The 57,671-nt window shown below is 39.0% G+C and carries 55 protein-coding genes, 3 tRNA genes and 1 pseudogene; 44 read left to right on the top strand and 15 right to left on the bottom strand.

What is annotated here, in order from left to right:
* The first annotated feature begins 14 nt into the window (after positions 1-14).
* On the top strand, positions 15-326 hold the full coding sequence (gene rplU, locus HMPREF0766_RS14740; RefSeq protein WP_002998767.1) for a 50S ribosomal protein L21: 312 nt from the start codon (positions 15-17) through the stop codon (positions 324-326).
* Positions 327-369: 43 nt separating this feature from the next.
* Positions 370-636: a 50S ribosomal protein L27 gene (gene rpmA, locus HMPREF0766_RS14735; protein ID WP_002998765.1), complete on the top strand. Its 267-nt coding sequence runs from the start codon at positions 370-372 to the stop codon at positions 634-636.
* Between the two features lie 371 nt (positions 637-1,007).
* Here the strand turns inward: rpmA and HMPREF0766_RS14730 are convergent, their stop codons facing one another.
* Entirely contained in the window at positions 1,008-2,783 is a 1,776-nt protein-coding gene (locus tag HMPREF0766_RS14730; RefSeq protein WP_002998762.1) for an ABC transporter ATP-binding protein, read from the bottom strand.
* A gap of 169 nt (positions 2,784-2,952) precedes the next feature.
* On the opposite strand from HMPREF0766_RS14730, the gene HMPREF0766_RS14725 reads away from it, so the two are divergent.
* From HMPREF0766_RS14725 to HMPREF0766_RS14695, 7 genes are all read left to right on the top strand, one after another.
* Positions 2,953-4,026: a Glu/Leu/Phe/Val family dehydrogenase gene (locus HMPREF0766_RS14725; protein WP_002998759.1), complete on the top strand. Its 1,074-nt coding sequence runs from the start codon at positions 2,953-2,955 to the stop codon at positions 4,024-4,026.
* 54 nt (positions 4,027-4,080) lie between these two features.
* Positions 4,081-5,028 (top strand): transcription antitermination factor NusB, encoded by a 948-nt coding sequence (gene nusB / locus HMPREF0766_RS14720; RefSeq protein ID WP_037460484.1) that lies wholly within the window; start codon positions 4,081-4,083, stop codon positions 5,026-5,028.
* A gap of 5 nt (positions 5,029-5,033) precedes the next feature.
* Positions 5,034-5,501: a DUF1573 domain-containing protein gene (locus HMPREF0766_RS14715; RefSeq protein WP_002998753.1), complete on the top strand. Its 468-nt coding sequence runs from the start codon at positions 5,034-5,036 to the stop codon at positions 5,499-5,501.
* Positions 5,502-5,538: 37 nt separating this feature from the next.
* Positions 5,539-5,862 (top strand): preprotein translocase subunit YajC, encoded by a 324-nt coding sequence (gene yajC, locus HMPREF0766_RS14710; protein ID WP_002998750.1) that lies wholly within the window; start codon positions 5,539-5,541, stop codon positions 5,860-5,862.
* A 237-nt stretch (positions 5,863-6,099) separates the two neighbouring features.
* Entirely contained in the window at positions 6,100-6,927 is an 828-nt protein-coding gene (locus HMPREF0766_RS14705) for a YbbR-like domain-containing protein (protein ID WP_232279634.1), read from the top strand.
* Between the two features lie 56 nt (positions 6,928-6,983).
* Positions 6,984-7,571, top strand: a complete 588-nt coding sequence (gene coaE / locus HMPREF0766_RS14700; protein ID WP_002998742.1) for a dephospho-CoA kinase — start codon at positions 6,984-6,986, stop codon at positions 7,569-7,571.
* A 9-nt stretch (positions 7,572-7,580) separates the two neighbouring features.
* A complete protein-coding gene (locus HMPREF0766_RS14695; RefSeq protein WP_002998739.1) occupies positions 7,581-8,528 on the top strand; it encodes an MBL fold metallo-hydrolase in 948 nt (315 codons plus the stop codon).
* A 2-nt stretch (positions 8,529-8,530) separates the two neighbouring features.
* Here HMPREF0766_RS14695 and HMPREF0766_RS14690 read toward each other — a convergent pair whose 3' ends face one another.
* The 4 genes from HMPREF0766_RS14690 to HMPREF0766_RS14675 all read right to left on the bottom strand — a co-directional run bounded on the left by HMPREF0766_RS14690 (position 8,531) and on the right by HMPREF0766_RS14675 (position 9,271).
* Positions 8,531-8,929 carry an NUDIX hydrolase gene (locus tag HMPREF0766_RS14690; protein WP_002998734.1) on the bottom strand — a complete coding sequence of 133 codons (399 nt, stop codon included), beginning with the start codon at positions 8,927-8,929 and terminating at the stop codon, positions 8,531-8,533.
* Between the two features lie 26 nt (positions 8,930-8,955).
* Positions 8,956-9,030 (bottom strand) — tRNA-Val (locus HMPREF0766_RS14685).
* Between the two features lie 50 nt (positions 9,031-9,080).
* A tRNA-Phe gene (locus HMPREF0766_RS14680) sits at positions 9,081-9,153 on the bottom strand.
* A gap of 45 nt (positions 9,154-9,198) precedes the next feature.
* Positions 9,199-9,271: transfer RNA gene (locus tag HMPREF0766_RS14675), tRNA-Phe, on the bottom strand.
* Positions 9,272-9,457: 186 nt separating this feature from the next.
* Between HMPREF0766_RS14675 and mnmA the strand changes: the two genes are divergently transcribed.
* Entirely contained in the window at positions 9,458-10,549 is a 1,092-nt protein-coding gene (gene mnmA, locus HMPREF0766_RS14670) for a tRNA 2-thiouridine(34) synthase MnmA (protein ID WP_002998730.1), read from the top strand.
* Positions 10,550-10,994: 445 nt separating this feature from the next.
* Here the strand turns inward: mnmA and gap are convergent, their stop codons facing one another.
* Genes gap through pfkA form a run of 3 tightly spaced genes read right to left on the bottom strand, consistent with a single transcriptional unit; the run spans position 10,995 to position 13,859 of the window.
* A complete protein-coding gene (gene gap / locus HMPREF0766_RS14665; RefSeq protein WP_002998727.1) occupies positions 10,995-11,993 on the bottom strand; it encodes a type I glyceraldehyde-3-phosphate dehydrogenase in 999 nt (332 codons plus the stop codon).
* Between the two features lie 4 nt (positions 11,994-11,997).
* The gene (locus HMPREF0766_RS14660; protein ID WP_002998724.1) at positions 11,998-12,855 is read right to left on the bottom strand and encodes a hypothetical protein; all 858 of its coding nucleotides are present in this window, start codon (positions 12,853-12,855) and stop codon (positions 11,998-12,000) included.
* Between the two features lie 20 nt (positions 12,856-12,875).
* A complete protein-coding gene (pfkA, locus tag HMPREF0766_RS14655) occupies positions 12,876-13,859 on the bottom strand; it encodes a 6-phosphofructokinase (RefSeq protein ID WP_002998721.1) in 984 nt (327 codons plus the stop codon).
* 175 nt (positions 13,860-14,034) lie between these two features.
* Here pfkA and HMPREF0766_RS14650 point away from each other — a divergent pair, with 175 nt between their 5' ends.
* From HMPREF0766_RS14650 to HMPREF0766_RS14495, 32 genes are all read left to right on the top strand, one after another.
* The gene (locus HMPREF0766_RS14650) at positions 14,035-14,700 is read left to right on the top strand and encodes an NUDIX hydrolase (protein WP_002998718.1); all 666 of its coding nucleotides are present in this window, start codon (positions 14,035-14,037) and stop codon (positions 14,698-14,700) included.
* Positions 14,701-14,838: 138 nt separating this feature from the next.
* The gene (locus tag HMPREF0766_RS14645; protein ID WP_002998714.1) at positions 14,839-15,447 is read left to right on the top strand and encodes a TetR/AcrR family transcriptional regulator; all 609 of its coding nucleotides are present in this window, start codon (positions 14,839-14,841) and stop codon (positions 15,445-15,447) included.
* Positions 15,448-15,482: 35 nt separating this feature from the next.
* On the top strand, positions 15,483-16,820 hold the full coding sequence (locus tag HMPREF0766_RS14640) for a TolC family protein (RefSeq protein ID WP_037460589.1): 1,338 nt from the start codon (positions 15,483-15,485) through the stop codon (positions 16,818-16,820).
* A 10-nt stretch (positions 16,821-16,830) separates the two neighbouring features.
* On the top strand, positions 16,831-17,889 hold the full coding sequence (locus HMPREF0766_RS14635) for an efflux RND transporter periplasmic adaptor subunit (protein ID WP_002998709.1): 1,059 nt from the start codon (positions 16,831-16,833) through the stop codon (positions 17,887-17,889).
* Positions 17,890-17,912: 23 nt separating this feature from the next.
* Positions 17,913-21,110: an efflux RND transporter permease subunit gene (locus tag HMPREF0766_RS14630; protein ID WP_002998706.1), complete on the top strand. Its 3,198-nt coding sequence runs from the start codon at positions 17,913-17,915 to the stop codon at positions 21,108-21,110.
* Positions 21,111-21,551: 441 nt separating this feature from the next.
* The gene (locus HMPREF0766_RS21950) at positions 21,552-22,499 is read left to right on the top strand and encodes a hypothetical protein (RefSeq protein ID WP_002998702.1); all 948 of its coding nucleotides are present in this window, start codon (positions 21,552-21,554) and stop codon (positions 22,497-22,499) included.
* Complete coding sequence (locus HMPREF0766_RS14620; RefSeq protein WP_002998699.1) at positions 22,496-22,855, top strand: hypothetical protein; 360 nt, start codon at positions 22,496-22,498, stop codon at positions 22,853-22,855. Before HMPREF0766_RS21950 ends, HMPREF0766_RS14620 begins: the two co-directional genes overlap by 4 nt.
* 72 nt (positions 22,856-22,927) lie before the next feature.
* On the top strand, positions 22,928-23,413 hold the full coding sequence (locus HMPREF0766_RS14615; protein WP_002998696.1) for a hypothetical protein: 486 nt from the start codon (positions 22,928-22,930) through the stop codon (positions 23,411-23,413).
* Positions 23,410-24,348 carry a DUF4200 domain-containing protein gene (locus tag HMPREF0766_RS22585; protein ID WP_002998694.1) on the top strand — a complete coding sequence of 313 codons (939 nt, stop codon included), beginning with the start codon at positions 23,410-23,412 and terminating at the stop codon, positions 24,346-24,348. The genes HMPREF0766_RS14615 and HMPREF0766_RS22585 overlap by 4 nt, the downstream gene beginning before the upstream one ends.
* Position 24,349: 1 nt before the next feature.
* The gene (locus HMPREF0766_RS22240; protein ID WP_002998691.1) at positions 24,350-25,312 is read left to right on the top strand and encodes a hypothetical protein; all 963 of its coding nucleotides are present in this window, start codon (positions 24,350-24,352) and stop codon (positions 25,310-25,312) included.
* The gene (locus HMPREF0766_RS21935; protein WP_002998686.1) at positions 25,309-26,259 is read left to right on the top strand and encodes a hypothetical protein; all 951 of its coding nucleotides are present in this window, start codon (positions 25,309-25,311) and stop codon (positions 26,257-26,259) included. Before HMPREF0766_RS22240 ends, HMPREF0766_RS21935 begins: the two co-directional genes overlap by 4 nt.
* Before the next feature lie 31 nt (positions 26,260-26,290).
* Positions 26,291-27,253 carry a hypothetical protein gene (locus tag HMPREF0766_RS22580; protein ID WP_002998683.1) on the top strand — a complete coding sequence of 321 codons (963 nt, stop codon included), beginning with the start codon at positions 26,291-26,293 and terminating at the stop codon, positions 27,251-27,253.
* Positions 27,254-27,255: 2 nt separating this feature from the next.
* Positions 27,256-28,170, top strand: coding sequence for a hypothetical protein (locus tag HMPREF0766_RS21925; RefSeq protein WP_002998681.1), 915 nt, complete (start codon positions 27,256-27,258; stop codon positions 28,168-28,170).
* Between the two features lie 10 nt (positions 28,171-28,180).
* Positions 28,181-28,933: a hypothetical protein gene (locus HMPREF0766_RS21920; protein WP_138944208.1), complete on the top strand. Its 753-nt coding sequence runs from the start codon at positions 28,181-28,183 to the stop codon at positions 28,931-28,933.
* 469 nt (positions 28,934-29,402) lie between these two features.
* Positions 29,403-30,407 carry a tail fiber protein gene (locus tag HMPREF0766_RS21915; RefSeq protein WP_002998675.1) on the top strand — a complete coding sequence of 335 codons (1,005 nt, stop codon included), beginning with the start codon at positions 29,403-29,405 and terminating at the stop codon, positions 30,405-30,407.
* 8 nt (positions 30,408-30,415) lie between these two features.
* Positions 30,416-31,369 carry a hypothetical protein gene (locus tag HMPREF0766_RS22575; RefSeq protein WP_002998672.1) on the top strand — a complete coding sequence of 318 codons (954 nt, stop codon included), beginning with the start codon at positions 30,416-30,418 and terminating at the stop codon, positions 31,367-31,369.
* A complete protein-coding gene (locus tag HMPREF0766_RS22570; RefSeq protein ID WP_002998669.1) occupies positions 31,353-32,102 on the top strand; it encodes a hypothetical protein in 750 nt (249 codons plus the stop codon). The genes HMPREF0766_RS22575 and HMPREF0766_RS22570 overlap by 17 nt, the downstream gene beginning before the upstream one ends.
* A 1-nt stretch (position 32,103) precedes the next feature.
* On the top strand, positions 32,104-33,171 hold the full coding sequence (locus tag HMPREF0766_RS21900; protein WP_002998666.1) for a hypothetical protein: 1,068 nt from the start codon (positions 32,104-32,106) through the stop codon (positions 33,169-33,171).
* 10 nt (positions 33,172-33,181) lie between these two features.
* Positions 33,182-33,913, top strand: coding sequence for a hypothetical protein (locus tag HMPREF0766_RS22475; RefSeq protein WP_002998663.1), 732 nt, complete (start codon positions 33,182-33,184; stop codon positions 33,911-33,913).
* A gap of 11 nt (positions 33,914-33,924) precedes the next feature.
* The gene (locus HMPREF0766_RS22565) at positions 33,925-34,740 is read left to right on the top strand and encodes a hypothetical protein (RefSeq protein ID WP_002998661.1); all 816 of its coding nucleotides are present in this window, start codon (positions 33,925-33,927) and stop codon (positions 34,738-34,740) included.
* Between the two features lie 29 nt (positions 34,741-34,769).
* Positions 34,770-35,726: a hypothetical protein gene (locus HMPREF0766_RS22560; protein ID WP_052646433.1), complete on the top strand. Its 957-nt coding sequence runs from the start codon at positions 34,770-34,772 to the stop codon at positions 35,724-35,726.
* A gap of 3 nt (positions 35,727-35,729) precedes the next feature.
* On the top strand, positions 35,730-36,782 hold the full coding sequence (locus HMPREF0766_RS21880) for a hypothetical protein (protein WP_174900120.1): 1,053 nt from the start codon (positions 35,730-35,732) through the stop codon (positions 36,780-36,782).
* Between the two features lie 3 nt (positions 36,783-36,785).
* Complete coding sequence (locus HMPREF0766_RS21875; protein ID WP_236590446.1) at positions 36,786-37,853, top strand: tail fiber protein; 1,068 nt, start codon at positions 36,786-36,788, stop codon at positions 37,851-37,853.
* Between the two features lie 3 nt (positions 37,854-37,856).
* Positions 37,857-41,069, top strand: a complete 3,213-nt coding sequence (locus HMPREF0766_RS14535; RefSeq protein WP_002998652.1) for a hypothetical protein — start codon at positions 37,857-37,859, stop codon at positions 41,067-41,069.
* A gap of 8 nt (positions 41,070-41,077) precedes the next feature.
* Positions 41,078-44,509 carry a DUF6443 domain-containing protein gene (locus tag HMPREF0766_RS14530; protein WP_002998650.1) on the top strand — a complete coding sequence of 1,144 codons (3,432 nt, stop codon included), beginning with the start codon at positions 41,078-41,080 and terminating at the stop codon, positions 44,507-44,509.
* A 2-nt stretch (positions 44,510-44,511) separates the two neighbouring features.
* Entirely contained in the window at positions 44,512-44,955 is a 444-nt protein-coding gene (locus HMPREF0766_RS14525; protein ID WP_002998648.1) for a hypothetical protein, read from the top strand.
* 22 nt (positions 44,956-44,977) lie between these two features.
* Positions 44,978-46,018, top strand: coding sequence for an RHS repeat-associated core domain-containing protein (locus HMPREF0766_RS22470; RefSeq protein ID WP_174900121.1), 1,041 nt, complete (start codon positions 44,978-44,980; stop codon positions 46,016-46,018).
* On the top strand, positions 46,018-46,683 hold the full coding sequence (locus HMPREF0766_RS14515) for a hypothetical protein (RefSeq protein ID WP_002998643.1): 666 nt from the start codon (positions 46,018-46,020) through the stop codon (positions 46,681-46,683). Before HMPREF0766_RS22470 ends, HMPREF0766_RS14515 begins: the two co-directional genes overlap by 1 nt.
* A 564-nt stretch (positions 46,684-47,247) precedes the next feature.
* Positions 47,248-47,622 (top strand): hypothetical protein, encoded by a 375-nt coding sequence (locus tag HMPREF0766_RS14510; protein ID WP_002998639.1) that lies wholly within the window; start codon positions 47,248-47,250, stop codon positions 47,620-47,622.
* A gap of 100 nt (positions 47,623-47,722) precedes the next feature.
* Positions 47,723-47,944, top strand: a complete 222-nt coding sequence (locus tag HMPREF0766_RS14505; RefSeq protein WP_037460472.1) for a hypothetical protein — start codon at positions 47,723-47,725, stop codon at positions 47,942-47,944.
* Entirely contained in the window at positions 47,944-48,249 is a 306-nt protein-coding gene (locus HMPREF0766_RS14500) for a DUF1493 family protein (protein WP_169311216.1), read from the top strand. Before HMPREF0766_RS14505 ends, HMPREF0766_RS14500 begins: the two co-directional genes overlap by 1 nt.
* 44 nt (positions 48,250-48,293) lie before the next feature.
* Positions 48,294-48,887: a hypothetical protein gene (locus tag HMPREF0766_RS14495; RefSeq protein ID WP_147284293.1), complete on the top strand. Its 594-nt coding sequence runs from the start codon at positions 48,294-48,296 to the stop codon at positions 48,885-48,887.
* Between the two features lie 92 nt (positions 48,888-48,979).
* On the opposite strand, the gene HMPREF0766_RS14490 is transcribed toward HMPREF0766_RS14495, so the two are convergent.
* The 7 genes from HMPREF0766_RS14490 to HMPREF0766_RS14460 are packed head-to-tail and all read right to left on the bottom strand — an operon-like array spanning position 48,980 to position 53,734.
* Complete coding sequence (locus HMPREF0766_RS14490) at positions 48,980-50,134, bottom strand: type II secretion system F family protein (RefSeq protein WP_002998631.1); 1,155 nt, start codon at positions 50,132-50,134, stop codon at positions 48,980-48,982.
* Between the two features lie 7 nt (positions 50,135-50,141).
* The gene (locus tag HMPREF0766_RS14485) at positions 50,142-50,642 is read right to left on the bottom strand and encodes a type II secretion system protein (RefSeq protein WP_002998629.1); all 501 of its coding nucleotides are present in this window, start codon (positions 50,640-50,642) and stop codon (positions 50,142-50,144) included.
* Positions 50,635-51,000: a type II secretion system protein gene (locus HMPREF0766_RS14480; protein ID WP_002998627.1), complete on the bottom strand. Its 366-nt coding sequence runs from the start codon at positions 50,998-51,000 to the stop codon at positions 50,635-50,637. Before HMPREF0766_RS14480 ends, HMPREF0766_RS14485 begins: the two co-directional genes overlap by 8 nt.
* A complete protein-coding gene (locus tag HMPREF0766_RS14475; protein ID WP_002998625.1) occupies positions 50,993-52,249 on the bottom strand; it encodes a hypothetical protein in 1,257 nt (418 codons plus the stop codon). The genes HMPREF0766_RS14480 and HMPREF0766_RS14475 overlap by 8 nt, the downstream gene beginning before the upstream one ends.
* A 2-nt stretch (positions 52,250-52,251) precedes the next feature.
* On the bottom strand, positions 52,252-52,881 hold the full coding sequence (locus HMPREF0766_RS21870; RefSeq protein ID WP_002998622.1) for a toxin-antitoxin system YwqK family antitoxin: 630 nt from the start codon (positions 52,879-52,881) through the stop codon (positions 52,252-52,254).
* Positions 52,871-53,374 (bottom strand): hypothetical protein, encoded by a 504-nt coding sequence (locus HMPREF0766_RS14465; protein WP_002998620.1) that lies wholly within the window; start codon positions 53,372-53,374, stop codon positions 52,871-52,873. The genes HMPREF0766_RS21870 and HMPREF0766_RS14465 overlap by 11 nt, the downstream gene beginning before the upstream one ends.
* Positions 53,375-53,734, bottom strand: a complete 360-nt coding sequence (locus tag HMPREF0766_RS14460) for a hypothetical protein (RefSeq protein WP_002998617.1) — start codon at positions 53,732-53,734, stop codon at positions 53,375-53,377.
* A gap of 428 nt (positions 53,735-54,162) precedes the next feature.
* On the opposite strand from HMPREF0766_RS14460, the gene HMPREF0766_RS14455 reads away from it, so the two are divergent.
* Positions 54,163-57,309: a hypothetical protein gene (locus HMPREF0766_RS14455; RefSeq protein WP_037460467.1), complete on the top strand. Its 3,147-nt coding sequence runs from the start codon at positions 54,163-54,165 to the stop codon at positions 57,307-57,309.
* Between the two features lie 8 nt (positions 57,310-57,317).
* Positions 57,318-57,671 (top strand): annotated as a pseudogene (locus HMPREF0766_RS14450) (DUF6443 domain-containing protein); the annotation flags it as partial.

Below are 57,671 nucleotides of genomic sequence, written 5' to 3'. Positions count from 1 at the left end.
ATAATTTATTAACAATGTACGCAATAGTAAATATAGCAGGACAGCAATTCAAGGTTGTAAAAGACCAGTATCTTTTTGTGCACCGTTTACAAGGAGATGAAGGCGCTAGTATTGAATTTGACAATGTATTGTTAGCAGAAAATGCAGGTAAATTCTCAATTGGTACGCCAAGTGTAGATGGAGCTAAAGTTTCAGCTAAAATTTTGTCTCATTTGAAAGGTGAAAAAGTGATCGTTTTCAAGAAAAAACGCCGTAAAGGTTACAAAAAGAAAAACGGACACCGTCAACAGTTCACTAAGATCTTGATCACAGATATTACATTATAATTGAATTTTTAATCAGACATTAGTCTTAAATTAAGATAAAGAAATGGCACATAAAAAAGGTGCGGGTAGTTCGAAGAACGGCCGTGAGTCACATAGTAAACGTTTAGGTATCAAAATTTTTGGTGGTCAGGCTGCTATCGCTGGTAACATTATCGTTCGCCAACGCGGTACTCAACACAACCCTGATTTGAACGTAGGTATTGGTAAAGACCATACATTGTTTGCTTTAGTTGATGGAAAAGTAGTTTTCCGTAAAAAAGCAAATAACAAATCTTATGTTTCTGTAATTCCTGCAGAAGATAAAGCATAAGGCTTCGCCTAAAATCATTATAAAGCCTTTCGGGATTTCCGAAAGGCTTTTTTTTGTGTTATTTTAATGCTTTCCGACTATTGAAATCGACTTCTGATGATCAGGAGAGAGCTGTCAAAATCTGTACAGAGCTTGTTGCTGACCTTCGTCTGAAAGTAAGCAGGATTTATCTTATTTGATCATCATGCCGATGAGCTGTAAGGTTTTTTACAACAGCAGTATATTATCCTTTAGGGAGCTTCGGAGTATACAGCGATGTCAAAGCTTAAGACCGTACATCTATCATATTACATAAAAAAAGCAATAGCGTTGTTATGCTATTGCTTTTTTATCTTTTCAGCAGATGTTATTTATAAGGCTAAGTAGTATAGTTATATAGCTTCAAGGAGTTGTTTCTCATGCAGTTCATAGTATTCTCCACCCAGTGTCATCAGTTCCTGATGTGAGCCTTGTTCAACAATGCGTCCCTGATCCAGTACAAGAATATGATCTGCATTTTTGATGGTGGAGACACGGTGCGCAATAAAAATGGAAGATTTTCCTTTCATAATGCGGCTCAGGTTATTTAGAATTTGTTCTTCTGTTTTGGTGTCAACTGCTGACAGGCAATCATCAAAGATCAGGATTTTGGGCTCTTTGACCAGCGCTCTTGCGATGGAGACCCTTTGTTTCTGGCCTCCGGACAGGGTAATGCCACGCTCACCTATAGATGTTTCGAATCCCTCTTCAAAAGCAATGATATTATCATATACGGCAGCATCTTTGGCTGCCTGTTCAACCTGATCTGTTGTAAATGTATCGAGGCCAAAAGCAATATTATTGGCAATCGTATCTGAAAATAAAAAGACTTCCTGTGGTACGTAACCGATCTGTGAACGCAGATTTTCAAAGTTGAACGCCCTGATATCAGTTCCGTCATAAGTAATGGTTCCCGCTTCTGTATCAAACATACGCATCAACAGGTTTGCCAGTGTCGATTTTCCGGAGCCGGTTTTACCGATAATGGCAAGTGTCTTTCCGGCGGAGAGCGTGAAAGATATATTGTCAATAGCTTTGATGCCTGTTTCCGGAAAAGTGAAGCTGATATTTTTAACCGTTATATCTCCTGCCAATGTTTTCTCTGTGGTACCTTGTTTGATAACGGATTCAGTCTTCAGAAATTCATTGATCCGTTTCTGAGAAGCTGCCGCACGTTGCACCAGTGAAGTTACCCAAGCCAGTGACATAGCCGGGAAGGTTAGCTGATTGACATAAATAATGAATTCTGCAATATTACCTGCTGTGATGGTACCTTTATTTACTTCCAGTCCGCCGATGTATACCGTAATAATCGTGCTTAGTCCGATCAGGAATACAATTAAAGGAAAGAAGATTGCCTGAATCCTTACCAAAGACAGAGAAGTGTCTCTGTACACATTACTTTCTTTAGCAAAAGATTTCATTTTATCCTGTTCACGGTTATACGTCTTAATTACTCTGATACCCGAAAAAGTTTCCTGTACAAAAGATGAAAGCTGCGATAATTGTCTTTGTATACGCTCACTCCGTCGATTGATCACTTTGTTAATGACGAGGATAATGGCAGATAAAACAGGTATAGGCAATAGGGAATAAGTCGCCAATGTAGGATTGACATCATACATCGCGTAGATAATCATTATAGATAGAACGATCGTGTTGATGGCATACATAATACCTGGGCCGAGGTAATTTCGTACCTGATTGACATCCTCGGTAGCCCTGTTCATAAGGTCTCCGGTATTATTTCTTCTGAAAAATGCAAAATCGAGCTTTTGATAATGCTGATAGATTTCATTTTTAAGATCGTACTCAATATGCCTGGAAGTCAGGATCAGCGTTTGTCGCATCATAAAAAGAAAGATTCCTCTAAGTATAGCCAGAATTAGAACAATACAGCCGAAAAACAAAAGGCTGCTTCCAAATACCTGATAGACGATCTCCTGTCTGTCAAAACCTTCATAAAGGCGAAACAGATCAATGTTTTCTTTGACAAGATCAAAGGCTACACGGATCACTTTTGCCGGCAGAATGCCAAAGTAATTCGAAATAATAACAAACAAAGTTCCCGGAATAAGTTTCCAGCGATATTTGTAAAAATATTTATTGAGGTAAGCGAGCTCCTTCATAGTTCAGGAACAAAAATACAGTATTATTCAATAAACTTGGTGGCTCTATAGTTTTATTACTGTCATTAATTGGCAGAACGCATTTATTTGGCTTTTTTATCCAGTGGAGTGTAAATATTTTTCTACTTTTGTAAAAGTTGATTTTAACTATATTTAAGAGTTATCTGTTATGCAAAATAGTAATGCGTCGCTATTTGAAATGATGGGTCAGTTTGGCCATCAAAATTTATTGTTCTGTAATGATGAGGCCGTAGGTCTGAAAGCTATCGTGGCCATTCATGATACTACCCTTGGGCCTGCGATAGGCGGGGTTAGAATGCTTCCTTACAATACGACTGAAGAAGCCATAGAAGATGCGCTTCGTTTGTCAAAAGCGATCACTTACAAAGCTGCTGTAGCTGGCCTGAACCTCGGCGGAGGAAGTGCCATTATCATTGGTAATCACCGTACAGACAAGACTGAGATCCTGTTGAGAAGATTGGGACAGTTTGTCGAAGGACTGAATGGTAACTTTATCGCATCTATCGATGTCGGTACCACCCAAAAAGATCTGGAATATATTCACACCGAAACAAACTATGTAGCAGGTCTTCCTGAGTCACTGAACGGGGGAGGAGATACGACAATTTTTGCAGCAAGAGGTGTTTTTTATGGAATCAAAGCCGCTATCAAAGAGCTTTACGGAGATGATAGTCTGGCAGGCCGTAAGGTCGCTGTGCAGGGAGTTGGTAGCGTAGGGGAGCACCTGGTGGCTATGCTGAGAAATGAAAATGCACGTGTATATGTCAGTGATATGACTGAAGAGCGCAAAATGAAAATTGCAGCCAAGTATAAAGCAGAGCCTATCACCGATTCTACAAGTTTTGAGATGGATGTAGATGTCTATGCACCATGTGCATTAGGCGGTACTGTCAATACAGAAACTGTTCCGCGTATGCGTTGTAAAATAATTGCAGGATCCGCAAATAATCAGTTGAAAAACGAGCAGGAAACGACTCGTATGCTGAAAGAGCATGATATTTTGTATGTGCCGGATTTCCTGATCAATTCAGGAGCTTTGATAAGTTGTTATTCGGAGTTAGAGGGATATGGTTCAGAGCGTACTGAATCATTGATCCGTAATATATATACCATCACCAGAGAGGTGATTCAAAAATCAAAAGAAGAAAGTATTACTACGCTGGTCGCTGCAAATCAGATTGCAGAGCAACGTATCGCTGATGTAAAGAAAATCAAGCGTTAGTGTTTTCTGAAAATTTACAATCGTTCTTATATTAAAAATCGTTCTTTATAAATTATGTTAAATAGAAGACACCTACGGGTGAAAGTGATGCAGACATTGTATGCATACAGTTTGTCATCGGACAAACAGGTCAAAAATTATGAAAAGGCACTTTTGAAAAGTGTGGATGAGGTATATGAGATGTACATCTGGACATTGAATCTTCTGGATGAGGTTTCCGAGTATGTACTTATCGATGCCGAAGGCCGTGCGAATAAGTTTCTGCCTACAGAAAAGGATTTGTCACTGACTACACGGTTGAACAACAATACGTTCATCGAATCCTTGAGACAAAACAGAGATTATCTGGAAGGTGTCAAGAAGTATAAAGTGGACTGGAGTTTTGACCCTGAGATTGTACGCTCTATCTTTGCTCAGCTCAAGGAATCGGATATCTATCTGGAATATTTGCAGTCGGAAGACCGCTCTATCGCTACTGAAAAAGATATTATCAAACATATCTTTAAGAAAATTATCCTGAAGTCGCCTAATATTGAGCAGACCTTTGAGGATAAATTTATCAACTGGCCGGTTGATAAAGAAGTACTTCAGGCATTGATCGCCAAGACTTTTAAAAATTTCAGTAGTGAGATTCCGCAACAAAATAAGCTTGCAGAGTTGACACAAAACTGGCTTGATGACAGAGAATTTGTGCTGGACCTGCTGGCAAATACAATCCGTTACGGAGAAGAGTATCAAAGTCTGATCGCTGCTAAAACCAAAAACTGGGAAGCAGATCGTATAGCGTTATTAGATACTATTCTGATGCGTATGGCCATCTGTGAGCTGATCAATTTTTCGTCTATTCCGGTGAAAGTAACCATCAATGAATACATAGAATTGTCAAAAGTTTTCAGTACACTGAAAAGTAATACATTTATTAATGGTATCTTAGACAAAATATTGGCTGATCTGAACCAGCAGGGGCGGATCCGTAAACAAGGTCGGGGATTAAAAGATTAATACAAATGAAAATTAACAAATTAGCTTTTGCAGGTATATTGTCAATGGCTTGTCTGGTAAGCGCTTGCGGTAACGGTACTAAAACAAACGTTGCAAAAGCAGCACAGGGTGATAGTGTTGCCGGAGATACAACGCAGCAAAAGGGACAGGAAGCATTGGGTAAAATTGAATTTGAAGAAACCGCATTTGACTTTGGTCAGGTTAAGGAAGGTGAAGTCGTGCAACATACATTTACCTTTACCAATGTAGGTGAAGCTCCGGTTATTCTTTCCGAAGTGAATGCATCCTGTGGTTGCACTACACCTCATTACTCTAAGTCACCTGTATTACCAGGTAAGAAAGGCGAAGTAAAAGTGGCCTTTGACAGTAAAGGTCAGGTGGGTAAACAACAGAAGATCGTGACGGTCATGTCCAATGCAACCAATGGTATCTCTACAGTACAGTTAAGAGGTGAAGTGCAAAAAGCTAATTAATTTTTAAAACAGTAATAAAAATAAATAACACACAAAAATGATAAGTACAATATTCTTACAAGCCGGTGGATCAGGCGGTGGTTTTATGACATTTCTTCCAATGATCTTAATCATCGTGGTTTTCTATTTCTTTATGATCAGACCACAGATGAAGAAACAAAAAGATCACAAGAAATATATTGAAGAGTTAGGTGTCAACACTAAAATTGTAACTACTGCAGGTATTCACGGTCGTATCGTGGAAGTAAGCGAAACTACTTTCCTTGTTGATGTAGGTTCAGGAGTTAAGATCCGTTTTGATAAATCAGCAATTGCACTGGATGCTTCCAAAGCAGCTAATGATGCTAATAAAGAAAAATAGAAGTCACGAAAGTGTTCTTTGATAATAAAGCCGCTAAATATTAATTTGGCGGCTTTTTTAATGAAGAATACTGTTCATCTTCTGATCAAACGTGAAAAATGCTTAAGTTTGTGACATATGGCTTTGAGACGTTTTAATAAATCCCAGAAAAGAAAAATTTCCATCTTCTTAAGATGTATTCTGATTTCTTTTATAGCGTGGACTTTATTTGCCATTTCCAATAAATACGTTTACTCTATGAAGGCCGGCATTCAGTACGTGAATCTTCCGGACAATAAAGCCTTTCATCCGCTGCAGTCTGACACGGTCAGTCTAAAGGTCGAAATGAGTGGGTGGAAACTGTTGCTTTCACGCTTCAGACAGGATACGGCTAATATTCAGGTAGACCTGAGCGGATTGAAAAACCGCAACTGGATCGTCTTCTCCAATCAGATTGGCTTTATCAACAGGCAATTTCCGAATGATAAACATGTCGTATCTGTAAGTCCGGATACGTTATACTTTGATTTTTCTAAACAAACACAGCGCAAGGTACCTATTAAAGCGGTATACAGTGTGGATTTTGCAAAGCAGTATGGTATTATCGGCGATACCAGGAGCTTGCCTGAATATGTTACCATAACAGGCCCTCTGGAGGATGTGGCTAATATTGAATCCTGGGAAACCGACACTATCCGGGGCACAGGAATCAATGCCGATATCCGTACAATGGCTTATCTGGATCGTAATCAAAAAGCAAATATCAATGTATATCCTGCCTATGCGGAAGTGACTATCCCGGTGGGGGAGCTGACAGAGAAAGTCATGGAACTACCGATCAAGGTAGAGAATGCGGAAAAGTATACTTCTGTAAGAACATTGCCAACCAAGGTTAAAGTAATCATCCTTGTATCACTTAAAGACTATAATAAATGGACACAGCGGGATTTTGAAGCCGTGGTGGATATAGAAGACTGGGAAGAGAACAGAGTTCCTAACCTTCCTGTCATTCTGACGAAGATACCACCGTATTGCAAGATCGTGAGTGTAGAGCCCCAGAATGTAGACTTTTTCATTCGTAAATAAATAGTCCTGCTACAGGAATATTAAAACATAACAAACAAGCATATTAAGATAGTGATATGGGACTGAAAATAGGGATTACAGGAGGTATCGGAGCCGGTAAGAGTATTATCTGTAATATTTTTAAAGTATTGGGAGTACCGGTTTACAATGCTGACCAGGAAGCTAAAGATATTATGATCAAAAGCGAAGAGGTAAAGGCTGCATTGAAAGAGACTTTTGGAAACGAAACCTATTTTGAAGACGGTTCTTTAAACAGAGCTTTTCTCTCTTCAAAAGTATTTGGAGATGAGGCTCAGCTGAAACTACTGAACGGGATTGTGCATCCTGCTGTGATTCGCGCAGGGGAGGAGTGGTCGGAAAAACAGACTGCTGTATATTCTTTAAAAGAAGCGGCCTTGCTTTTTGAAACAGGTTCTTACCGTCAGCTTGATTATACCATACTGGTTACAGCTCCTGAAGATATCCGTATAGCTCGTGTCGTGGCCCGTGATCACACCGATGAGGCAAAAGTAAGGGACAGAATAAGTAAGCAGATGAGTGACAAAGAAAAATCTGAATTAGCAGATTTTATCGTAATCAACGATGGTATACAGCCTCTTTTACCACAGGTACTGCATTTGCATCAACAATTTTTAACATTTTAAATTCAAATTATGCCCGATATACTGGCCGATTTTTTAGTTCGGAGACCAGAAGGATATTATTGCCGTTACGGAGATTTTTATATTGACGCTTTAGAGCCCGTACGTATAGACGTAGTGTCACATGCACATGGTGATCATGCGACAAAAGGACATGCACAGATTATAGCTACTGAAGCTACGGCAGCTTTTATGCAGTACAGATACAGTAAGCAACCTCTGCATACCTTCCTCGTAAAAAGATTTGAAGAGTCATTTAACATTGCTGAAGTCGTGCTGACTTTTATCCCTGCGGGACATATTCTGGGCTCTGCACAGATATTAATGGAGTATAAAGGAGTACGGTATCTATACACAGGAGATTATAAAGTGGATGCGGATCCTACCTGTGAACCTATACATATTGTAAAAGCTGATGTGCTGATTACTGAAAGTACCTTTGCCAATCCGGAAGTGAGTCATCCGGATGCAGTGGCGGAGATCCTGAAGCTCAAGGATCGTCCTTTTAATATTTTATTGGGGTGTTATGCTCTGGGTAAAGCACAGCGGATTACAGCACTCTTAAATCAGCATTGTCCTGAGCGGCATGTACTCGTGCATCATAATATATTGCCTTTCCATCGCATCTACGATCAGCTGGGTAATTTCCCTATGAAGTATGAGCCTTACAACAGGCAGGTCATGAAACATGGGGAGCCTGATAAGGTTTATTTGGTGCCTCCGATGACGTTTAACAGTTATTTCAGAGCTACAAAGGTACAGCGCGCATTTGCTTCAGGTTGGAAGCGCTTGCAGCAGCATAATGATATAGAGTTGTATATTTCGGATCATGTAGACTGGCAGGATATTCTGGATTACGTAGATCAGGTGCAGCCCCGTCAGATATGGACCATACACGGAGACGGCAGACTACTTAAAGAATATTACGGAACTAATCTGGATGTCAGGGATATTCTTTAAGATTAGTCAATCAATCCTTCGTCCAGCAAATGTCTGAAGATGATCTCATCTACAGCTGAACACTTTTTTGCGTCTGTGGAGGACATAAAAGATAGCTCTTCTATTTCACTCATAGGCGATAATTCTCCTTCAAACAAGGCGGAATAACAAGTCATCCTCACTATTTTTCCTTCAGGATGGCTGTCAGCCTGTGCTTTGAAAATGCCACAAAACCGGATAGAAGAAGGGATGATGTCAACATCAAGCTCTTCTTTTATTTCCCGTATAAGTGTTGCAGTATCATCCTCTCCGGCTTCGCGCTTACCTCCGGGAATATAATACTTATCTTTTCCCTTTGAACGTGCGGTCAGAATCCTGCGATCCTGAATATATATCAGGGCAACTTTGTCTATTTCTGTCATGTAAGGGTGAAGTTAAGAAAAGAATGTGGGAAATACTGGGTTCGAACCAGTGACCCCTACCTTGTCGAGGTAGTGCTCTAAACCAGCTGAGCTAATTTCCCAATTGGAACATTTTAAAAAAGCTCCGGATCTATCCGAAGCTTTTCAGGTGTGGTGCCAGCTGGATTCGAACCAGCGACACAAGGATTTTCAGTCCTTTGCTCTACCAACTGAGCTATGGCACCTTACCAAGATTTTTATTTGAATCTGTTTCTTGTCAGATTTTGAGGTGGTGCCAGCTGGATTCGAACCAGCGACACAAGGATTTTCAGTCCTTTGCTCTACCAACTGAGCTATGGCACCTTTTGCAGCAGAGAATAATTTTTCTTTGCGTTGCAAATGTATGTTCTTTTTTTGAATTCCGAAACTTTTTGGTTCAATTATTTTACATCTAATCGACAAAGCATTGATTTTGATTAAGATAAAATTACACCAAATAAACACGCTGCAATTGAAATAAGCCTTATCTTTGCACTTCAATACGTTAAAATGAGTAAAAGAGGAAGAGTACTAGTAGCAATGAGCGGTGGAGTGGATAGTTCGGTCGCAGCCGTAATGCTTCACGAACAAGGATATGAAGTAATAGGGATCACGATGAAGACCTGGGATTATGCATCCTCAGGCGGTTCATCCAAGGAGACAGGTTGCTGCAGTCTGGATAGCATCAATGATGCACGTGCACTGGCTGTAAACTATGGATTTCCGCATTTTATATTAGATATCCGGGATGAATTCGGAGATTATGTAATCGACAATTTTGTAGATGAATATATTGCAGGTCGTACACCAAACCCTTGTGTATTATGCAATACACATATCAAGTGGGAAGCGTTGATCAAACGTGCAAATAAACTGGACTGCGAATTTATCGCTACCGGACATTATGCTAATATCCGTCTGCATGAAAACGGACGTCATGTTATATCCAAAGGAAGAGACGAGAATAAAGATCAATCCTATGTATTGTGGGGAGTGACGCAGGAGAACCTCGCACGTACCCAGTTTCCATTGGGAAGTTTTACAAAAAAGGAAATCCGTCAGATGGCTGCTGATATGGGACAAATGGAGCTTGCGAATAAATCGGAGAGTTATGAGATCTGTTTTGTGCCGGATAATGACTACAGAGCGTTTCTGAGACATAAAATGCCTGATCTGGATGAAAAGGTAGGTCCGGGGAATTTTATCCTTTCTGACGGGACCGTAGTGGGGCAGCATATCGGCTATCCGTATTTTACAATCGGACAGCGTAAAGGGTTAGGAATCGCATTAGGAAAACCTATGTTTGTGATCGAGATCCTGCCTGAGAGTAATTCTGTAATGCTGGGTGAAGAACATGAACTGGAAAGAGCACAAGCCTATGTGCGTAATATCAATCTGGTGAAATATGCCAGTATTTCCGAGCCGATGGAAGCTGTGACAAAAATACGCTACAAGGATTCCGGTGCATTGTCTACTATTACGCAACAAGGTGATATTATGAAAGTAGATTTTGAACATCATGTAAAGGGAATAGCTCCCGGACAATCAGCCGTATTCTACGAAGGAAACGACCTGATAGGGGGTGGTTTTTTAATGAAATAACAGTTTACAGGAAAAGAGGTTGTCTAAATATGTTACAGTATCCTGTTCCGGCGAAATCGGAATGGTGCTGAACAGAAGTTTGGCGACCTCGTTTCTTATCTTCAGTTGCCTGTTCAGAAGCGGCCCAAACGACAGAACAATACAGTCATCTGTTTGCCGCTACTGACATAAGACGGTTATCCGTTCCAAAGTAAAGCCTTACCGCTGCTTATATCCATACGCATGCGTTAGTCAGCGATCCTGTCATCTATTATTGGAATTATGGAATTCTTATTATTCCTGCATCTATAGTACGGATGATGAGGAAGTCTAAGGAAATCAAGTTATTTGGATTTATTGTGGTGATGTTGTGCTTCATCATCTATTATTCCTTCTTTAATTAAAAAAGGTCATGGTGCGATACCATGACCTTTTCTGTTATATTAAGGTGTAAACCTATCTAAGATTACGATAATTTACCTACTTCTTGTACAAGATCTACGATTTTGTTTGAGTAACCCCACTCGTTATCGTACCATGCTACAACTTTTACAAAGTTGTCATTAAGAGAGATACCTGCTTTTGCATCGAAGATAGAAGTACGTGCGTCACCTAAGAAATCAGTAGAAACTACTTCATCTTCCGTATAACCCAGAATACCTTTCAATTCACCTTCTGAAGCATCTTTCATTGCTTTTTTGATCTCTTCATAAGAAGCACCTTTTTCCAGACGTACAGTTAAGTCTACTACAGATACATCAGCAGTAGGAACACGAAGAGACATACCTGTCAATTTACCTTTCAGAGAAGGCAATACAAGGCCTACTGCTTTAGCAGCACCAGTTGAAGAAGGGATAATGTTCTGGTATGCACCGCGTCCGCCTCTCCAGTCTTTTGCTGAAGGACCGTCTACCGTTTTTTGAGTTGCTGTAACTGCGTGAACAGTAGTCATCAGACCTTCCAGAATTCCAAATTTGTCATGCAATACTTTTGCTACAGGAGCTAAACAGTTAGTTGTACATGATGCATTAGAAACGATATGTTGATCAGCTTTCAGTTCTTTGTGATTTACACCCATTACGAAAGTAGGAGTGTCGTCTTTTGCCGGAGCAGACATAACAACTTTTTTAGCACCTGCATCGATGTGTTTCTGTGCCGATTCCTGAGTAAGGAAAAGACCTGTAGATTCGATGATCACTTCCGCGCCTACTTCATTCCATTTCAGGTTAGCCGGATCTTTTTCTGCAGTGACACGGATCGTTTTTCCGTTTACAACAAGGTTACCGTCTTTTACTTCAACAGTTCCGTCAAATTTACCATGAGTTGAATCGTATTTCAACATATATGCCATATAGTCTGGCTCTACGAGGTCATTGATACCTACTACTTCTACATCTTGGCGATTGATCGCAGCTCTGAATGCTAAGCGGCCAATACGACCAAATCCGTTGATTCCAATTTTCATCTTTTTAATTTTTATTGAGATTTAAATAATATTTTACTAAGTTGTGAATGGGTTCTTTAATGATAGTCCCTATTTCCAGACCAAATTCATTTTCGCCAATATCTCTCAGCCAATCTGCATAATGTGTCGCCACAGATCCTGTAAAGTTGATCTTGTGATCAGGATAGCGTTCGCTTAGCGGTACGAGATATGTGTCGCAATACAAAAACAGCCCTTCTTTTATGATGGTAGACAAATAAGGTTCATCTTTGTTTTCCTGTACGAAATCAGCAAAAGAGGTCAGGAAGATATTGGGATTGGGATGGTTATAGACTTTTTCGAGGATGATCTTACGATCCAGATTGTAGCGGGACAACAACTTTTCGCGTATATCTACCGGCATGGTACCGCTTAGAAAATCTTTTAAAAGCTGTCTGCCTATCCAGTTTGTAGAACCTTCATCTGCCAGAATATAGCCCATTCCGAAATTGTTCTTAAGTATTTTTCTGCCGTTATAGTACGCTGCATTAGAACCGGATCCCAGTATACCGATGATTCCTTTTTCATCTCCGAAAGTAGAGATAGCAGAGGCCAGTACGTCATGATTGACTTTTACCTTTGCATTTTTGAAGAAAGATTCGAATACTTTTTTGATCTTGGATTGTCTCTCCAGAGACGATGCACCCGCACCGAAAAAATAAATGCGCTTTATTTTTTCAGCATAATTAATCAGGTTCGTATTCTTATTCAGGAGCTGGGTAATAAATCTTTCATCCTGAATGTAAGAATTGATTCCTGTGGTTCTGAAACCACTGACAACACGGCTCTTGTCGGCCAATCGCCAATCTGCATACCTTGATCCACTAAAAACGACTGCAATCATATTGCTTATAGATAATATGTCTAGATCGCCATGATCTGGGAGATCTCTAACATATCGTTACTTAATTTAAATTCCTTGTTATTAAGAGCTTCTTCCAGAGGAGTCAGGATGATCTCATTTCCTCGAAGACCTACCGTCATTCTGGTTTTTCCCTGAAGGAGGTGCTTTACAGCTGCATATCCCATTCTACTCGCCAGTACGCGGTCAAAACTACTTGGAGAACCTCCTCTTTGTAAATGCCCTAATATACTAACTTTTGTGTCATAATAATCAAATTTTTCTTTGACCCGCTTAGCTACATTGTACGCACCACCGTTTTTATCCCCTTCGGCTACGATAACGATAGTAGATGTTTTTTGCTTAAAAGCGGCTCGCTCCAAGAGATCAATCAGCTCGTCTATAGCTGTTTCCTTTTCAGGAAGCATGATGGCCTCGGCTCCTCCGGCAATACCGGCATTAAGCGCAATACAGCCTGAATCACGTCCCATTACTTCTATAAAAAACAGACGACCGTGGGAAGCTGCGGTGTCACGAATTTTATCAATGGCATCGATGACTGTATTTGTAGCCGTGTCATATCCTAATGTGTAGTCCGATCCGTACAGATCATTGTCAATCGTGCCTGGTATACACATTACCGGGATGTCGTATTCTCTGGAGAAAAAATCTGCTCCTGTGAACGTACCGTCACCACCGATAGCCACTAAACCGTCTATTCCCTGTGCTTTCAGGTTTTCATATGCTTTGGCTCTTCCTTCCGGAGTTCTGAACTCTATACATCTTGCAGTTTTGAGAATAGTTCCGCCTTTTTGGATAATATTGCTTACCGAGCGACTGTTCATTTCGACAAATGTACCGTCCAGCATACCCTGGTAACCGTGGTATATGCCTGTCACTTTCTTGCCTTCGTAGACCGCTGTACGGACGACTGCACGAATGCAGGCATTCATTCCCGGTGCGTCTCCTCCGGATGTAAAAACTCCTATATTTGATATTGTATTCACGTGTTTATTTCTTTAATCAGGTTTCACGAATATACAGTGTATTTTTTACACTATTAAATTTTTTGATTATTTTTTTTGTTACTTTGCTATATTTAACGGATACTTGTGTAGAAGGCATCTGTAAGTTCGTGCAGGTCTATCGTTTAGAAGTCTTAAACTAATAAATTATTGAGCATTGTTTACAAATTTTACCATTGACTGCGTCATATTTGGCTTCCATGACGGTTATTTAAAAGTTTTACTGACAGAAAGAAATGAATATCCTTTCAAGGATTGGTGGGCTCTTCCTGGTTTTTTCGTTAACAACGACGAGGAGATGGAAGATGCCGTCAAACGGATTCTGTACGAAAATACAGGACTGAAAGATATTTATATGGAACAGCTGGCTGCGTTAGCCGGATTGAAGCGACACCCGCAGGGACGAATTCTGACCGTAGCCTATTTTGCTCTTATGCAACTGGATCATGCAAAGATCAAAGTAAAACCTGTGACATCGTATATGCGACAGGCCAATTGGTTTTCTGTACATGAACTTCCGGATCTGGCTTTTGACCATAAACAAATTATAGAGCTTAGTCTCGAAAAATTGAAACGTAAAATCGGATATAGTCCGGTAGCATTTGAATTATTACCTGAAAAATTTACCCTTACACAATTACAACTGGTCTATGAAGCTATTCTTGGAAAGAAGTTGGACAAGCGTAATTTTAGAAAAAAAATGCTCAATTACGGCTTCCTGAAAGAACTTTCTGAGTTTCAGAAAGGTGTGTCGTACAGAGCTGCCAGATTATATAAACTCGATAAACGTAAATTCCATAAAGCATTTTCGCATGAAGATTAATTATTTCTTTCACAAGAGATAATTGTCATCTTAAAGTCTTTTTTTAATTGTTTTTTCAAGATTGCATCTTGAGAATTTGATTTTTATTGCTCTTTTTTTACTTTTGACCCTGATTTGCAAAAAGTCAAAAATTAAAAAATGGATAATACACAAAAGAAGAAAAATCAGATTGTTAAAGCGGCCCTCAAACGCTTTGCTCATTTCGGTATTCCAAAAACCACTATGAGTGAGATAGCAGATGATGTGCATTTGACAAAAGCTAATCTTTATTATTATTTTCCTGATAAAATTTCGCTGATCAAAGATTCTATTCTGGCTATAGTAGCTGAAATGGATGTGGTGGAGCGGGATGCCATGAATACGGAAAAGGGGGGAGTACTGGTACTGTTGAACAGATTGTTGGACATACGGGCCTTTTTCGTAAAGAAATACTATATGTTTTACATTTTTGAAAATGTAGACTGGATCAAAGATCCCGGCATTTCATTAGAAATAGACTCCCTTATTCAACAGGATGAAGACCAATACTGTGAAATCTTTGAAAAGGCTAAAGATAAAGGCGAATTGGCCGATCTGGATCCGCGCTATCTTGCCAAAAATTACAGCGATACTATGCGGGGTCTGGGATTGATGGGCAATGTGACTAATATTATACAGGGATATCCGAGTATTGATAACCTGGACGATATCCTGAAACGGCAGAAAGAGGTCACGGAGATCATGTTTCATGGAATGCGGAAAAAATAAACAAGACAACCACAATGGAAATACTAAATATAAATATGAATAGAATAAGCAAATGGTTAATGCTCCTGCTGAGTATCGGAATTTTCGGTTCTGCATATGCTCAGGAAGAACTGACACTCAAAGAGGCCATACAGTATGCGCTTCAGAATAAAGCTGATGCTAAAAAATCAAAGCTGGATGTGATCAATGCCGAAAACAAGATCAGCGAAGTCCGTTCGAATGCTTTGCCTCAAATTAACCTTAGTGCTGGGTTGACGTATAATCCGATTATACAGAAAATTGCTCTTCCGGATTTTACAGGACAGACTGGTGGAACAACATTAGTCGAGATGGGGCAGAAATGGCAGGCTACTCCTACCGTGTCGATGACCCAGCAGATCTTTAACCAATCGGTATTTACAGGTCTGAAAGCGGCCAGTACCACAAGAGCTTTTTATCAGGTAAACCATGAAATGACTGAGGAGCAATTAATAGAGCGGGTAGCAAATAGCTACTATGATGTTTATCAGGCAAAAATGCAACTTGAAACAATCGAGAGTAATCTGAAAAGTACCAGAAAAACACGCGACGTTATCTTTGGTTCGTACTCAAATGGATTGGCAAAAAAGATCGATTTGGATCGTACTGATGTAGCTGTCAACAATCTGGAATCATCTAAATTGCAAAAGATGAATGAAATCCAGTTAAAAGAGAATGCACTGAAATTTGTAATCGGTATGGACGTAAATAAAGAAATTCAAATGCCGAAAAGCACATTCAATATAGACCTGAAAATCGCTAATCTGGATACTGCCCAACTGGACAACAGAACAGAGATAAAATTATTGGCAACACAAAGACAATTGAACATATTCAACAAGAAATCTATTGAGGCTCAGTATTATCCGACTCTATCTCTACAGGCGAGCTATGGCTATGCCGGTTTCGGACAGAAATTCCCATTGGTTAACAACAATGGGGTATGGGCTAATTTTGCTTCTATTGGTTTGAATCTTTCCTTCCCGATATTCAATGGTTTTGCTACACGATCAAAGGTAAGGCAGGCACAGATCGATATTGATAAACTGGATGTCGATATAGCAGATCGAAAACTGGGACTGATGACTGAAGCCAACAATGCACAGAAACAACTAAAAAACAGTTTGTTAAATATCAACGTTCAGCAGGCTAATATGGAACTGGCAAAAGAAGTGCTGTCTAATGTGGAGAATAATTATAAGAATGGCTTGGCTACATTGACAGATTTGCTGGATGCTGAAAAGGCGTATGCTGAAGCACAGAATAATCATTCTACAGCTTTGTTGAACTACAAAGTTGCTGAAATACAAATTATTAAATCAAACGGGAATTTAAAATCACTTATCAACGAATAATTAACCACAGATGAAACGGACAATCATAACCATCGTAATTATAGTAGCAGCACTGGCTGGTATTATGTTTATCTTGAATAAGAACAAAGAAAAGAATAAAGCGGAAACAGAAATCGTAGCGCAACAGAATGCGGCTGTAGCTGTGCGTATTGATACTGTGGCAGTTCGCGAAATGAATGCTGAATATATTTCCAATGGTACATTTATGCCATTCAAAGAAATGAGACTATCTGCCGAAACTCCGGGTAGAGTGAAAACTGTACTGGTTGATGAAGGTGATTTTGTAACAGCAGGACAAGTACTTGCCACTGTAGTAGGAGACAAACTGAATGTGAATACACAGAATGCACAGGCTTCCTATAATACGTCTAAAGCAGATTACGAAAGATACAAAAATGCCTTTCAGACAGGAGGCGTAACACAACAACAATTGGATCAGGCTAAGTTGAAAATGGAAAGTGATCTGAATAATCTGAAAAGTGCGCAGTTGAATGCTTCTGATGCAACGGTCAGAGCCGGAATAAGCGGAACGATCAACGAACGTAAAATCGAACCGGGTACTTATGTATCTCCGGGTACTGAAATGTTCTCGCTGGTCAATGTCGGTACGTTGAAACTAAGAGTGAATGTTGATGAGAAGAATGTTGTAAAGCTCAAAGTTGGTCAGAATATCAAAATTACAGCAAGTGTATATCCTGACAAATCTTTTGAAGGAAAGATTACCTTCATTGCTCCTAAAGCAGATGGAAGTCTTAATTTTCCGGTAGAAATAGAGGTCAAAAACAATCCTAACAATGAGCTGCGTGCAGGTATGTACGGTACTGCAGTATTTGGTGCAGACCAGTTGTTGCCGGTACTTACCGTCCCTAGAACAGCATTTGTAGGTAGTGTGAGTTCCAATCAGATATTTGTCAATGAAAACAATAAAGCAGTCCTTAAGACGATCACTTCGGGACGCAATTTCGGTGACTATGTAGAAGTACTGGACGGTCTTTCTGCAGGTCAGATCGTTATCACCAGTGGACAAATCAACTTGCTGAACAATACGCCGATCAGCATTATTAAATAATTGTTTGAAACAAAAGATATTTCATGAAAATTTCAGAAATCTCGATAAAGCGCCCCAGTATAATTATCGTACTGTTTATTATACTTACGTTGGGTGGTTTATTTAGCTATAAGCTGTTAAGCTACGAGTTGATTCCCAAATTTGAAATCAATGTTATTACAGTACAGACTGTGTATCCGGGAGCCTCGCCTTCTGAGGTAGAAAATACCGTATCCAAGAAAATAGAGGATGCGATATCTTCTCTGGAGAACGTAAAACGTGTAGAGACAAAGTCATATGAGAGTTTATCATTAGTGATGATTACCCTTAATGACAATGCAGATGCCAACTATGCATTGAATGATGCACAACGTAAAATAAATGCTATCCTGAAAGACTTACCGGATGATGTGGATCCTCCTTCACTGGTTAAATTTTCTCTGGATGACATGCCGATCATGAATCTTTCCGTGACCAGTAAGTTGTCTGAGAAAGAACTTTACGATCTGTTGGATAAAAAAATACAACCTATCTTCTCCCGTATCAACGGAGTGGCACAGGTGGATATGATCGGCGGACAAGAGCGGGAAATCAAAGTGACTTTAGATCCTAAGAAAATGGAAGGTTACGGATTGAGTATTGCTCAGGTTCAGCAGGATATCTTGTCATCCAATCTGGATTTTCCTACCGGTAACGTCAAGACCAGAAGTAGTCAGATCCTGATCAGGTTGTCAGGTAAATACAGATCTATTGAAGATATGCGTAATCTGCCTATCACGGCTAAAGCATCCGGTAGCGGAGGACAATCGCTGGATATTCCAATCCGCCTGGGGGATATTGCAGATATTGAAGACGGACAAAAAGAAGTAGAAAAGATCGCTCGTCTGGATCAGAAGAATACTATCCTGATGCAGGTTAAAAAGCAGTCTGATGCTAATGCGGTGGAGGTTAGTAAACTCGTAAAAGCGACTATTGAGACTGTACAAAATGATTATAAAGATCAGGATATCAAGATTCTGGTGGCGAATGATACATCCGAATATACACTGAAAGCGGCTAACAACGTTTTGTTTGACCTTTTCCTGGCGATTGTACTGGTAGGTGTGATCATGTTATTCTTTCTGCACAGTTTACGGGATGCGGCAGTCGTCATGGTAGCCATTCCATTGTCACTGATTGCTACATTTATCGGTATCTATCTGATGGGCTATACGCTCAACCTGATGAGTCTTCTGGGACTCAGCCTTGTGGTTGGTATTCTTGTGGATGATGCGATCGTAGTTGTGGAAAATATTCACCGGCATATGGAGATGGGTAAGAGCAAGATCAGAGCTGCATATGACGGAGCTGCTGAGATCGGATTTACAGTAACAGCGATTACTATGGTAATCGTAGTCGTGTTCCTTCCTATTGCGATGGCAAGTGGTCTGGTCGCTAATATCCTCGCTCAGTTCTGTGTGACAGTTATTATTGCGACAGGATTATCTTTATTGGTATCATTTACTGTAGTGCCGTGGTTATACTCTCGTTTCGGTAAGTTAGAACATATCAATCCGCATACTTTCTTTGGTAAGATTATACATGGTTTTGAAGCAGGTCTGACCGCTTTTACACACAGTATTTCGGATTTGTTGAAATGGTGTATTGATTCCCGTAAAAATAAAGTGATCACCCTGTTTATCGTACTGGTTGTCTTTGTGGCATCCTTAGGTCTGGTAGGTGCCGGCTATATCGGTGGGGAGTTTTTCCCGTCTTCGGATAAAGGAGAGTTTTTGGTGCAGTTGGAACTGAACAAGGATGCTTCTATCGAATCTTCCAATTTTATGACGCAGCGTGCTGAAGCTTATATTTCTAAATTTAAGGAAGTAAAACGTACGATTACTACTGTCGGACAATCCAGTGATGGTATGGGAGGTACTACCGGTACAAAATACAAAGCAGAGATCCATGTTATTCTGATAGATCAGAAAGAACGAACCGAGAGTACGAAAGTCTTTGGTGCCAAACTGAAGAGAGGACTTGAAAAAGAACTTGTCGGTTCTAAAGTGAAAACGGTAACCGTTGGTATGATGGGAGCTGAACAGGCACCTATCACGATGACTGTAATCGGTTCGGATATGAAAGATGCCCTTGAATTTGCAAATAAAGCAGCGGATCAGTTGCGTAAGATCGAAGGAGCTACAGAGGTCAAGCTGACATCTGAGGATGGTAATCCGGAGATCAATGTACAGGTGGATCGTGATAAGATGAATTCACTGGGTCTGGGACTTTCTACAGTAGGTATGGCCATGCAGACTGCCTTCAGTGGTAACACGGATGGTAAATTCAGAGCCGGAGAGTATGAGTATGATATCAATATCCGTTTTGGAGAAGAAGACCGTAAAAATATTGAAGACGTAAGAAACCTGCTGTTTATCAATAATATGGGGCAGAAAATACGTCTGGAACAATTTGCAACGATCAGTTACAGCTCAGGTCCGACTTTATTGGAACGTCGTGACAAATCTCCTTCTGTATCTATACAGGCGCAGGTTATCGGACGTCCTTCCGGTACTATTGCAACAGAATGGGAAGCACAATTTAAGGAATTACCACGTAAACCGGGAGTGAGTTATATGTGGGGTGGTGATATGGAAAACCAGCAGGAAGGTTTCGGTACATTAGGATTTGCATTGTTAGCATCTATTATCCTTGTGTACCTGGTGATGGTGTCTCTGTATGACAGTTTTGTTACACCATTTATCGTGATCTTTTCTGTACCGTTGTCTTTTATCGGAGCTTTACTGTTAATGGCTCTTACCGATACGTCTCTGAATATCTTTACGATCCTGGGGATTATCATGTTGATTGGTCTGGTATGTAAAAATGCGATTCTATTGGTCGACTTTGCCAATATGCGTAAAGACGCCGGTGACAATACACATGATGCATTAGTAGCGGCCAACCATGCCCGTCTCCGTCCGATCCTGATGACTACTATTGCGATGGTATTCGGTATGGTGCCGATTGCGATAGCCACGGGTGAAGGTGCGGATATGAACAGAGGTCTGGCGATCGTGATTATCGGAGGATTACTTTCCTCCTTATTCCTGACACTGGTCATCGTACCGGTGGTCTATTCGATCTTCGATAGCTTGCAGAAGCGCTTTGGTCAGCATGAAAAACTTGATTATGAAGCATTGATGAAAGCAGACTACGAGCCGAATAAGGATTATGTAGACGAGATGTCTGTCAAACACTAGAATACCTTTATTTTACAATTTGTTTATATAAGCCATTCCGGATTCCGGAATGGCTTTTTTTGTTATGGAAAAATCTGCGATAATATAACCGGATTCATGTGCTTAAAAAATGCTTAAGTATTATAATCCAGGTACCGGTTAATCTGAATAGATTTTTCCGTTATGGTTTTCAGTTGTTGTTCTTGTGTCAAATTATTTAACAGTTAACTAACAAAAAGCTAGCTTGTTACGGTTTTGTTCTTAAATATGATGGGTGGTGTAAAAAATTTCTTTTGATTTAAAATATTTCATATATTAGGGCTGTTAATCTTTATTATTGGAATTGCAGATCAATTTTTAATTTCTCACAGTGGGTAGTTATGGGCATTTCTATTTTCTTATACATGATAGAAACCATTTACTCCCCATGAAATTCTCAGATCCGTTAAATATCATTTGAAAATGAAAAGAATCATTTGTTTTGCGCTGCTAGGTATGGCCATAAACGGGGTGTATAGTCAGCAGCAATTAATTATGGAGGATAGTAGGGGTATAGCATCCACTCCGGTTCACTATAATTTTAAACTCAAACCCTCTTTTAAGTACAATACAGATATTGGACTAAATGTAAGCGGGAATTATTCTACTGTTTTGGGCATGAGAGGTTGGTGGGATGATTCCGGAGGTAAAGCTCACGAACTCGCTTTTACTGATAATGATCTTTATATAAGGTCCGGATATGATAGCGGTTGGGAAGCATGGCGTAAGATGGTTACGGCAGACGCTAATGGCTATGTTGGAATTGGAACCAGCAATCCGCAAACATTTTTGACTTTGAAAAATCAAACAAATGATAAAGACTATATTTCAATTATAAGAACAGATGATAGTCCCAATATGGATATATTTTCTTCCTATAGTGGATCAGATGATATTCAGTCAGGATATTTTGCTTATGGAGTCAGACCTGTAGATGATGCATGGCAGATATGGAATAAAACAACGGGTATTAGTTGGGTTAATCTGGTTTCCGTCAAGGCAAATGGGAATGTAGGAATTGGTACAGCTACTCCGCAGGATAAATTAGCTGTCAACGGTAATATCCGTGCCAGGGAAATCAAAGTGGAGACTACCAACTGGCCGGACTATGTATTTGAAGAAGAGTATAAACTAACACCTCTTGCAGAAGTAGAGACTTTTATCAAAGCCAATAAGCATCTTCCGGATGTACCGTCTGCCAAAGAGATAGAAGAGGAAGGATTATCTGTGGGAGAGATGAACAAGCTGATGATGAAAAAAATCGAAGAGTTGACTTTGCATCTGATTGAGAAGGAAAAAACGCAGAAACTATATGAACAACAATTAGCCGATATGGCGGAAAGACTTAAAAAAATTGAAGAAAAGCAATGAAAAGTAAAATTATTAAAGTAACAGGAATAGCTCTAAGTCTACTTTTTACACACATGGCCTCTGCACAACAGGATTATAGGGTACAGATTGGTTTGGATGCACCTGCATATGGAACTAATTTATTGGTCAATTTCGGTACTTATTCCGGACCATGGGTAAGAGGGTACAGTATTTCTAATCATGACGGTTCAGCATCATTTATCCAGTTGGCAACAACAGGAGACCATTATTCAGATGGTACTTCCACTCAGCGGTATTCATATATCGGAGGCGGATTTTCCCGCGAATATATGGTCTTCCAGCCGGATGGAAATATTGGTGTAGGAACAAGAACTGTTGAGAATAGCGAAGGATAGGAAAAGGCATTTCAGATTCACGGAACTGATCATGCCAAGTTATTGGTAACTACTAATGCAGTGAGAACTGGTATGTGGTCCCACAACAGCGGATATTATGGAGCGGCTGCAGGAGGTATGGTTGGTACACATACCAATCACCCATTTTCTATTATTACAAACGGAGTTTCTAAGGTCACTGTTTTATCCAATGGTTACACGGGCATCGGTACAACTACACCAACGGAACGGCTGTCAGTCAACGGTAATATCCGTGCCAGGGAAATCAAAGTGGAGACTACCAACTGGCCGGAATATGTATTTGAAGAAGATTATAAACTAAAGTCTCTGAAAGAAGTAGAAACTTTTATCAAAGCCAATAAGCATCTTCCGGATGTACCGTCTGCCAGAGAGATAGAAGAGGATGGACTTTCTCTGGGGGAGATGAACAAGCTGATGATGAAAAAAATCGAAGAGCTGACTTTGCATCTGATTGAGAAGGATAAAACCCAGAAACTATATGAACAACAATTAGCCGATATGGCGGAAAGACTTAAAAAAATTGAAGAAAAGCAATGAAAAATAAAATTATTAAAGTAACTGGAATAGCATTAAGTATGCTTCTTACACATATAGGTTTTGCACAGCAGGATAATCGGGTACAGATTGGTTTTGATGGACCTGCATATGGTGTTAATCTACTGGCAGATTTTGGAACCGGGATATCCGGAGGATGGGCAAGGGGATACAGGATATCCAATAATGATGATTCAGAATCCTTTATTCAACTAGGAACTATGGGTAATTATGATATAACAGGAAAGTCCTTTCAGGCTTATTCTTATATCGGTAAGAATTATGATCGTCCGTTTATGATCTTTCAGCCGGATGGTAATATTGGTATAGGGATAACAACAGTTGAAAATAATGAAGGATGGGAAAAAGCACTTCAGGTTCACGGAACTGATCATGCTAAGTTATTAGTAACTACTAATGCAGTGAGAACTGGTATGTGGTCCCACAACAGCGGATATTATGGTGCAGCTGCAGGAGGTATGGTTGGTACACATACCAATCACCCATTTTCTATTATTACAAACGGAGTTTCTAAGGTCACCATTTTATCCAATGGTTACACGGGCATCGGCACAACTACTCCAACGGAACGGCTGTCAGTCAACGGTAATATCCGTGCCAGAGAAATCAAAGTGGAGACTAACAACTGGCCAGATTATGTATTTGAAGAAGATTATAAACTAAAGTCTCTGACAGAAGTAGAAATTTTTATCAAAGCTAATAAGCATCTTCCGGATGTACCGTCTGCCAAAGAGATAGAAGAGGAAGGATTATCTGTGGGAGAGATGAACAAGCTGATGATGAAAAAAATCGAAGAGCTGACTTTGCATCTGATTGAAAAGGATAAAGAGATCAGGGACTTAAAAGGAATAAAACAAGAAATTGTTGCGCTTCAGGAAGAAATACAACAGCTAAAAGAAAACTTAATGCGAAAGTAAGATGAAAAATACAAAAACGGCTTTTTGTATACTATTAATGATCTGTCTGGCAGGTACAAAATTAACTATACAGGCACAGGTGTATCGCAACTTAGTCGAATATTCTTATAATGGTGTCCCGACACATGGTGTGAAAATAAAAACCAATATTCCTTTTATGCATCAGGTTGATATGCCCACTGTTAAAATTCAGGGGTACAACTATGGAAATGGTGAAGTTATGGATTTAACTCTTGTGTTTTACATTTTTAATAATGATGCGAACTTACCTAAAGTGTGGGCTTCTTCTGTATCTACCGCAGGCTCATACACACCAAGAATATTCTTAGCTCAGGAAAACGGAAAGGTGGTGATTTTTATAGATGATAAAAACTATTTTCTACGTTTTTTCGTTGATGCGTTTACGCATGGTTTTAATAATGCTCCTGCATATTATAAAAGTTGGGCCACGGCCGATGAAGCATTAAGTAGCAATGAGATAGTACAGTTGGAATATAGAAACTCTTTTAATGGAAATGTGAGGTTTCCTGAAAATGGAGTCTGGAATACAAATGGTAATGTTGGCATCGGTACAACTACACCAACGGAACGGCTGTCAGTCAACGGTAATATCCGTGCCAGAGAAATCAAAGTGGAGACAAACAACTGGCCGGACTATGTATTTGAAGAAGATTATAAACTAACTCCTCTGGCTGAAGTAGAGACTTTTATCAAAGCCAATAAGCATCTTCCGGAGGTACCGTCTGCCAGAGAGATAGAAGAGGATGGACTTTCTCTGGGGGAGATGAACAAACTTATGATGAAAAAGATAGAAGAACTGACTTTACATCTGATTGAGAAAGACAGGCAACTCCAACAACAGAACACATCTCAACAAACACTTTTGCAGGATGTAAATATGCTGAAAGAAAGAGTAAGTCAACAAGCCAACGAAATCAGCCAACTTAAAACTAAAAGAAAATGAAAAGATTTGCCGGTCTTTTAATCGCCTTATGCTTATTTCCAATACTCGTATGGTCACAGAGCAGAAATGATGCGGGGCTGCGGGGTGATGCCGGAGCGACTTCAGGTTTTTTTGATGCAAATGAACCCGTCAATTTTCCAACAGGAGCGACAAATTGGTGGCACCTGCTGGATGTCAGGCACAGTAATCCGGCTAATAATTATGCCATGCAGTTTTCGGGAAGCTTTGGTGATCAGCAACTATACTTTCGCAAGACAGATAATAATCCGGCTACCCCCTGGAGTCGGGTATTGTTAGAGACGAATGGTAAAGTGGGAATAGGTACAGATAATCCACAGCAAAAGTTGGATGTAAAAGGACATATCTCTGCAGATGGTTCATTAATATCTACTGTTTCTGATCCGGATATCGGAGGAACTCTTACTCTTGGCAATCCTGCAAAAACTGCCAATGGGGTGGCCATGTACTGGAGAATATTTAACATGGCTGGTGTATATGGTAATAGTCTGCAGTTCTGGGCATACGACGCAATAGGGTGTACTACAGGCGGCCTTTGCACCAACAGGTTTACCATTATGGATAACGGGAATGTAGGAATAGGTATAACTACTCCGCGGGATAAATTAGCTGTCAACGGTAATATCCGTGCCAGAGAAATCAAAGTGGAGACAAACAACTGGCCGGACTATGTATTTGAAGAAGATTATAAACTAACTCCTCTGGCTGAAGTAGAAACTTTTATCAAAGCCAATAAGCATCTTCCGGAGGTACCGTCTGCCAGAGAGATAGAAGAGGATGGACTTTCTCTGGGGGAGATGAACAAACTTATGATGAAAAAGATTGAAGAACTGACTTTGCATCTGATAGAGAAAGACAAGCAACTGCAGACGCAACAGGAAGAGCTGAATACGTTAAAGACACAGTTCAGGACTTTTCAAAATAAATAGATTTTTAAAAATCTGTACAAAAAAAGTAAATATGAGAGCATTACTTCTAATCTTATGGATAAGTGTTTTGAACACTTTGGCAGAAGCACAGGTTGCTACTACCTCATTTTATGTAAACGGAGATAAGGATAAATTCTATCCGGTAATATTTCAGGATAATAACTGGGGAAACAGCGTGGCTACAGTAATCGAAATCGGACGGTCAGATACCCATTATGATGAGTGGTGGAGGGGTTCGATGATCGCACGTTTTCGTATACATAATATGCTTTGGGGACATGGTTCCCATTTTATTGAAACAGATATCTATCAGGGCAGGCATGGTTATGCCGAGATTGTACCCTTTATTGGCGGTTATCATGATGCAACTCTGGCAAGCGGCAATAGGGAATTTATTATATGGTTAAAGGGAGCTTCGACATATTTTTATGTCTCTAATGCTGCCCAATCCCCCCGAATATATGATAATGTTCAAAATATGTTACCTTACCAACAGGAAAACGGGGCCGCACATACGTTCAAGACCAGAGTGGAAGATTATGTGAATTCTAGAGGGTCCAATACCGATGGAGTTATTCATGTTATGGGACAGGCGACTAATTATTTTGCCGGAAATATCGGGATCGGTAAACGGGATGCTACCGAAAAACTGGAGGTAAACGGCAATATTCGTGCAAAGGAAATCAAGGTCGAAACAGCTAACTGGCCGGACTATGTATTTGAAGAAGATTATAAACTAACTCCTCTGGCTGAAGTAGAAACTTTTATCAAAGCCAATAAGCATCTTCCGGAGGTACCGTCTGCCAGAGAGATAGAAGAGGATGGACTTTCTCTGGGGGAGATGAACAAACTGATGATGAAAAAGATTGAAGAACTGACTTTACATCTGATAGAGAAGGAAAAGCGGCATGAAATACTGTCACAGCGTGTACATATGCTCATAGAAAAAGTAGATCAGCAAGCTAGCGAAATCAATCAACTAAAGAATAAATAATAATGAAAAGATTAGCAATACTTATAATGGTCATGAGTTTATTCCCGGTCATTGTCTGGTCGCAGATCCGCAATGATGCAGGTTTGCGGGGAGATGCCGGAGCAACTTCAGGTTTTTTTGAAGCATATGAACCCGTCAATTTTCCTACAGGAGCAACAAATTGGTGGCACCTTCTGGATGTCAGGCATTCTCGTCCGGATAATAATCATGCTATGCAGTTTTCGGGAAGTTTTTTTGATCAGTACTTATATTTCCGCAAGACAAATAATAATCCGGCTACCCCCTGGAGTCGGGTATTGTTAGAGACGAATGGTAAAGTTGGAGTGGGAACTTTGAATCCGAGTACGGAATTGGAAGTTAATGGTACAGCCATCATTTATAATAAGAATGGTAATAATTTTAATGAAAATTTGCGTCTTCCAAGTTCTCAATACGGTTCAGCCAGTATTGCCTTAGGAGCAATACCCGGAACATCGGGTACAGGGTATGGTCAATGGACCCTGCTCAAGTTTTCGGAAGAACAAGCATCAAAATTTAGTATAAGGCATTTTCATACCGGACATTTAACTATTCTGACCAACGGAAATGTCGGTATTGGCACTGAAGATCCGACAGAAAGGTTATCCGTCAATGGCAATATCCGCGCTAAAGAGATCAAAGTGGAGACTAACAATTGGCCGGATTATATATTTGAAGAAGAGTATAAGCTAAAATCCCTCTCAGAAGTAGAAACCTTTATCAAGACTAATAAGCACCTTCCGGATGTACCGTCTGCCAGAGAGATAGAAGAGGAGGGACTTTCCCTGGGGGAGATGAATAAGCTTATGATGAAAAAAATCGAAGAGCTGACACTTTATTTAATTGAAAAAGATAAAGAAATACAAAGACTGAATAAGCTGCTGATAAAGGATAAATAAAATGAAAAAGATGAAATATATTATAATGTCTGTCTGTTCCTTGTTTTTATGGAAACATATTGAAGCGCAGACCGTATTAAATTCTTCCGGTAATTATGTCTGGAACGCCAACGTCGAACCTAAAGTATTTAATAAAAAACTGCAGCTATCATTTGTTAGTGCAGCTGAAGGCTTTCCTGATTACGGAACAGTGCTTGCCGGAGGCGGGTACTGGGATGATCAGGATGGGGCAGCTTTTCAACTGTATGTACCGTACTCAAATTATTATGGAGGTAACGCTCCGCAGATCCGGATGGGGAAGTACGATAACGGAGGATGGACGGCGTGGCATACCTTTTATACTTCTGTAAATGCCAATAATAAAGATACAGATTGGAAAGCCAAAAATTTATTTATTGAGGAAAAAATCGGAATAGGTACCAGTAGTCCTGACTACAGGCTCGATGTAGTGGGTGCTGTCAGAGCTCATGAACTGCGTGTCGAAACCACAAAAACGGCAGATTACGTTTTTGAGGAGGGATATAAATTACCTGATCTGAAGACTACACAGCGATTTATTAAAGAACACGGACATCTGCCTGGTATTCCTTCCGCAGTAGAAATGCGGAGAGACGGTATTAATGTAGGGGATTTGCAGATTGACCTGCTCAAAAAGATCGAAGAACTGACTTTACATCTGATTGAAAAGGAGCAGCAGCTGCAGACGCAACAGGAAGAATTGAATGCTTTAAAAGTCCAGTTTAAGACTTTTCTGAATAAATAGATGTATTAGAATTATATTACTTTTAATTTCATTCTTTTTAAGAGTTCTACGTTACTGCCTTTACTGTTCCCATAACAGAAATTCTATCCTTTATCTATTGCTGCCTGTTTCGTATAGCATATCTATAAAATATAATTACTTTAAGGATCCGGAAATAAAAGCCCGGATCTATACATTGCTAAGAAAAAGAATACCTGCAATCTCCTTATGTCAATTTATTTAATAAATAACTAACACAGACTTAATACTTGGTTCTTGTTTGATTATTCATGATAAAGAAAATAATAAATTGCTTTTCGTTTTAAAAAATTTCTTATATTAGGGCTGTTAATCTTTATTATTGGAATTGCAGATCAATTTTTAATTTCTTCATTACGGTATTTTATCCAGGTATACGTTTTTTATTCAGATAAATAGAAATTTTACAGACCTAAGAGGAATCCTTCGATCTGCTCAACATTATTTAAAAATGAAAAAAATCATTTGTTTTGCCTTCTTATGTATGGCTATTTCCGTGGTATATGGACAGCAGGAGTTAAGTGTCGAGGATAGTAGAAGTATACCTACCGCTCCTCTGCAATACAATTTTAAACTTAAGCCTTCTTTTAAATTTAACACTGTTCTGGGCTTAAATGCTCCCGGGTTTTATTCTACCGTTTTAGGCATCAGAGGCTGGGAAGATGATTCAGGAGGTAAAGCACATGAATTAGCCTTTACAGATGCTGATCTTTATATAAGATCGGGATACGATGCCGGTTGGGAAGCATGGCGTAAGATTATTGCAGCTGACAATAGGGGCTATGTAGGTATTGGCACCAGCAATCCGCAAACACAACTGGAAGTGACACCTCCGTCTTCTAATATTTCCGCAGGTATATTTCATTCCACTGGCGGACAGGCCTGGGGACATGTACTAGCTTTAGCCACCGATTTTGGTTTTGGAGATAACCCAAAGCTGCTATTTAGTTATAGAAATAAAGCCAAACAATGGGCCATTGGTGGCGGGTATGCCTCAAGTAGTTTTAGTATATGGGAGGATGGCGGAGATGGTGTATATGGGAGTGGATTCGGAAATGCAAGGTTCACCATATTGCCCGAAGGAAATGTAGGGATAGGAACAGACGTCCCGACGGAAAAACTTTCCGTTAAAGGCAATATCCGTGCAAAGGAAATCAAGGTCGAGGCAGCCAACTGGCCGGACTACGTGTTTGAAGAAGATTATCTGCTAACACCCCTCCCTGAAATAGAAGCATTTATTAAAACCAATAAACACCTTCCGGAGGTACCATCCGCTCAAAAAATTGCTGAAGAAGGCCTTTCTGTTGGAGAAATAAACAAGCTCATGATAAGAAAGATTGAAGAGCTGACACTGTATCTGATTGAATTAAAGAAAGAGAGTGAACAGCACAAAAAACAGAATCAGGAAATGAAAATCCTTCTAAACGAAATCCTGACTAATAAAAATTTAAAATAAAATATCTTATGCTGTCCAGATTAATTTTGTTGTTTTTGTTCCTGTGTACGTTCATGGTTACATGGGGGCAGTCTTCCGGAATGATAACAATAGGCGGAGACATAACCAAATTTTACCCTGTTACATGGAAAGATGGAAATTTTGATCAGCATAAACCCACAGTGCTGAATTTAGGAAGAAGTAATATCCACGAGGGCGGGCTGTGGAAAGGTTCTGTGATGGCAACTATTGTTTATCATGTAAGTAACGGTGGGCATGAGTCTAATTTTCTAGATGTAAAATTAGGTACTTCAAAAAACAACAGTATCTACCAGTCATTTATTGCAGGATGGGCAGATGCTACACTTCAGGGAGAAGTAAATGAAATCGTATTGTGGATGCGGGGAAATACAAATTACTATTATAACGCTACCGCTTCAGTAGTACCTGTTGTATATGACGGGGTCCAGCATGCGTATCCTTACGTTACTGCAATCGGAGGGAAGGTTTTTGATATAAAATCCAATGAAGAAGATTATGTAATGCGAAATGGAAATACATTCAGTGAATCTCTGAATGTTCTGTCAGATCAGTCGAGTTATTTTAAAGGAAATGTGGGCCTTGGAAAACGGAATCCTGCAGAAAAGTTAGAAGTTAACGGCAATATCCGTGCAAAAGAAATCAAGGTCGAAGCGGCCAACTGGCCGGATTATGTGTTTGAAGAAGATTATCAGCTCACACCCCTCCCTGAAATAGAAGCATTTATTAAAGCCAATAAACACCTTCCGGAGGTACCATCCGCTCAAAAAATTGCTGAAGAAGGCCTGTCTGTTGGAGAAATAAACAAGCTCATGATAAGAAAGATTGAAGAGTTGACACTGTATCTGATTGAAAAAGATTGTATTATTAAGAAGCAACAGCAACAGTTGGATATGGTTCTTAAGCGATTGGATAAAATAGAAAATTATGAAAAAAAGAATTAGAATTTTGTGTACTGCACTTCTCAGTACAAGTGCTTCATGGGTAATGGCTCAATCAAATACGTTTCCAACTACCGGCTATGCCGGAATTGGTACACTTTCACCGCTGGCACCTTTAAATATTAATCTGGGAGCGGGGGGAATTAATGGGACTGTAGGGTTGCGTATTGGATCAGATAGCAATTATCCGAGTTTAGAATTAGGGATAGAAAATACTTATGATGCACAGATAAGAACATATGGAAATGATCTGAATATTTACTCCGGACATTTCAGACAACTGGGGGCAATTTCCACAGAGAACCACTCTATTAAATTCTTTACCAGTAAGATTAATTCTACAAATTGGAGTATTCCTAAAATGGTATTGAATGAAGAGGGTAATTTAGGAATCGGTATTACCACACCTTCAGAGAAACTGGCTGTTAACGGCAATATCCGTGCAAAGGAAATTAAAGTCGAGACAGCTAACTGGCCGGACTACGTGTTTGAAGAAGATTATCTGCTGAGATCCCTCCCTGAAATAGAAGCATTTATTAAAACCAATAAACACCTTCCGGATATTCCATCGGCGCAGAAGATCGCTGAAGATGGTCTGTCTGTTGGAGAAATGAATAAACTGTTACTAAAGAAAATAGAGGAGCTGACTTTACATCTAATAGAAAAGGATAAGGAAATCAGGGAATTAAAAGAAATTCGTCAGGAGATAAATGAACTTAAAAATAATATGAAATAACATGAAAATGCACATAAAATACTACTTACTTGGACTCTTGCTGTCTGGGTCATCGTCACTATGTTATGCACAGAATCTATTGGACCTTAATGACTGGAAAGCAGGAGAAGGTTCTGCAGGAATGTTTAATCAGAATGGTCAGACAATCGAAAATACAAGAGAATGGGGAGTAGGACCACATGCTAATCGGGTCATACTTTGGAAAGCGACTCCCGAAGGAAATGCTAACGACGACGGAGGCTGGAACAGTAATCCCGTAGCAATAGATCATAAGAAAATGTATCGTTCTTCTGTCTGGATAAAAAAAACAAATTCAAATGGTGGAACTACTTATTTTGGTTGTGTAGCTGTTGCGGGACTCGATAATGTGCCGGATAATAATCCCTATTTCTATCATGGAAGTCTTCCGGTACTGGACCGCTGGTATCTGCTGGTCGGATACATTCACGCTGCGGACGATCCTTCCACCCAACATTTTGGAGCAATTTACGATGGTACTACAGGAGAAAAAGTGATAGATATGGTTGATTTCAAATTTTTACCCGGCAGCACATATACCAATCATCGTACATACCTCTATTATGATCCCAATACTAACGACCGTCAATATTTTTATGCTCCGAGACTGGAGGTAGTAGATGGTAATGAACCGACTATAGAAGCACTGCTGAGCATAAATAAGGGACAGAGTGAAGTTGCATATTTCTCAGGTAAGGTAGGTGTCAGGACCAATAATCCGCGGGAGTACGATCTTGCTGTCAACGGTAAGATTCGTTCGCAGGAAGTCAAAGTAGAAGCCGCCAACTGGCCGGATTATGTATTCAAGCCTCAGTATAAATTGCAGTCTCTGGAAGGCTTGGAAAATCATATTAAGCAGTATGGCCATCTTCCGGATATACCGAAAGCAGAGATAGCTGAAAAGGAAGGAATATCGCTGGGCGAGATGAATAAACTGCTGCTTAAGAAAGTCGAGGAACTGACACTATATATGATAGAAGCAAATAAACAGATCAGTGAACAGGCTGAGCAAATACAACTATTGAAGTCAAAAGTAAATTATACCAAATAATCTCTTTATTATGTCAATATTCAATAAAAAATGCTTGATAAGCAGTCTTACAATTATTTTTCTGAGCCAACTTTGTCAGGCGCAGACAGGAGAGGATCTGGTGTCAACCGGAAGTAATTCATGGATTTTTCATACACCTGATGACGGTAGAACTACTCTTTATATTTCACCAAAAATAAACGGAGAATGGAATTGGGGAACGATGAGCGTGGAAAGCAACGGGACTTTACATACTTTAGGACTGGAGACACGAAATCTGATAACTTTACGCTATCTGCAGATCCTTCCTTTTGATGATAATTCATCTTCCTTATACCTGTATAAACCTAATAATGCCTATCATAGACTGTATAATGACAATACAAACTTTGGTATTTATAATTCGTTGACAAATACATCGCCTTTAGTTATAGATCTGCAGGACCGGATAGGTATTGGTACTGCCAGCCCTACAGAAAGATTAGCCGTCAACGGCAATATCCGTGCAAAAGAAATCAAAGTAGAAGCAGCCAACTGGCCGGACTATGTATTTAAAAGGGACTATGAATTAAAGCCACTCGCTGAGCTTAATGCCTATATCAAAGAACATGGTCATCTGCCGGACATGCCAGAGGCTGCGGAAGCCGAAAAGGAAGGAGTTTCTCTGGGAGAAATGAACAAACTTCTGCTGAAGAAAGTGGAGGAACTGACACTGTATATTATTGATCTGCAAAAACAAATAGACACATTAAAGAAAAACTAAACTTGAAAAGAATGAAAACTATCTTAGGAAAGTTAACCAGAACCGGAGTAATAGCTACACTGTATTATGCTGCAATGTCTGCACAGGGATTTGCACAGACTAATACCTTTCCGGCTTCAGGTCCGGTCGGAATAGGAACAACCTCTCCAAAAGCGATATTGGATATAGCTGCTCCTTATATTCATAATGGCCGATTGGGGACGGTTTTAGGTCGATTGCTTGAAGGTGATGTTACAGGAGAGGGCACCTTTCTGGGCGTGCGTGGATACGGTACCCAATACAGTGAGCAGTATGGATGGAAAAGTTTTGCTCTTGAACACTCCTTTTATGGATACATTAACAGTTCTATTAATTTTCTAAGAGGGGACGATGCAACAGGAGGTTTTTTAACCTTTAATACCGATAATAATACTGAACGTATGCGTCTGGATACAGAAGGAAAATTGTTATTGGGAACAACTGTATCCAGAGGTGAACTTCTTTCCGTCAACGGTCATATCCGTGCAAAAGAAATCAAAGTCGAAGCTGCTAACTGGCCGGATTATGTATTTAAAAAGGACTATGAATTAAAGCCACTCGCTGATCTTGATGCCTACATCAAAGAATATGGTCATCTGCCGGACATGCCAAAGGCTGCGGAAGCCGAAAAGGAAGGAGTATCATTAGGCGAAATGAACAAACTTCTGCTAAAGAAAGTGGAGGAACTGACATTACATCTTATAGAAAAGGATAACGAAATAAAAATATCCAATAGAAAGCTAAAGGATATTGAGAATAAGCAAAAGGAATTAGAGCTTCTTCTCCAAAAAGTAATTGACAATAAATAAAATCAACTGTGAAAATCTTAAATTTTTTAGTGAGTTTACTATTATGCGTAAACATTACAAATGCACAGACTAATACCTTCCCGGCTTCAGGTCCGGTTGGTATAGGAACAACCTCTCCAAAAGCTATATTGGATGTAGCGGCTCCTTACATTCATAATGACCGATTGGGTACTGTATTTGGCCGATTGGAAGAAGGAGATGAGACCGGATCAGGAACTTTTCTTGGAGTCCAGGGTACAGGAACAAATGTGATTGGAGGTAAGAGCTTTTCCCTTATCCATAGTTTTTACGGGCAGATCAATAATGCTATCAATTTCCATAGAGGAGTATCTGTGACAGGTGGATTTATATCCTTTAATACGAATAACAATACTGAACGGATGCGCCTGGATGAAAATGGCCATTTGCTTTTAGGAACGACTTCCGTGGATAATAACGAGGGTTGGGACAGAGCATTTCAGGTCAACGGAGAAGGGCATGCCAAGATGCTGGTGACTACAGGAGTGGTGAAGAGTGGTTTGTGGTCGCACGAAAGTGGATATTATGGAGCGGTTGCAGGCGGTATTGTCGGTACACATTCTAATCATCCTTTTTCCATTATTACAAACGGAGCTTCCAAGGTTACTGTTTTAGCCAATGGGTATACCGGTATTGGTACTGCTACTCCGACGGAGCGATTAGCTGTCAACGGCAATATCCGTGCAAAGGAAATCAAGGTCGAAGCAGCCAACTGGCCGGATTATGTATTTAAGAAGGACTATGAACTAAAGCCACTCTCTGAGCTTCAGTCTTACATCGAAGAACATGGCCATCTGCCGGATATGCCAAAGGCTGCAGAAGCCGAAAAGGAGGGAGTTTCTCTGGGAGAAATGAACAAACTTCTGCTCAAGAAGGTGGAGGAAATGACACTGTATATCTTGCAGATGCAAAAGAATAATGAAGTGCAACAAGCACAGATCAACCAATTATTAATTCAGAAAAAATAGAATATGAAAATCACACTTTACCTCTCTTGTTTTGTAGTCTTAATGCTACTCAGTACTAATATCCAGGCCCAAAACCTGATAAATCTCAGTGATTGGGTTCAGGGTACCGGAAGTACTGCTTTTTTGGAGGCTCATGGAGAGCCGGCTAATAGTATCCGGGAATGGGGTATCGGACCTTATGGTAATCGCGTTATGTTGTGGAAGGGTGTTGGAGGAATAAATGATGCCAATGCCGGATGGAGTTCTAAATCTTTTGAAATCGATCATCGGAAAATGTACCGCTTTACTATCTGGCTGAAGAAAACGAATTCAACAGATGGTCACAGTTACTTTGGGTGTAGGAATGTAAATACACTTGATAATGTACCTGATGCTAATCCTTATTTCTGGTATGGAGATTTACCCGAACTAGACAAATGGTATCTGGTCGTTGGCTATATTCATGGAAGTGCTGATCCGTCTACAACGTATTACGGAGGTATATATGACGGGGTTACAGGAGCCAGGGTAGCTGAAATACAGGATTTTAAGTTTCCTGATTTAGCCACCACAACTTTACACAGAACTTATCTTCATTACGATCCTAATCCAAATGATCGTCAGTATTTCTATGGTCCCAGAGCAGAGGTTGTTGATGGCAACGAACCAACTATAGAAGCGCTGTTGGGGATCAATAAGAGTCAGGCTGAGGTAGCGTATTTCTCCGGAAAGGTTGGTATCAAGACCAGCACACCACGAGAATATGATCTGGCAGTAAATGGAAAGATCCGTTCACAGGAAGTAAAGGTAGAAGCGGCCAATTGGCCGGATTATGTATTTAAGAAAGACTATGAATTGACATCGCTTTCTGAGCTTCGGGCTTACATTGAAGAACATGGTCATCTGCCGGACATGCCAAAGGCTGCGGAAGCTGAAAAGGAAGGTGTGTCATTAGGTGAAATGAATAAGCTTCTGCTGAAGAAAGTGGAGGAATTGACACTGTATATCCTGAAAATGGAAAAGAATAATGAAGCGCAACAAGCGCAGATCAACCAGTTATTACTTCTTAAAAAATAAAATATGAAAAATACACTTTACTTCTCGTGTTTTGTGGTCTTAATGCTGCTTAGCACTAATATGCAGGCCCAAAACCTGGTAAATCTCAATGATTGGGTGCCGGGTACCGGAAGTACTGCTTTTTTGGAGGTTAATGGAGACCCGGCTAATAATATCCGGGAATGGGGTATCGGACCTTATGGTAATCGCGTTATGTTGTGGAAAGGTGTTGGAGGAGCAAGTCATGCTAATGCGGGATGGGATTCAAAACCTTTTGCAATCGATCGTCGGAAAATTTACCGCTTGACTATCTGGCTGAAGAAAACGAATTCCACAGATGGTTACAGCTACTTTGGCTGTGCGAATGTTAATAACCTTGATAATTTACTTGTTACTAATCCTTATTTCTGGCAGGGAGATTTGCCCGAATTAGATAAATGGTATCTGTTAGTCGCCTATATTCATGGAAGTGCTGATCCGTCAACAACATATTACGGAGGTATATACGATGGTGTTACAGGAGCCAGAGTAGCCGAAATAGAGGATTTTAAGTTTCCTGACTATGTTACCACAACCTTTCACCGTACGTATCTCTACTACGATCCTAATTCAAATGATCGTCAGTATTTCTATGGTCCCAGAGCAGAGGTTGTAGATGGCAATGAACCGACTATAGAAGCGCTGTTGGGGATCAATAAGAGTCAGGCTGACATAGCGTATTTCTCCGGAAAGGTTGGTATCAAGACCAGCACACCACGAGAATATGATCTGGCAGTAAATGGAAAGATTCGTTCACAGGAAGTAAAGGTAGAAGCGGCCAACTGGCCGGATTATGTATTTAAGAAAGACTATGAATTGACATCGCTTTCCGAGCTTCGGGCTTACATCGAAAAACATGGTCATCTGCCGGACATGCCAAAGGCTGCGGAAGCCGAAAAGGAAGGTGTGTCATTAGGCGAAATGAACAAACTTTTGCTGAAGAAAGTGGAGGAATTGACACTACATCTTATCGAAAAAGAAAATCAGGTGCAGCAACAAAATAAACGTATTTCTGAAATTGAGCAACAACTAAACAGGATAAACCAAAAATAGAATATGATGAGACGTTTATGTAAAATAAGGAAAAGTATTTTTATACTGAAAATATTAATTTTTATGTTTTGTAATTTTACAGTTCTGATTGTAAAATCTCAAACAAATGACTATGAGAGGGTGAGGAATAATTTTGTTGTTTTTCCAAGTCCAAAATCATGGGCCTTTTCCAATTATGGTAATTATCCAATGTCATTATATACAGGTACTCCTGAAATAAAAATCGATTTATTTGATTTGAGGGTAAATCAATTTAATTTAAATGTTGGACTTTCATATTCTACATTAGAAAATAAACCATCGAACTTTCCTTCTGAAGTTGGATTAGGATTTTCACTTCAGGTTGGAGGGGTAATTACTCGGGTTTTAAAATCACTTCCGGATGATGATGTTAGAGGATATTATTTTAATGGAGGAAATATACAACAATATTATACAGATAGAACTTCTTATTTAAATGATGTGTTAAATACATCTCTGGATTCTGAACCTGATATTTTTCATTTTAAAATTTCTAACTACAGTGGAACATTCTATTTTGACAAAAATAAAAATATAATTCAGGATCAATTCAGTAATTATAAAATTGATCCAATTGTTGATGGACATAATTTTACAGGTTTTATAGTAATTTCTCCTGATGGAGTGAGATATGAATTCAAAGACAGAAATGTGTCTACGTATACTATCAATTCAATGGGAGCAAATTTTTATAATAGTGCGTGGTATCTGACAAGAATTACATTAGTTAGTGGACAACAAATAGATTTTGAATATTATCCCAACTCTTTGGACCTATCATCCGCAAATTACTTTTTAAGTTATGCAAAGACGCAAACAGGGGGAACTGTTATAGGTTTACTACCTAGTGATTTAAGTACCAGTAATACACATATTTTTACCCATTATGAAAAATATTTAAAGAAAATCAAATTTCCTTTGGGAAGTATAGAATTTGAAATGTCAAATAGAATCGATAGGGGAGCACAAAAAACCAAAAAATTAGACGCTGTAAATCTCCTTGATAAAAATGGCCTCTTCAATTATGGCTATAGTTTTGCATATATTGAGAACCAAGATGAAAGATTTAAACTCTCTGGTATTCTTAAAAATACCTCTCAAACAACTGAATTGTATAGGAATTTTACGTACAATTCTCAACTTTTACCTTGGGGGAGTAATCCAAACTATCCATATTATAGTAATCAGGTTGATTACTGGGGTTATTATAATGGATTGAATGGAGTCGATGGCGGTACGATTCCCCAGACTCTTTTCAAAGGAACATTATATGGAGATGCTGTTAGAGAATCAAATTATATATATGCCTCAGCAGAAGTGTTAAAAAGAATTTCTTATCCAACAGGAGGTTATACCGAATTTCGATACGAATTAAATGATTTTTCTCTTCAAGGAGACAGTTATTCTCCAAAAAGGAAAACCAGTGTATCTTCACATGTTTTAAGTTTTGAATATGAGGATGGAACATTTTCAGTTGATCCTTATTCCTTAGAATTTACGTTGGAAAACCCTACACTTGTTGAAGTCTCTAAAAATCTAAAGGGAGGAGGTCCTAACACTAAATGGATTGTTCCTTCATCAACTAATTATCAATTTTATTCGATGACATTATCGCCGGGTACGTATAATGCAGGAAGTATTCTAAATGCTAATTACTTATTACATTGGGAAAATTCTGATGTTGTTATGGCTTCAGGAGCCGTATCTTTTGGTTATATGGAGGCAGAGGAACTTACGGAAAATGAGAAGGCATATGGAGGTGGATTGCGTGTGGCTGAAATTATTAACCACGATGGACAAAATACCATATCAAAAAAATATTTGTACAAAGACTTTTTAACGTCACAAAATTCAAGTGGAATATTAACAAAAATGCCCACACATGTCATTTCTGCTGCATCACTAATTCCAAATGTGCAAGGAATTTTTTCCAGCTCTACTCCAATTTTAGGATATGATGAATCAGAAGTGTTAGGATATTCCAGTGTTATTGAACTTAATGAAGATAATTCATATACCAAATTTGTTTATTCGACAATATTTGATGTACCAGATGAAACTGCTTTATTTGAATTGGGTGTAGCAGATCCGCTGCTAAGTGCGAATATTTCAAGAAAGAGTAGCAGGGGTAAGCTGTTGAGAGAAGAGACATATAATTCAATTGGTGATCTGATTAAATCAACTCAATATACTTATTCTGATTTTGCAGATAACAGATCAAAATCAATCCAATATGTTTTAGTTCAACCAACATTTCCACTACTTGCAAATTATCCTGGAGGAGAGCTGCATACTGATAGATTGTCAGCTACTATGAATACTCTTTATACCAGATATTTTCCATTTACAGCATTAGTTAATAAAAGAACGATAAGGAAGGATGGCGGAAGTGAAAATATTCATTTAGAGGAGTTTAAATATGATAATTCATTCCATGCTCATTGGACTAGGAATTTTGTGTCAAAATCTAATAAAGATTCTTTTGTTACATATGTTACGTATCCTTTAGATTACAACTCAGGATTTGAATCATTAATTTCAAAAAATATTTTAAATGTTCCTGTTGAAACTGTAAATACTGTCAAAAATGAAAATCAAGAACATATTGTTTCTGGTGTACTTAATCAATATTCTGATAATGGAAAATTAAGTCAATACTCACAATTAGATATTTCTGAACCTCTAACTGATTTTAAATTTAGTAATCGACTTTCGGGGCAAATACCCCCTAATGGAGGAAGAGGAGCATTTATAGCTGATAGTAGATATAATGTTAAGTTAAGTGTGCCTTTATATGATACCTATGGGAATCCTCTGGCAGTAAAGAAAACGAATGGTCCGGTTACCAGCTACCTCTGGGGTTACAACGGGCAGTATCCTGTTGCCGAAATTGTCAATGCACAATATAATGACGTTGTATCGGCCATTGGTGGACAAAGTGTAGTAGATGAATTGAACAGCGGAACCGTCACAGCGGATTATATCCGTCAGAAGATGGACATTTTACGCTCCAACCTTCCCGGTTCTCAGATCACCTCCTATACCTACAAGCCCCTTGTCGGCATGACAAGTAAGACCGATGCCAGAGGGCAGACAGAGTATTATCAATACGATGGTCTGCAACGGTTGCAACATGTCCTGGATCAGTTTCAGCAGCTCAGACAAAGCTACCATTACCATTACCGTGCCCAATAAGTCCGATTATGAAAAGACCTCTTTTATCCACGATATTAACCCTATTAACCCTATCAACGGTTAGTGCACAAAATACAGATCTGATCCTGACCAGCTACAGTGGCCAGAGTCAGATCAAAGCCCAGGGCAGCATTACCCTGAAGCCAGGCTTCCATATCCCTTCAGGCAGTACGGTACGGATCTATACCAGCAGCAGCCTGCAGACACATCCTGTTTTACAAACCCAGCCGAGTGGAAACCAGAACTACATCCTGACGCGCACCTTTCGCAAGGCAGGGGTGACATTAGCCAACCTATCCCAGTCCCGCACCGTAGAAGAAGAAAACCAGAGTATCCAGTACTTTGACGGCCTGGGCCGGCCACTGCAGAGTATACAGGTCATGGCTTCCCCTACCCACAAAGACATTGTGCAGCATACAGAGTACGACGGCTTTGGCAGAGAGAGCAAAAAATACCTTCCCTATGCCACTTCCGGAAGTATGGACGGCAGCTATAAACCCACAGCCGGAGTGGATGTGATGAATTTCTATAGTCCCACTGTGGGCTGGGATGCAGCCGTAAAGAAAACAGGCTATCCCTATGCAGAGACACAGTTTGAGAACAGTCCGCTGAACCGGGTACAGGCTCAGGGCTCACCCGGCGAATCCTGGCAGCTGAGTTCAGGCCATACCGTCCGCACAGACTATGGCACCAATGAAACTAATGATGTGAAACTCTGGCAGCTTAATGCAGCCGAAAACGGCGCTACTGCCACTTATTACCAACCGGGCAGGCTGTACAAAACCACCATCAAAGATGAGAACTGGAGCAGTGGCAAAAGCGGCACCGTAGAAGAATACAAAGACTTCGATGGAAGAGTGGTATTGAAACGTGTCTGGGAAACAGAGAGCAAAAAACTGGAGACGCATTATGTCTACGATGACTTCGGCGACCTTCGCTATGTGATCCCTCCTGCAGTGAGTGTAAACACATTCAGTGAAGATCCTGCAGACCCCAACTACGATGCATACATCTATGGTTATAAATATGACGGACGCAGACGGTTAACAGAGAAAAAGATCCCCGGCAAAGGAAAAGAAGAGCTGGTGTATAATAACAATGACCAGGTAGTACTGAGCCGTGATGCCAACCGCAGAGCAGCCGGAGAATGGCTGTTCAGCAAATACGATGCATTCGGCCGGGTGATTATGACCGGTATCTATACCAGTACCGAGAGTGCAGTAACGCTTACTGCCCAGATCAACAGCAATGGCCAGACTATAGGCCGGCTCTGGGAAAATCCTACAACCACAGACCAGGGGTATACCAATGCTGTCTTTCCGACGAATATTGCGTATTACCATACGATCCACTACTACGACCGGTATGACTTTCCGGAGAACAGCTTTGGCGCTCCGACAGGGAATCAGGCTTCCGGAGCACGGGTCAAGACCTTATTGACCGGCACCAAAACCACCACACTGGGCACAGGTACTATGCTGCTGACCACCCACTATTATGATCTGGAAGGAAGGGTGATCCAGAGCAAGAGTCAGAACCATATCGGCGGTACAGATATCACCGACAACAGCTACAGCTTCACCGGAGAACTGGAAAGCAGCACCCGCAGACATACCGTTAACGGACAAACCACTACCATAACAACAACTAACGAATACGATCATGTCGGCCGTCTGGTCAACAGCAGACAACAGCTCAACAGTCAACCGGAAGTCACTTTATTGGCCAACAGTTACAATGAAATCGGACAGCTCAGGACAAAGACCGTAGGCGCAGATCAGCAGGGAAATAACCCGGTGAATACGACAGACTACCGGTACAATGAACGGGGCTGGATGACAAGCACTACCTCACCCCACTTCAGCCAGCAGCTCAGTTATCAGGATCCGGTCAAAGGAGCAGCTGCACAATGGAACGGCAATATCTCCGAACAGCAATGGGGGCAGACGACAACCCTCAACCAACACTTTGTATACAGTTATGACAAACTGAACCGGTTGACCAACGGAAGCAGCCCCACATCGGGCATGTCCGAATTACTGAACTACGATGATATGGGTAATATCACCCAATTGACCCGTGACGGATCCGGGATCAGCTACACTTATACCGGCAACAGGTTGAATACGGTATCCGGTGGTATCAATGGCAGCTACAGCTATGATGAAAACGGCAATGCAAAGACGGACCGTATGGGAATGAATCTGAGCTACAACCACCTGAATATACCTCGACAGGTGACAGGAGGAGGGAACACGATTACCTACCTGTATGATGCAGCAGGCAATAAGCTTCGTAAAACAGCCAGCACCAGCGGACAGCGGGATTATGCCGGCGGAATAGAATACCAGAACGGAGTAATCGAGTTGATCCATACCGCAGAAGGCGTAGCCTACCGGAATGCAAACGGCACATACAGCTACCGCTACAACCTGACGGATCATCTGGGCAATGTCAGAGCCACCATCTACCGGAACCCGAATACAAATGCAGTGGAAGTCTTACAAAGAGATGATTACTATCCGTTTGGCTTACAGAAATCCCCAAATCCGGTATATGGAAATAATAAGTATCTTTATAATGGCAAAGAGAAGCAGGAGGAGTTAGGTGGACAACTGGACTATGGAGCCAGATTCTATGATCCAGTGATTGGAAGATGGAATGTGGTGGATCCGTTGGCGGAGAAATATATTTCTATATCACCATATGTTTATGCGGCGAATAATAGCATTAAATTTATTGATCCGAATGGAAAGGAAATTTGGATTTATTATCAAGATGAAAATGGTGATGACCAAAAAATACAGTATTCTGCGGGAATGGATTATCAAGGAAGAAATCAGTTTGTAGCATCAATTGTGATGGCTCTTAATAGAATGAACACAGTGCAGATGGGAGAAAAACTTTTAGAATCAATAATTTCATCTGATAACTTTTTTAATTTCAAGAATGAACTTCCTAGAGATAGAAAAGGTAATTTAATTGATCAAGCTGAAGCGGCTTTTAAAAGAAATGAGAGTGGTGGAGGAGATATTTTAGCAGGCAATGCACTTAAATCTAATGAATACAGATTGTTGGAGAACGTTTCACATGAACTTTTTCATGGATATCAATATGAAAATGGACAGAATAATCGCGTTAGTAATGAAGTAGAAGCATATTTATTTGGTAGATCTATCTATCAAAACTATATGATGAATAATGACATGGGGTTTTCATCTATGCCTTGGGGAACCAGTACTGTTGCTGGTAAAATATATGAGGAATCTATGTCAGGTCTAATGTATGCACCCTCTTTTGATGTTAATATGTTTAAAAAAGCCGTTGACAATTTTCGAGGAGGAAGCACTGCAAACCAAGATGGAAAATATGGTTATGGTGCCCCAGTTCCTGTAACACAAAATCCATTAATAAAGTCCTTTTATCCATTAATAAAGTAAATATGAAAAAAAATGTATTATTTTCACTAATACCCTTCATCTTAGTAGTCTCATGTTATAGTCAAAAATATAAAGTTTCGTCATCGATAAACAATAAAGTTTCAACTGAAACATTTGTTAAGAAACGTTTATTAAAATTACCCGATAGCTTAGGTGGTAACTCAATTACTGGATATGCAATATTGGAGAGTAAGATAGTAACTAATACTAGTGAAATCGTTAAAGTTGAGATAATGAAACTACTAGTGAAATCTAAAGAAGAAAATAAAGAGGAAGTTGATTACTACCATGGTATTGATACAGTAGGCTATAGAAAAGATTATGATAATATGGTAAGGTTTAAACCTTTTTTAGAAGAGTCTTTTAGATCTTTAAAAGAAATAAAAAATAATCAATTTGATGTAAGAGGTGATACTTGTGTTTTTGGCATAAAGATAGAATTTTAAATCTTAATAAATAATGAATCTGATGACAAAAGTATCGGAACAAGTTGTTAGAGTTACAATCTACCGAAATCCTAATACTGTAGAGGTCTTACAAAGAGATGATTACTATCCGCCAGCTGGCGGATTACAGAAATCTCCAAATCCTGTATATGGAAATAATAAGTATTCTTATCAGCCAGTGGTGGACAAGTGTTGGAAAAGAGAAGCAGGAAGAGCTAGGTGGCCAACTGGACTACGGAGACAGATGACACCTGTCCGCCTATTGGCGGATGATCCAGTGATTGGAAGATGGAATGTGGTGGATAAATTTAATGAGGTGTATAGAGAAACTTCTCCTTATGGATATGCATTAGGAAATCCTATCAAATTTATTGATAAAGATGGGAACTTTATTGTTGATCAGTATGGTAGAATCATTGCTACTCCAAAAATTGAGAATGGAAGGATTAAACATGAGGAAATGAATGGAGCATTATATGCCGTTTTTACAATAAAAACTAATCAAGGAACAGATGTCGAAGCGTGGCGCCTTATTGGTCAAGGGACATCAAAATACCCAGTAGAAGATGGACAGACTTTGGATATGTCTTCAAATTGTTATGGTTTTGTCCTTACTGGTGGTGAATTTTATCTTCCTATATATGATAAGGCTAAAGATGAATATCAAGCTACACTTTTTTTGGAACAAATTTTAGCAGAAGAAGGTATTTCTGTAAATTACAATACTGAAGAAACAGCTTATTCTGCAAAGTTTAATTTTTTATCTGATGGTTTTTTGGAAAAATTGAATGGAGATCGAAGCTATGCGCATATATTTAAACGAAATTTTTCTATGTGGGAAGGTGATCATGGGTATTATGGAGTCTATCGTGGATGGAATTTTGACATGGCGGCAACAAAAGATGGACGTGATTTAGAAAATAGATCGTTTATTCCATATCAAGATAAGCGGCCACAAAAGCAATATAACGGAATATCAGTTGATCTTTCTACTTTAAAAGGGATGTCTAGTAGTGATTTTTGGAGTGAAATTAATAGGTTAATTAATAATTATTTAAAGTAATGATGAAAAAATATTATATATATATCCTACTGTTTATATGCATATTGTGTCAATTCAGGGTTTATGGTCAAAAAGCAAATGTTGTAGTCGAAAAAGTTAAATGTAATATAAATAAAGAAGGTTATTTTCTCCGAATAAATATAACCAAGGGATCAGAAAAATATATCAGAGAAACTAAAGATTATTTTATGCAAAGTGTTTTTGAGAAAAATATCAATGATCAAGACGTTTTGGAGGTAATGAAGCAATTGATTCCGTGTTTTGAGGACATTTCTCTTTCTTGTCAAGATGTAAAAAAATATTATATTAATTCTACTCAGTTAGATTTTCAAGATATGCCTGAGCCTAAAAGTAAAAATTATACAATAGCTGTTGATGCTATGTTTGCTATCAATAGATTAGTATTTAATGCAGGGCTTCATAAAATATCTACTTTCCCGGTAATGTTTGATAGTAAAACTATGAAAGAAGTAAATAGTAATCCTGAAAAGGTAAGTCATATGGCTCGGAGATATAAGATGTGGTATAAACTGCTTGAAAATGAATTGGAAACTAAAGGAAAAATAAATTGGTATAATAATAAAGTTGTAAGATATTTAAATCAAGGTACTGTTAAATGGTGGGATATGATTTTAGTCGAGAAAGGAATAAGAGCAAGTCTTTGATAGAATACATATGTAGTTTTCACATACACTGATGTCTATAAGAGACGGTCGGCTTTTTATTAAAAGTATCGGTTTATTTACGTGGTATATTTAAGTTGGAGGAAACACCGTTACATATACAAAATGGAAACTCAGTTACTACTGGTCATATAAATAACGTAGGAATAAAGTATTAGTAAACTGTTAGGTAATGAAAGAAATATCATAATTCTTACATCTATTTTTCTTCTTGTAACTTTTGTTTTATTTGTACAAAAATACACCTAAGAATGTCTTCACCAACGTCTGATGGTTATAGCATTGACACGGAAGTTAAAATAGATAGGTAGTTAATTACAAAAAATAGTATTAATAATAATCCTTATAAATACAAAATAATAAAAAAGAAAGTGAAGGTTGGATTTAGAAAAATAGAGATTTTATCTGTAAAAGCTCCTGTTTATAAGGTAAAGACAATATTTTTGTTACCAAATCAATATGTTCTAATTGAATTTTATACAGGAATTCAAAATACACAAAAAAAAACTGAATTTGACATTACAAATCAATTCAATCCACTTTATTATGAATGATTTTATAAAATGGGAACCTATTATTACTCCAATTCCTAAAGATTTGTATTTTGTGTGTTTATCGGATAGTAAAGGTATATTAACCATTCGGTTAGCAGAAATGGAGGATAATAAAGTATTAGAATTTAAAATTAAAGGAGTAATGGCGTACCGGGTTGTTGATGAGGGAGCTCGATTAAAAACATTATATGAAAACCCATCCTATAGGAGATTTGTAGCCTCTGATAATTCCAGTTATTTAAAATGGTTTCATATGGAAAGTAGGGAAATGTTTGAGGATTGGGGACTGAAACACTATTCGATAGGAAATATTAACAATATAATAGATATTATTTGTGGAAGTGATATAGTAGTGAAATGGAAATGATAAATATTGTAATTACTTTCCGATAATCTGGGAATTGGCTAATAAAAACAGGAGGAGTAGCTGCAGGCGCATGGACATCTGTAGATTCAAAGTCGTTGAGATGGATAGATCTGGTTGTTCAGGGTGTCTTGGTACTTATAAGTTGAAAGCCAAAGGTCTACTACACAGAGCGCTTGAAACCATAGGACTGGGGGCAGCTGTAGGCCGTGTAGTACAATATGCCGGATGGGTTATTACTATTACAGGCGTAAGTTATGAGCTTGGTAAACATTATGGTCTAAGTAAATGGTATGGAAAGCATGATACAAAATGGTTCAAATAATGGATACGAGACTAATTGATTTATTACAAGAATATAATTCTACTGATAAAGCTCTCGACGAAAACGTAAGGCTGTACCACGATCTAAATATCTATGGCGATGATGCAATTGAATTATTGAATTGTTTCGAAGAGCAGTTCAAAGTAGATCTTTCCAGATTCTGCTTTACCGATTACTTTCCCAGTGAAGGTGATTGGATATTACCAAGTCTTTTTCGTTTTTTGACAGGTAAAAAGCCGAAGGAATATAAGCAGCTTACTTTGTCTGATCTAAACAAAGCTATAAATATAAGCTATTTGGAATAAGAAGAATAAAACCAGATCTGTTAAAGGTTGGACTTTTTGAGGAATTGTTAGAAGAAGATTTAAAGTTTAAGCGTTCAACGATGTATAATGCACCAGGAGTAGCAAGAATTTTAAGAAAAGCTCTAATGAAAATATTAATATACAGTTTATTTATATGGCTATTCTATAGTTGTAACAACAGGAATCAGGATCGTGTGATAATTGATTCTCCTAAACAAGAGATGTTGCCAAAAAAAACATTGGATTCTTTATGTCGCAGAGCAATTAATGAAGGTGATTTTGAAGCCTATCATGTATTAGCTACAGAGTTTTTTGAACAAATAAAAAACTATGAGCTTTATTATTATGCATTGATAATGGCGAATAAATACCAATGTCCTGAAGCTTACGAAAATCTATATATCATCTTAAATACCTCAATAACAATAAATGGTATAAAGATGTATAGTAATGATCATCTTACCGAATATTTTTCTAAATTTTACCTCCTAAAGGCATATGAATTGGGATATGATAATGCAAAATATAGTATTCATGAAGCTTTTGGGGATGACAATATACCCTCGAAATCCTCTTTTTATCTGGAGAAAATAGAGGAAGAATATAGAAATATGCAAACAAAGGACTTCAACAGATAACTGGTTCTTTGGAATGAGCTATCAGAAAAATAAAATGTATTATTTAAACTTAAAAATAAGGATAATAAAGTATGAATTTGATTTTGATTATTTTAAAAACTATTACTCATCTGGAACATCGGAAGGTACATGGCGATCAGAATCAGACCGACCACTAATCCGAGAAAAATAATAATAAAAGGTTCCAGTAAATTGGAGATAGTGGAGGTACGGTATTCTACTTCTTCGGTCAATTGATCAGCTATTTTTTCAAAGAAAAAATCCAGTCGGTTTACTTCCTCTCCAACCTTGATAAGCTGTACGATCTTGGCCGGATAGAAAGAAAACTTACCTAATGACTGGTGTAGTGATTCTCCCCGCATAATAAGTGCTTCAGTCTGCCGTAGAGATTCTTCAATAGGATAGAAGTCCGCCATTTGCTGTACAAGCTGTATAGATGTTAGTAATGGCGTGTTTGTACTGACCAAAAGGCGCATAGTATTGGCAAATCTGGCCAGATGTATCTTGCGTATAATATCCCCGAATAGAGGTAACTTAAGAAGTACTTTGGCATAACCTTTTCGCCACCACAGCTTCTTACGGTTGACATAGGCTATAATCATTACTGTAAGAACAATCAGGATAAAACCCCAGAATGTCTGATCCAGAAAATTAGAAACCTTGAGGATAAAAGCCGTAATCCACGGCAACTGACCACCAAAGCGGGTGAAGACATCTGCAAACATGGGAACAACGAATTTCAGCATAAAGAATACAGCTCCTATAGAAGTTGAGAATACAATAGCAGGGTAAGTGAGCGCCGATACAATCTTGCGACGCTGACTGATCTTATTTTTGTAAAACTGAGCCAGCTCTTTCAGAACCTGACCTAATTTACCTGTTTCTTCTCCGATTCTGATGCTGTAGTATTCATAATCACTGAATTTACCTGTCTTACGTATCGCTTCAGAAAGTGCATCTCCTTTCAGTACTTCATCTTTTATGCCGGTAAAAATTTTTCCGTTTTTGGATTTTTCTTTTTCCAGTAATACCAGATCAAAAGATGTTCTCAGATCTACTCCTGACAAAAGGAGTGTACTCAGTTCAAGATAAAATTCTTCCTTTTTACGATCCGGTAACTGACCATCTCCGAAACTGATGTCCTTGTTCATAAAAGACCATATATTTGTTTCCTCATCAGTAACAGGTGATCCTGAAGTTGTCGTTTTTTTCTTTTTCTTGTATTGGGAGATGTCAATATTCGGCATAATCGTATTAATTAAAAGAGTATTGCAGATCTTCTATACGCAAGAGTTGCTGTGCTGTATAGTTCTTAAATAAAGATTGATTCCAGATGCGTTTTTCCTGTTGCAGCTGTAAAGAAAGTCTGTTGATCAGGCTTTGGACGGGTAATTCGGGGCCTTCGAATTCACCCTTGTGTTCCAGTACTTTCATCTGAAAAGTATCTGTACGAAGGTCATATTGGTTTCGTAAGATATGATTTGAGGAGAGTGTATATTTGATCTCTCCGCTGCTATCCTGTATTGTTAACAGTTCATCTTCCAGATAAATGGCTCTTGCATGGTCAAAATCCCGGACAAGCAGATGCTGTAAAAGCTCTGCCTGAAACTGTTCATTTTTCTTTTGCTGCTGTTCATGTGACAGATTCATAAACAGTTGAAACGTATAATAGCAGAGACCGATTACTACAGCTGCTATAAGCATTGCTATCGTAATCTCAATCAGGGTAAATGCTTTTAACTTATCCTTATTCATCTCTGTTCTCTTTTAATACGACTAAGCTGTCCAAAATAAGATCGTTGTGAGGATGTCGGGCAGAAGCTGTTATTCTTTTTAACCGGGGATAATCCTGACTGGTCACAATGCGAATAGTATAGGCAATACTGTCTCTGATAATATGTTCTTCCGTTGCGACAGGGTACTTTTCATATTCTTTTTGCAGGTCCTTGAGTTGCATTTTTATCTGCTGCTGTGTCTGGCTTCGGGATGCTTTGTTTATATTAGCGAATATAACCATTCCTGCTGCAAATACAGACATAATAATCAGTAATGCAATCAGCACCTCGACAAGGGTAGATGCCCGTAAGGTGATATGCGATGACCTGTTAATCATTGTTCAGCGACTGAAGAAGTGATGCAGAAACTGTTTTCTGTGAAGGATCCCATAAAAAAGAACGAAGGTGGTACGGACTTAATTTCTTGCGGTCCAGGGTCAGATCTATAAGGAAGTTTTCATAAATGGAAGCAGGTGTCCTGACAAGAAAACGATAGCAATAAGTAGTACCTATAAACTGTACAGGCTTTTCATACTGCAACATGCCGTATACAAGCATATCACCTGAAATTATAGATTCTTTTCCTACCGAGACAACAGCAGGTACAGGTGATCGTTTATCCTCATAATAAAAAACTGTTCCCTCGATATGACATTTCTTACCAATGCGTATCAGAGGTTGTAAATCCTCTTTTGGCGATTTTACAATCCCCAATACGGAGGGAAATTGAAGATTTACCTCATCCTCTACAATAATGGAGTCCAAAGCGAAGAATTGAGCACTACCCTTAAAACCTTTTTCAATGCTGATGGACCGCGCCACAATTATAGCATCGTGAATAACCGAATTAGCGGAGATATGTAAAGTGCTGTCCACTACTAAAATGACATGTCCGGATATACTGTCTGCAGTCAATGAAAGAGCTTCCATACTTCTGTATTGTGCTGCTGGCTGGTAGAAGGATTCCCTTAAATTGCCTGACGGAATAGAAGGCAAGTCTTCATTTTCAAGCAGACCATATAATTCCAGAATATGGTTCAGCCGTTTTTGCTGTAGCTTCGGCAATTGGCGTTCGCTGTCCTTCTTTTTTCCCTGTACAATATCTTTGTGTCCGGAATAATATTTGCCATCTACATACGCTGGCTGAATTCCGGCTTTAGGAAGCTGAACATTTCCTATAATACTGGTTTTGCCGCTCACTGATATAGGCCGGTCTTCATCCGCTACATACAGGACAAGACTATCCTGCAACGGTATACCCATCATAAAAGTTTTCTGAAGAGTATCCTTTTGGATATAGCTCCTGACATATCCGATATCAAATAATCCCCATTGCTGCTTACTCACCGAAATGGAATCACCGGAATACAATACAGAATGCAGAATACTGTCTTTGGCAGTATATGGAAAATCAAGAGTCTGCATAATAGTAATGCCGGCTTCCAGTTCCTGCTGCAGGAGATCATAGCGGTTAAACCGTGCTGTCTGATCTCTGAAAAAGAAGGCCAGATACAGCATAGATCCCAGAATAAGCGTTATGATCAGTGAAATGACTATTGCCAGATGCAATGCTGCGGCCTTCAGCATGATTACTTCTGTTTGGGTTCTTTATTTTTATTAAACAGTTTGCCGAATGTACGACCAAGATAACTGCCGGATTTCCGGAATAGATTGCTGTTGATGTATTCTTCCTCGGAGATGGATTTTCCTTCGTTGTAGTACTGTACGGATGTACTGTCTGATCCGGAAAATAGTTGGATAGCACCATGTAGCTTTCCGTTTTTCAGTTCTCCTTTCTTTTCCTGTTTGCCATCGGAGTTATATTGAACAAATGCACCTGTTTCTATACCTTCTATCCAATTGGATTCTTTAGTCAGCAGACCTTCGGAAGACCAGCTGCGCCATAAACCATTTCTAAGGCCAAACTTAAAAATACCTTTTTCAGCAAGATTCTTGTTTGGATAATAGCGGGTATATTCTCCATTGAGAAGTTTACCGCTGAATCCTCCTTCAGTCAGTGTTATTTTGTTGGAGGCATACCAGGAATATAATCTGTCTGATTTTGAATTTATTCTTTTGTCTTCAGCAAAAAAAGTCTGTTTAGACCCGTCTTCACCGTTTATGGTAAAACGGTTATATTGTACCTCTTGTCTTTTCTGCGCTCCCGAAGAAAAAGCTAAAGAAAGAGATAACAACGTCAAATATATGCTAATCTTCATTTTTATATATAATTTTGGATTCACCGTCTACCTGGACCTTTACGAAGCTGCTTTTGATCTGCAGTACCTTTACGCCTTGCAATTGGTCCCCTGTATTGACCATATGTTGTTTACCCTGAATAGCCAGTATGGCTGTTGCATTCCTGCCGTTTTCATTTTCGATATAACCCAGATAAGCTACTTTGGTCTGTGGAAGTACCGGAGCCGGAGTAAAATAAGGAGTCGGATTAGGGCTGGCTGCAGCTGGTGCATCTGTATTTTCCAGAGGAATGTCCATACCTCTCAGCATAGGGTCTTCATAATCCAGCGCTAACATTACATCATCCTTGATTCGGTAATAATTGAGGTTGACAGTTTCATTTTCTATTGTTGAAGCCCGTATAACAGCAGTTGTATTGTCTTCAGATACCGAAGCAAATATGGTGTAGATAATATAGCCCCACAATGCGATCACTACAATAATGAGTCCATATGTCAGTGCCTTATTTTTCATTTAATTCGTTGCCTTGATTTCCAGCTTGCGGTAGGTATAGATTCCTGCACTGCCATTATTTTCAGGTCGTACACGCCATGTGTAAGCTCCTGCTTTGAGTGATAATCTCGCTTTGTCTCCTGCAACCAGTGTATCGATAACATCGCTCCCAACCTTGTCAAAATCCGGACTTACTATCTGTAGTCTGTAAGCTTTGGCATCCTGATGTGTATCCCACCAAAATGTAATCAGTGTATCAGTAGTCGAAAAATTGTCCACAGGACCAAGAAGAGCGACCTGTTCTTTCTCTAAAGGGTACTCTATAAAATCAGCACATGAGCTAAACAAAGTTACAGCAGCGATAAGGAATGGTATCTTCATATTCGGGTTAATATTATTTCATAAAGATAAGAAATTTGATGAATAGAGGTGAATGATTAGAGGAGTTATTTTTTGAAATGTTGCACTTGTAAGATTTGTGATATTTTTACCATAATCGAAGTTTTATTTCTTTTGTTTTAAATTTTCTTTTGTTTTAATCGAAATTGAGTTATATTTGTTTTGTTTGGGTAAAATATTGCTGTAAGTGATGTCCATAAATCCAATGTGTATATCATATCGGCTTTAATATATCATATCGGCTTTAAAAGGCTAAACGGTATTGATTATGATCAATTATATCTGGATGTATTCTGACTTTGTATTGAAATAAATTATTAATTGCTATTATGTTAAATGTCATACTAAAAATGGTTTTAAAATCTATTTTATGTTATAATAAAGTACATATTTATCTACCCGTTTGTTTATTGATTTTATATTGTTATCCCATATATGCTCAACAACAAAAGGTTGTAAATCCGGTTTCTATTCCCCCTTCTCCGGATGCAGCAGCGTTGGGCGTATTCGGAGAATATAAAATGGATAATAATTCTGGCAAAACCAACCTCTCTATTCCTTTATATGAATTAAAGACTTCCAGATTCAGGTTGCCGATTACCTTAAATTATGTTGCATTTAATGGTGTCCGGGTTGATGAAAGATCAGGGTGGACGGGCTTAGGTTGGGTATTGGATTTGGGTGGAGCTGTCTCCAGAACAATCAACGGAGGTGATGATTTTGCGCCCACAGGATTCAAAAACATCGGACTCCGATCTGTGGAAAGTATAGTAAGCGAAGGTGCAACACAAAACAATCTGAATTACTTAAAAAGGATTGAAGAGGGTTATGAGGATACAAAACCGGATAATTTCTATTTTAATATAAATGGTCGGAGTGGCAAATTTATATTTACTCCCGGTGGTCAGATAGAGATGATAGAATCTAATGCAATAAAGGTAAAAGAAGATAATGGAAATAGTTTTGTCCTTACAGATGAGGATGGGAATGAATATCAGTTTTATGACAAAGAATACGTGTCGGCTTATTTTCGTGGGGATGTTGCTTTGCCCAGCGGGTATTCAACATGGTATCTTTCAAAAATGATATCTGCGGATAAAACGGATACTATAAAGTTTGAATATATAAGTGATTACTATCCGACACAGGAATATTCACATAGTTTTTCCCAAAGTTATCAGGCAGATGATAATTGTACCGGTATATATAACCTGGGACCTGAAACCAGTGGAATGACAACCCGGAAATACACTTCATTGAGACTTAAAAAAATCAGCTTTAGTTTAGGTTATATTGAACTTACATCTGTGGATAATCGTGAGGATGGCGGAGGAAGAAGATTAAGTAAAATGGAGGTTTATGCTGTAAACCCCAACTTAAGTAGTTACGAAAAGATCAGAACAATAGATTTTCATACCGATTATTTTACGGCAAATGAAAATGTGATGAACAGTTACCTGAAAAAAAGATTGAAACTGGATTCTCTTACAATAGATCAAAACCAGAAATATCGTTTTGGCTACAGCGAAATAAAATTGCCTGCAGTAAATAGTTTTGCTCAGGATGAGTGGGGTTACTATAACGGACAACTGACAAACACATCATTGCTAAAAGCAAGACAGGATATAGTGAATAATGTTATAGTTAATGTGGGATCTGCGAACAGAGATCTCTCCTCCGCCCATATAGAAGCCGGAATACTTAAGAAGGTTACTTATCCAACCAAAGGATATTCCGTATTTGAATATGCAAATAATCAGTTTGTCAAAAGTTACAGAAAGCAGACAAATGAATATATTTCCTGTGTAGCAAATGGAGATATGACTCCGGTCAATTCATTGACATTTACTATGCCGGAGAGTTTAACCGGCCCTTCTGTAATGACTGTTAATATCCGGAAATTTTCAGATTTGCCGGGAGTCAACAGCAGACCTTTTGTACGTTTGACTGATTTAACCACCAATCAGGTGATTTTTGTAATGGGTGGAGATCCTCACAATGATCTTTTGCGAAACGACGTAGCTCCATTGATAGCCGGAAGAAAGTATCAGCTTTATGCGGAGGCCATCGGAAACAGGAGAGCATTCGCTGAGATTACAATAAAAATCCCCGTTGAACAGGATGTCAAAGAAATTGGTGAGGGATTTGGATTGCGGATAAAGAGAGTAGTTAACTATAATGCTGATAATAGTGTAGCTGTAGCTAAAGAGTATAGGTATGGACAGAGGGAAGAAGGAACCGGAATAATTATTTCAGCACAGTTTAATAAAATGGGCTATGCATATACCGGAGAATATATTACTGGAAGCTCGGGAGGTTTTGGCGGATGTACAAGATGTAATACTACGAGAAAGGTTTATCTGGGAAATTCTTTTTATAATCTGAGTTCTTTTAGCGGAAATCAGATTTGTTATGAAGAGATAGCAGAATACACCACAAATATGAATAAAGCAAATGGTAAAATGGTTTCAAAGTATACTGTTTTTACGGATCGTAGTCTGCCTGTATCCGTTATATACCCTAATACTATATATCAGATTCCGTTTTCATGGCCAAATGGTAAAGTAGAATCTGTTTCTGTATTTAAGGAGATTAACGGCTCTTATGTCCTCACTAAAGAATCCCTATATGATTATGAGAATGTTGAAAAGTCTGTAGGAAAAGGAATTGAGATTGGAAAAGGAGTCGTCAGAGGGGGCTGTGCTGATCAATTTGTTTCCCTAAGAGATCAATTTTCAGATTATTATATTTTTGATTATCCTATCTATTCGGGTGTAAGAAGAGTAAAAAATATAACGGAGAAAAATTATGATAATCCCAGTAACCCACTAGCTTCCGGTACAAGTCTTTTTTATAATGATAAATATCAGGTCATAAAAAAGATTGTCAACCGAAGTAACGGAACAAGTTATTCGGAAGAGAATACATATACATCGGATGTAGAAGGAACTGGAAATAGTATAGTAAATAACATGATTCAGCGAAATATGCTGAATCCGATAATTGAAAAAAAGACCGTTTTTTCTTCAAATTTCATTTTGGATAAATATAATTACATTAATCCTTATCTTCAGTTTTTTGTTCTGGGTAACGTAGAGTCCCGTAATCTGAAAAATAATATTTATGAATCCATATTATCTGTTAATAAATATTCCGGGAATGCAAATGTGATGTCTTACAAAAGGAATGACGACACCTATACCATATATCTCTATAGTTACCGAGGTTCATATCCCATTTTTGAGATTAAAAATGCAGATATCAATACTGTAGTTTCTGTTATGGGCGGAAATGAAATTTTAAAAGATCTTGAAAATAAAATTCCGTCTGATCAGGAACTTAAATCTGTCTCTGATTTGCTACGTAATGATTTCAGATTAAGTAATTCCCAGATCATCTCCTACACCTACAAACCCCTTGTCGGCATGACAAGTAAGACCGATGCCAAAGGGCAGACAGAGTATTATCAATATGATGGTCTGCAACGCTTGCAACATGTCCTGGATCAGTTTCAGCAGCTCAGACAAAGCTACCATTACCATTACCGTGCCCAATAAGTCCGATTATGAAAAGACCTTTTTTATCCACGATATTAACCCTATTATCCCTATCAACGGTTAGTGCACAAAATACAGATCTGATTCTGACCAGCTACAGCGGTCAGAGTCAGATCAAAGCCAGTGGCAGCGTTACCCTGAAGCCAGGCTTCCATATCCCTTCAGGCAGTACGGTTCGGATCTATACCAGCAGCAGCCTGCAGACACATCCTGTTTTACAAACCCAGCCGAGTGGAAATCAGAACTACATCCTGACACGCACCTTTCGCAAGGCAGGAGTAACATTAGCCAACCTATCCCAATCCCGCACCGTAGAAGAAGAAAACCAGAGCATCCAGTACTTTGACGGCCTTGGCAGACCT

It is taken from the genome of Sphingobacterium spiritivorum ATCC 33861, from assembly GCF_000143765.1.
Classification (GTDB): Bacteria; Bacteroidota; Bacteroidia; order Sphingobacteriales; family Sphingobacteriaceae; genus Sphingobacterium; species Sphingobacterium spiritivorum.
Note: the sequence above shows the minus strand (reverse complement) of the source record. Positions and strands in the feature narration are given on the sequence as shown.

What these genes read in the sequence shown, in the direction of transcription:
- rplU (WP_002998767.1), top strand. Translation starts at nt 15, where the DNA reads ATGTACGCAATAGTAAATATAGCAGGACAGCAATTCAAGGTTGTAAAA.
- rpmA (WP_002998765.1), top strand. Translation starts at nt 370, where the DNA reads ATGGCACATAAAAAAGGTGCGGGTAGTTCGAAGAACGGCCGTGAGTCA.
- HMPREF0766_RS14730 (WP_002998762.1), bottom strand. Translation starts at nt 2,783, where the DNA reads ATGAAGGAGCTCGCTTACCTCAATAAATATTTTTACAAATATCGCTGG.
- HMPREF0766_RS14725 (WP_002998759.1), top strand. Translation starts at nt 2,953, where the DNA reads ATGCAAAATAGTAATGCGTCGCTATTTGAAATGATGGGTCAGTTTGGC.
- nusB (WP_037460484.1), top strand. Translation starts at nt 4,081, where the DNA reads ATGTTAAATAGAAGACACCTACGGGTGAAAGTGATGCAGACATTGTAT.
- HMPREF0766_RS14715 (WP_002998753.1), top strand. Translation starts at nt 5,034, where the DNA reads ATGAAAATTAACAAATTAGCTTTTGCAGGTATATTGTCAATGGCTTGT.
- yajC (WP_002998750.1), top strand. Translation starts at nt 5,539, where the DNA reads ATGATAAGTACAATATTCTTACAAGCCGGTGGATCAGGCGGTGGTTTT.
- HMPREF0766_RS14705 (WP_232279634.1), top strand. Translation starts at nt 6,100, where the DNA reads ATGAAGGCCGGCATTCAGTACGTGAATCTTCCGGACAATAAAGCCTTT.
- coaE (WP_002998742.1), top strand. Translation starts at nt 6,984, where the DNA reads ATGGGACTGAAAATAGGGATTACAGGAGGTATCGGAGCCGGTAAGAGT.
- HMPREF0766_RS14695 (WP_002998739.1), top strand. Translation starts at nt 7,581, where the DNA reads ATGCCCGATATACTGGCCGATTTTTTAGTTCGGAGACCAGAAGGATAT.
- HMPREF0766_RS14690 (WP_002998734.1), bottom strand. Translation starts at nt 8,929, where the DNA reads ATGACAGAAATAGACAAAGTTGCCCTGATATATATTCAGGATCGCAGG.
- mnmA (WP_002998730.1), top strand. Translation starts at nt 9,458, where the DNA reads ATGAGTAAAAGAGGAAGAGTACTAGTAGCAATGAGCGGTGGAGTGGAT.
- gap (WP_002998727.1), bottom strand. Translation starts at nt 11,993, where the DNA reads ATGAAAATTGGAATCAACGGATTTGGTCGTATTGGCCGCTTAGCATTC.
- HMPREF0766_RS14660 (WP_002998724.1), bottom strand. Translation starts at nt 12,855, where the DNA reads ATGATTGCAGTCGTTTTTAGTGGATCAAGGTATGCAGATTGGCGATTG.
- HMPREF0766_RS14645 (WP_002998714.1), top strand. Translation starts at nt 14,839, where the DNA reads ATGGATAATACACAAAAGAAGAAAAATCAGATTGTTAAAGCGGCCCTC.
- HMPREF0766_RS14640 (WP_037460589.1), top strand. Translation starts at nt 15,483, where the DNA reads ATGAATAGAATAAGCAAATGGTTAATGCTCCTGCTGAGTATCGGAATT.
- HMPREF0766_RS14635 (WP_002998709.1), top strand. Translation starts at nt 16,831, where the DNA reads ATGAAACGGACAATCATAACCATCGTAATTATAGTAGCAGCACTGGCT.
- HMPREF0766_RS14630 (WP_002998706.1), top strand. Translation starts at nt 17,913, where the DNA reads ATGAAAATTTCAGAAATCTCGATAAAGCGCCCCAGTATAATTATCGTA.
- HMPREF0766_RS21950 (WP_002998702.1), top strand. Translation starts at nt 21,552, where the DNA reads ATGAAAAGAATCATTTGTTTTGCGCTGCTAGGTATGGCCATAAACGGG.
- HMPREF0766_RS14620 (WP_002998699.1), top strand. Translation starts at nt 22,496, where the DNA reads ATGAAAAGTAAAATTATTAAAGTAACAGGAATAGCTCTAAGTCTACTT.
- HMPREF0766_RS14615 (WP_002998696.1), top strand. Translation starts at nt 22,928, where the DNA reads ATGTGGTCCCACAACAGCGGATATTATGGAGCGGCTGCAGGAGGTATG.
- HMPREF0766_RS22585 (WP_002998694.1), top strand. Translation starts at nt 23,410, where the DNA reads ATGAAAAATAAAATTATTAAAGTAACTGGAATAGCATTAAGTATGCTT.
- HMPREF0766_RS22240 (WP_002998691.1), top strand. Translation starts at nt 24,350, where the DNA reads ATGAAAAATACAAAAACGGCTTTTTGTATACTATTAATGATCTGTCTG.
- HMPREF0766_RS21935 (WP_002998686.1), top strand. Translation starts at nt 25,309, where the DNA reads ATGAAAAGATTTGCCGGTCTTTTAATCGCCTTATGCTTATTTCCAATA.
- HMPREF0766_RS22580 (WP_002998683.1), top strand. Translation starts at nt 26,291, where the DNA reads ATGAGAGCATTACTTCTAATCTTATGGATAAGTGTTTTGAACACTTTG.
- HMPREF0766_RS21925 (WP_002998681.1), top strand. Translation starts at nt 27,256, where the DNA reads ATGAAAAGATTAGCAATACTTATAATGGTCATGAGTTTATTCCCGGTC.
- HMPREF0766_RS21920 (WP_138944208.1), top strand. Translation starts at nt 28,181, where the DNA reads ATGAAATATATTATAATGTCTGTCTGTTCCTTGTTTTTATGGAAACAT.
- HMPREF0766_RS21915 (WP_002998675.1), top strand. Translation starts at nt 29,403, where the DNA reads ATGAAAAAAATCATTTGTTTTGCCTTCTTATGTATGGCTATTTCCGTG.
- HMPREF0766_RS22575 (WP_002998672.1), top strand. Translation starts at nt 30,416, where the DNA reads ATGCTGTCCAGATTAATTTTGTTGTTTTTGTTCCTGTGTACGTTCATG.
- HMPREF0766_RS22570 (WP_002998669.1), top strand. Translation starts at nt 31,353, where the DNA reads ATGAAAAAAAGAATTAGAATTTTGTGTACTGCACTTCTCAGTACAAGT.
- HMPREF0766_RS21900 (WP_002998666.1), top strand. Translation starts at nt 32,104, where the DNA reads ATGAAAATGCACATAAAATACTACTTACTTGGACTCTTGCTGTCTGGG.
- HMPREF0766_RS22475 (WP_002998663.1), top strand. Translation starts at nt 33,182, where the DNA reads ATGTCAATATTCAATAAAAAATGCTTGATAAGCAGTCTTACAATTATT.
- HMPREF0766_RS22565 (WP_002998661.1), top strand. Translation starts at nt 33,925, where the DNA reads ATGAAAACTATCTTAGGAAAGTTAACCAGAACCGGAGTAATAGCTACA.
- HMPREF0766_RS21880 (WP_174900120.1), top strand. Translation starts at nt 35,730, where the DNA reads ATGAAAATCACACTTTACCTCTCTTGTTTTGTAGTCTTAATGCTACTC.
- HMPREF0766_RS21875 (WP_236590446.1), top strand. Translation starts at nt 36,786, where the DNA reads ATGAAAAATACACTTTACTTCTCGTGTTTTGTGGTCTTAATGCTGCTT.
- HMPREF0766_RS14535 (WP_002998652.1), top strand. Translation starts at nt 37,857, where the DNA reads ATGATGAGACGTTTATGTAAAATAAGGAAAAGTATTTTTATACTGAAA.
- HMPREF0766_RS14530 (WP_002998650.1), top strand. Translation starts at nt 41,078, where the DNA reads ATGAAAAGACCTCTTTTATCCACGATATTAACCCTATTAACCCTATCA.
- HMPREF0766_RS14525 (WP_002998648.1), top strand. Translation starts at nt 44,512, where the DNA reads ATGAAAAAAAATGTATTATTTTCACTAATACCCTTCATCTTAGTAGTC.
- HMPREF0766_RS22470 (WP_174900121.1), top strand. Translation starts at nt 44,978, where the DNA reads ATGACAAAAGTATCGGAACAAGTTGTTAGAGTTACAATCTACCGAAAT.
- HMPREF0766_RS14515 (WP_002998643.1), top strand. Translation starts at nt 46,018, where the DNA reads ATGATGAAAAAATATTATATATATATCCTACTGTTTATATGCATATTG.
- HMPREF0766_RS14510 (WP_002998639.1), top strand. Translation starts at nt 47,248, where the DNA reads ATGAATGATTTTATAAAATGGGAACCTATTATTACTCCAATTCCTAAA.
- HMPREF0766_RS14505 (WP_037460472.1), top strand. Translation starts at nt 47,723, where the DNA reads ATGGATAGATCTGGTTGTTCAGGGTGTCTTGGTACTTATAAGTTGAAA.
- HMPREF0766_RS14500 (WP_169311216.1), top strand. Translation starts at nt 47,944, where the DNA reads ATGGATACGAGACTAATTGATTTATTACAAGAATATAATTCTACTGAT.
- HMPREF0766_RS14490 (WP_002998631.1), bottom strand. Translation starts at nt 50,134, where the DNA reads ATGCCGAATATTGACATCTCCCAATACAAGAAAAAGAAAAAAACGACA.
- HMPREF0766_RS14485 (WP_002998629.1), bottom strand. Translation starts at nt 50,642, where the DNA reads ATGAATAAGGATAAGTTAAAAGCATTTACCCTGATTGAGATTACGATA.
- HMPREF0766_RS14480 (WP_002998627.1), bottom strand. Translation starts at nt 51,000, where the DNA reads ATGATTAACAGGTCATCGCATATCACCTTACGGGCATCTACCCTTGTC.
- HMPREF0766_RS14475 (WP_002998625.1), bottom strand. Translation starts at nt 52,249, where the DNA reads ATGCTGAAGGCCGCAGCATTGCATCTGGCAATAGTCATTTCACTGATC.
- HMPREF0766_RS21870 (WP_002998622.1), bottom strand. Translation starts at nt 52,881, where the DNA reads ATGAAGATTAGCATATATTTGACGTTGTTATCTCTTTCTTTAGCTTTT.
- HMPREF0766_RS14465 (WP_002998620.1), bottom strand. Translation starts at nt 53,374, where the DNA reads ATGAAAAATAAGGCACTGACATATGGACTCATTATTGTAGTGATCGCA.
- HMPREF0766_RS14460 (WP_002998617.1), bottom strand. Translation starts at nt 53,734, where the DNA reads ATGAAGATACCATTCCTTATCGCTGCTGTAACTTTGTTTAGCTCATGT.